A 57,013-nucleotide genomic window follows, 5' to 3' on the forward strand; every position below is an offset into this window, starting at 1 on the left:
TGCTTTGCCGATTCCATTACTTCCACCTGTTACTATTGCTATTTTCATAAAATCTCCTAAGATTTTTGTTTTCTTGGTTATTACCATAGCGGAAATAAGAAAATTTCACAAGATCGGATCATACCTTTCTATTGCCTAAAACTACCGATCTTCTATTTTTAGATGAGATTTTTATTAAAAAAAGATGATTATTAAAAATCATTAAATGCCTAAAAGGCTCATTTGTGATAGAATGAAATAGTGAAAGAGATACTGAGTGAGATCATTGGACTTATGGGAGAGGCTACAACAGAGCCAACGAAGACCGAACTGCCACGAGTGCTTATCATCAAAGGGGAAGTTCCAAAACACCAACTGGCTGCCATCTATGAACCGATCATTGGACTTGTTCTGCAAGGAAGTAAAACCATATCCATCGGTACACAGGTGATTCAGCTTAAGGCACCTTCTTACTTTGTAATCCCAACGGAAATGCCTGCAACAGGTTTCGTAAAACAAGGGACAAATGGACGTCCTTATATGTCTCTCGGAATTCAGTTGGATCGAAACATATTATTAGATTTGCTTAAAGATATTCCATCTAACAATTCTGATCTAAAAATTGGTTCGAGTGAATTTTCTGCATGTCCCGCCACGCAAGGATTTTTGGAAGGCTGTCTTCGAATGTTAAGACTCCTTAAAACTCCAGAACACATTCCGGCTCTGGCACCTGTGTATGAAAGGGAAATATTATATCATGTGCTGATTGGTCCTGATGGATGGAGGCTCCGACAACTCTTTCAATCACGTGATAAAGAATCGAACATTCACCAAGCAATTCAATGGGTGCGTCAAAATTTTATTGATTCTTTTGAGATCGAACAACTAGCGAACAGAGCTTGTATGGGTGTTACTACATTTCACCGTCAGTTTAAATCGATCACTGGTTTAAGCCCCATTCAATTCCAAAAACAATTAAGATTACTCGAAGCACGAAAACTTTTGACGTTTAGTAGTTACTCTGTCAGCGACGCTGCGTTAGATGTCGGTTACGAAAGTGTATCTCAATTCAATAGGGAATACTCTCGTTTTTTTGGAGCCTCTCCGGCTCGTGATACTAAACTATTAAAAGAGATGGGGATATAGTGAATTAAGTAATAAGATGTTGTAAATTATATTTATAATTTAATGTTATACTTATGAAATCGGAAATAGTAGAAATTGATCAAAAAATTGTCATTGGTATGAAATTAGAAATGTCTCTAGTGGAGAATCAAACACAATCATTGTGGCAAAAGTTTATTCCAAAATCAAAAGATATTCCAAATCGATTGGACTCCAATTTAATTTCAATGGCAGTTTATTCTCCTGGTTACTTTCAGAGTTTTAATCCATCCAACAGATTTATAAAATGGGCAGGAGTCGAGGTGAGTGACGCTTCTGATAAGGCAACATTATCCGCTGATTTAGAAATAATGAAAATTCCATCAGGCCTTTATGTTCGATTTTTGTATCAAGGTTTACCAAGTGATGCCGGCCCTTTTTACCAATCAATATTTCAAGAATGGATTCCTAACTCGGGGTATAGGTTGGATCACCGTCCTCATTTTGAAGTGATGGGAGACAAATACAGAAATAACGATCAGAGTTCTGAAGAGATGATTTTTATTCCAGTAATGAAGTGATAATGCATCATAACAAATAGTTGATTGATCTAAAGCCATGCAGCTTGGAAATCTTATTGGTAACAATCGATTTCTTAGTTGCTTCAAATTTCTATTTGGATACAATGAACTGATGCGTTTCTTGCTTTTAGTTTTCCTCTTTTTCCAATGCACACAAGCAGACCTGAACAACCAAAGTGAATTTGGGACAGATTCATTTTGGAAAACGCAATCGATCCTTTGTCTGACAGGACAAAGTTCTGCCTGTAACACTGAGGTTCCCGTTTGCACCACTTGTCGGTTTTTGCAGTGGTGGAATTTCCGAACACATAGATTGGATTTTAAAGTCTAACACTTCTTATACTAGGGCTGCTGATTCTGCAACGTTTGCAGTTACCAATAGTGTTGGAATTTTCAATTCACAGTTGGTGCATGTGGATACTACACCCCTCACCAATACCTTAACCGGTCTTGCAACGGGGTTGGACGACTCGCACGAGTAACCATTGCAATCGTGGGACGGATGGAACAGGAACAGGCAATGCTGGTGTTGCTGCAAGTAGCGTTTCTTTTTTCACTTCTACATTAGGAGATTGTAGTGCTGCCTCTGTTATCGTATGTGTAGAACAGTAAAACCACCAAATAGAAAATCCATTGTCTTTTTTTTAAATAATTCTACCAACTATAATCGAGATCTTCGATACAGGCATCAGAATCAACTTAGGAGGGATTGACATTCTATGGATCAAGATAGCGAAATTCCCATCAAATCGTTTTCTTCTCAAAATAAATGGAGGGAATGGCTTAAGGTAAATTATTCCCATTTTCATAATGGTATTTGGTTACAAATTTATAAAAAAGATTCAGGTAAAAAAACTATAACCTATGATGAGGCACTAGATGAAGCACTTTGTTTTGGCTGGATAGATAGCCAGAAAAAAACATATGATGAAAAATCTTGGCTTCAAAAATTTACTCCACGCAGACCAAGAAGCATATGGTCAAAACGAAATAGAGAACGAGTTAATTCGCTTATCAAAGAAAAACGAATGCAACCCTCTGGATTAAAAGAAATAGAGACGGCAAAAAAAGATGGTAGATGGGATAAGGCTTATGATTCTCCCAGCAAAATGGAAATCCCTTCAGATTTTTTAACTATAATAGCAAAAGACAAACATACATACGAATTTTTTAAAACATTGAATAAAACAAACCTATATGCAATTGCTTGGAGACTACAAACTGCAAAAACTCAAGAGACCAGAGAAAAACGAATGAACGCCCTTCTAGAAATGATGAAGAATCGAAAAAAAATACATTAAACTTCTAAAAGAAATTAGTCGAATTTCTGGCATTAACACTCCAGATTTGTTACTTTTTGAAACTAGAAGTTGGGTTACTCTTCAAACAATGTACTAAGGTTCTTTCTGTTTAAAAAATTCATCTTAAAAAAACACCTAATATTGTTTTTGTGAAGATGATAAAAGTTGAGATTTAATAGCATTTTTTGAGAAATCAGGCTTGCCAATTGAGTTCGGACACATAGATATGCTTCTATGTCTTCCTCATCGAAACAATCCCTCTATCATCGATTTTTAGGTTTTTATTTTCGCCTACTTTGTATACTTGCTGTTGATTTGATTGTAACAAACATAAACGGACAGGTACTGGGTCTGACGAGTATGTATGAAAAACCCCTTGTAACCTTGATTGGCATGGGTGTGATCCTTTTGCTCTTTTTCTTTTTGTTCTCCATAATTGATAGGCTAACAAAGTTTGTTTTAAAAGTAACTGTTGAAATGGGTAATCTTTTGGTTTTTCGTAAAACGGCCGTCTTTCTTATCTTATGCGGGATTTCATTTGGAATCTACATGTGTTATTATCATACTTGGTTCGGTGTTTGGCCTAAGATTAAAATTGCTTCTTTTATTTGATGAAATCATAATTAGATTCAATTATTTAATCAATGATTCTGATTGAATAAAATTTCTTTATATTTATCAGTTATATCCCAATCACCTTTACCGTCTGGTTTCATAATAAAAGCTTCGCCTCCTTTTGCCCACCAAACTAAAGTTTTGTCATCTGTATAACGAATTCCGGACGCAGCCATTCCTTGATTTAAAGTGATCGGTTGGTGATTCGGAATATTTACGGTCACTGAATATATGCCTTCCTCTTTTGTCGGATTATGGTAAACTGCCGTAATTTTTTGGCCATTTTCAGCTTGGTAAACTACCTCTATGTTTTCGTAAGCAGGTGTACAATAGAGAGAGATTAGACAAATAGCTGTCGTTATAGTAATGTTAAATATAGAGATAATTTTCAAGTTGTTAGGTGTTTTCAATGTCACTCAGTCTCAGGCATCCTGCCTAGAACTTCCTCCGCAGATTATTTGTTAGATGATTATGAGAATATAGAATTGATATTTTAAGATGAATTATAGTAAACTTTTGCTAGTAACCCAGTGGAGGCGTTTGTTTCGAACAGCACCCATGGATGGGTGCGGGCCGGAGCTCTGGCCATGGAGGGCCAGGCGAACGCGAGAAGCGAATGCCGTAACTTTGGAGACGCCGGGAGTCGGTCTCCGGTGCCTTCCCATCCAGGTCAGGCAACCTCCGACCCGTCCTGCTCGAGGTCTCAGGCATCCTGCCTTCGACAGAAACAGCTTCACGCTCCCTATGGGTCGCTACTGTTTCTGACTCTCGCAGTCGTTCGACTCCCATCGTAAATCTTTTGTTAGATGAAAAAAAAATGGATATTAAGTGGAAAAAAACTTTGGAGACGCCGGGAGTCGAACCCGGGTCCTATCGTCCTCAAATGCAGCTTCTACACGTTTAGTTTGCAAATAAATTTCGGAAAGACTTACCCTACAAACGGGGGACTAATTCCTATCCTACTTAGAGTTCAATTCGGCCCGAAGCGGGCGACAGATCCGAAAGGTCCTTAGAGAGGTGTCGGTTTCTTGGCCACCTAAGGAAACAGCCATGGAAACCGTAGAGCTTAAAACTAAGCTGCTAGAGCAAATTCGTTATTTGCAGTTATTGTTTTGAAGGTTTTTAAGAGGACCCTCACCCCTACGTGCCACTGAACCCAAGCCAACAACAGTCGAAACCAATGTCGTCCCCAATTCTTACTACTTAGACGAGTAAAACACGAGAGTTCGAAAGGAAAAGCAAAAAAGGTTGAATTGGAGTTTTGGTATGATGGAATGAAAGAATTCCTATGAATTTATCCATTCGATTCCTATTTACAGCGACTTTCTTTCTATTTTTGGCTATGTTTTGCTCTCCAAAGGAACTTCCTTCGGATGCAGAAATTCGGGCAGCGGTTTACGGAAAAGATGCGGGACAAGCCGTTCGAGTTTTAGGCCAAAAGCAGATCAATTTGGATGAAACTCCCGAAATGGAAACTTTAGTCTTGTTTCAGTCAGGGACAAGTGAGGTTCTTGCGGCCTTTCGTAGAGACGGTTCTAGTTGGACCTTTCTTTGGAAATTGGAATATTTTTTACAAAACTTAGGGCCCATGTTTTATGATGGCAAACTGAAATCTTGGGTTTCGGGGTCTGCTCCAGGAAAAGAAAAAGTTACTTTTGCTGGGGATTGTCTTCGCCGGATTGTTGTTGCAGAACTTCCTGGAGATAATTTTAATTCTGTCTTTATCGAAGTACTCGCCGAAGAACCACCGTTAGGTTTATTTTCTGTTCCTATGGGATATCGTAAAGGCAAAAAAATTTGGGATGGTTTTCAACTCAAAGAACATGAAGAGTTAAAAAGAAGTAAACGTGTAGACTTTGAATACAGTGCCAAGGACAAATCTTTTCGTATTTTCCCAACCAATCCAAATTATTCCCAAGAGTTTGTGTATAATGGCTGGGAGATGTTAGCAAACCTTCCTATGCAACCAGTGCCTTCCTTTGTATCTCTAGAAGTGACTCCGAAATTTGAAATTGGTAAAGAATCCCAAGTGACTTTGCAACTTAAGAATCGCGGAAACTATGTGAGTTTGACTTATCTTTCTTTGTCTTTTCCGGAAGCAGGAAGTGTTCGGTTGGCAGGAGAGACCCAAGGAGTTAGGATTTATAAAAAAGGAGATATTGTTTACAATATTGTTTCTAATAAAAAAGTTCCTGCAGAATATCCTTTGTTAGAAGTTACGAAAGAAGGTTGGGCAAATAATTTTCGTTATGGAATTAAGTTTTATTACACTCCGAAAGAATCTGTGACACCAAAAATATTATTCCGTTCCACTTATAAATTTTATCATGAAATAGTTTCTATTCCCAATCAGTTTTCCATTGCTCCGTTTGAACGTGACCAACAAGGATTTCCTTCCTATCTTTTGGGAGCACCAACTAACTAAACGGAAATGAAACACCAATTGACGGAAGAAGTCAAACTAGCAAGAAGAGAGATTGTTCGTGTCCAGGTGGATCGATTTCATCTTTATTATTATGATTTTTTCCATCGCAAAGAGACAATAGAGATGGCAAAGTTCTTCTTTGAAACTGTTTATAATTTAGATGGAAAAGAAGAATGGGAGACATTAGCTTTCACTACCTATGATAAAGTCAAAAACATGATGAAAGAAGGTACAAGAGAAAGTGTCGAACGACTTATGGAACTCAATACCATCACTGATGATCTAGACATTGAAATGGCCAAACTTCTTATTTCGAAGGGTTGGCAACTTGGAAAAGAAATAGATCAGGAAGAATATTTTGCACTTTTTTGTGAGTTGGATCGAAGGGAAATTCGAAAAAAACAATTAGAAGTTGTACTCTTCAATCTTAAAAAATTCTATGAGTTGGCGCACAAACCGGTGAGTGCTTATATTATCAAACCTGCTGCTATGATGTCTCGTTTACTTGGAGTTTACCCCCTTTTTAAAAAAGTAGAACAGGGGTACTATGCCACTTTACCTGTCGGCCAAGATTTATTTAATGAGTTCTATGCGAAAGTAAAGGAAAAGGAATGGGAATTTTTGTATAAAGCCTTCCCAACTCTCAAAGAGGAAATATGAGAAGACGCTCCCGATTTGTATCAAAAGAAGAAGAACATATCGAGGCTCATGATCGTTGGTTATTGACATATGCCGATATGATCACGTTGTTGCTTGGACTTTTTATTATACTATATGCGATCAGCAAAGTTGATGCGAATCGCCTAACAGAAGTAGCAAAAGATATTAAACGAGGTTTTGGCTTGAACGTAAGTTCGGTTGGTGCCATTTTAGAAGGTGGTTCGGGAATTTTAGAAGACGATACTATGGAACCAAAGTCACAAGTGTTTCGACTTTGGGAACGGATTGGTTTTGCTCTAAAGGCACTTCGGGAAAAAACAAAGTTAAAGCTCGGTCTTGCCGAAACAGAAGAACTCAAATTGACTTTCGCTGGTTCTGATTTGGCTTCGGATGATATTTTGAAAGCAGATCCAGATCTTAAATTTGCTTTTGAACAATTGGCTGTATTATCTAAAGGAATGGATATTGACATTGTCGTTCGAGTGCAAATTCCCTATGAATCACAAATTGATAAATCGAAATTTCAAAACTCATGGGATTATCATTCCCATCGGGCTTCATTACTGGCTGAAAAATTAGTTAATGAATATGGCATTCCGAAAGAACAAATATCTGTCCAAGGTTATGCGGTTTTTCAAAAAACAAAAGAATCAGACACGCCAGAAAAAAAAGCCAAAGAAGAACGAATCGAAATTCTCATCCGTAAAAAAGATACATTAGAAAATTCGAAATAATGAAAGGAACAATATTAGAAAGATATGAACTTACAAAATAGACTTGATTCAATTTCTGGAGGAAATAGTCGAGATTCGTATATTATCCTTTTTTTTGGGTATAAACTCAATATGCTTAACACACACACACTTTTTGAAAATATGTATAATACATTTAAAACGAGTGGTTTACGGGGAATTAAAGTTGTCGCTGCGAATATATGCAATTCGGATATCACTCGCTATCTGGGGAATAAACGCACTGCAATAATAATCCGAGTTGTTTCTGTTTTTAAACGAATTGCGGTTATAATCCAAAATTTACATTTATCAGTTACTATAATAAACTTGAAACAAGGAGTTCCCATCATTCTAGTTACACTTGTTTTTCTTTCTATTGTATCTTGTAAAAAAGACAAAGGCATGCTGAACTTGGAATGGCAAAATGAATCTTTGAGTTTAACAGCCGAGATTTGTACAAAGTATAGAGAATGTGCAGACAAAGAATGGAAATCTATCCCCGACAACCTGAAAAAATTTACCGAAGGAAGGTTGGAGGAAACACAATGCCAGAAAAGGTTTCGTGAAAGCAATGCGTACAAACTGATCGGAGCCGATCCTTTGGCTATACAAACGGCATATAAAGAGTGCTATTCTCAAGTGTTAAAGTTTAGCTGTAAGGATTTACAAAAAGGAAAACTGGATGCAGAACCTTCTTGTATAGCATTTCAAAAGATCCAGAACGGAAATTAGATTTTAGTAAATTCTGATTTTGGGAGAAGGGAAATTTTTTATCCCTTGGGATTATTCCAGCTACTTGTGATAAGTTATGCGCAGTTCGTTTATAATACGAGATAGAAATATGGTTAGGAAAGAAGGACGGAGAAAAAGCGCATTGCGTTTACTATCCGCATAGTTTTAGGAAATATCTGTAATGCGCCTATAAACAGCCCAGGGATTGGGTGGGGTTAACCGGTATACGTATATAGCCCCGTTGAAGAGAATTCGAAGCAATAACCTCAATAGAGATATCACTCGCACGAATACCTATAAAATCAATTGTATATGAAACGCCAAATGAAACTTATAAAGAAAAATCCTCTGTTTTATGTATAAAAAGTTTCTAATCATATTCGTTGTTTTGGTTTTTAATTGCACTACTTTCGTTCTATCTCCAGGAGTTTCTTCCGATTCGGAACTACCGCTGATCGAAGTGATTTCTTCTTATCCAGACAAAGAATTTAAACTTTCAGCCTTTCTATTATCTGGACAAAATTTAGAATTAGCACTCTACGATTTAAATAATTTTACGAACCACAATCCAGATTTTACTAAAAATTTAAAGGACATTGTGAAAAAAATCTATAACTCTAATTTTGTGATTCTCCTTGAAGTGTCACCTGTAAAGAAAAATACAAGATTAGATGAGTTAATCAATGTTCAATTCTATAGCAGTGATTGTAATACTTTCTTTTATGAAATTTACAGGTATGACTACATACAGTTTTATTCAAAATATAGAATAGGACAAAGAGAAATTACTTACCCTACGTTTCCTCATGAAAAATATCAATTCGAATTAGAACCTAAGTTGGCTCACGTAGATATAAAAGATTTACCAAGAAAAAGAATCCTATTATACTCAGATGAAAGTTGTTCCATGAATCAATTGAAGTCGATTCATTTCAAAATGGGTCCTGATCAAATTAATTCTTACTCAATCCTTTTAAAGCCTAGGGTCTAATCTTTAAAGATATATTATATGTATAATCCAGTTAAAGATGGCATTAAAAAAACAGTACAATACGTACAATATAGCGAGGCGATACCGCCAAGTGATTTGGTTGGACTAGTGCATAGTTTCTGGGAACTGAAGACGAATACTGTTTTGGGTGACGATTTTTTTCTTCACGTCTTACCTGACGCCTGTATCAATATCTTATTCAATTTAAGTGACCCAAAAATTGCGGCGATTACAGCAAGACATACCACTTATGTTGAGCTGAATCTTGGAAAATCCTTTCATTACGTTGGCATTCAGTTTCTACCCGGTATGTGGCAAGGCAATCGTAATGAAATAGTACATGGGTTTGTAGATACTCCCTATAAAGGAAACTTACCTCTCCCGGAAACAGCAACTAAACTGACTCAGTTGGATTTCTCTGCTGGACAGTTAGTTTTATCGGAATTAGTACGACAGCTAGTCGAAAAGAATTTAGTTGTAAACAATGTGGTAACTACAAGGATACTGGCTGATATCGAAGTCATTGATACAGTGACTGATATGGCAGCTTCCGCAAATCTGTCCCCTCGCCAATTGCAACGAACGCTAAAAAAAAAACGGGATTTTCTCCGCACGACTTTCTTAAGGTTTTGCGACTGCAACAATCTTTCAGAGGGCATTATCTAGAGTCCTATGTCGACCAGTCTCATTTTATTCACTCCTTTCGTAAGATCACTGGTTACACCCCCGCAGAATATTTTAAAAATTTTAATGTCTGATATATACAATACAAACTAAATTTCAACTGCTATAGTTTCTTAAGATGTTAGAGATAACATTTTAAGGAGAAATATTTATGGTTACAATGAATGCAATTGGATGGTTTGACATCTACGTTAACGATATAAATCGTGCTACCACATTTTATGAGAAAGTATTTCATCAAAAACTTGAGAAAATGGGTGATCCGACAGGGGAAACAAAGATGATGAGCTTCCCCGCAAATATGAAGTTATATGGTGCAGCAGGTGCCTTGGTAAAGTCAGATCATTCAAGTCCAGGAGTCGGTGGTATGATGGTTTACTTTAATGTAGAAGACTGTTCAGTAGAAGAATCAAGAGTTGTAGCTGCTGGTGGAAAAATTGTCCGATCAAAGTTTTCGATTGGAGAATTCGGTTGGGTGACTATTTGTGAAGATTCAGAAGGAAATTTATTTGGTCTTAGTTCCATGAAATAACCCTTTAGATTTAGGATTGATATGGTTTGTTTATCCTTCTGAAGAAAAATATCCCATTCGAGGGATCGATGTTTCTAATCATCAAGGAAAAATTGAATGGAACTTAGTTCCTAAAAATCAAATCACATTTGTTTATATCAAATCAACAGAAGGTGGCGATTTCAAAGATAAATCGTTTCTTATTAATTGGAAGGAAGCAAAAAAAGAAGGTTTTAAAGTAGGGGCTTACCATTTTTTTACACTTTGTAAATCTGGTTCTGAACAAGCCGACAATTTCATCCAAACAGTTCCTAAGGAAATAGATTCTTTACCTCCTGTTGTTGATCTTGAATTTGTTGGAAATTGTAAAGATAGACCGAATGTAAAAAATGTGCAAAAAGAAATATCTGAATTTTTAGATAGGATTGATACTTATTATAGTGTGAAAACAATTCTCTATTTAACAAATGAATTCATTGAAAATTATCTTGGTGATGAACTCTTTCATCATCCCGTTTGGATTAGAAATATTTTTTTACATCCTAATACTTTTTCATCGGTTGATTGGGTGATCTGGCAATATAAAAATACGGCGCGAATAGATGGGATTCATGGTCCTGTGGATGTAAATGTTTTAAATGGAAATTTAGAAAGTTTAACAAGTTTGAGTAATGCAAAATAAATACTCGAACGCGTGTGAAAATTCCTTTTGGTTGTTTTGTATTTCTGACTGCAAATGGTCTTTACTGTATTTCTGATCCAGCCGTTTCATCTCTCTCGAATGCAAACGTGACAAAAAAGAATCGCGTAATTCATACCATTTGCTAATTTCTTCATAGGGTTTGGTCGCTATGAAAAGCTTTAAAATTGTCATTTTATTTCCCTTACTTTTTCTAACCGGAATCTTTCCACAAAATCTAGGACAAAGCAAAAATCCAAAGAATGAGATGGAAGTTGTTGTTGCGGTAGCGGCAAACCTTAAGAACCCCATGGAAGAGATCCGTCTTTCTTTTCAAAAACAAAATCCAGAAATCAATATAAAAAATATTTTTGGTGCTTCCGGCCAACTAACGAATCAAATACAAAATGGCGCACCGATGGATTTATTCCTTTCCGCAGATATGGATTTTCCATTGGCTCTTTATAAAGATGGTTATACTCTTTTTCCACCAAAGGTGTATGCAGAGGGAGAATTAGTCCTTCTTTCACAAAAAGAAATTGAAAAAACAAAATCCATTTCAGAACTGTTATTGAGTGAAAATATAAAATTCATCGCAATCGCCAATCCAAGAACGGCTCCCTATGGAAAGGTAGCAGTTGAGACTTTGCAAACGTTAGGTATATATGAAAAACTAAAACATAAGTTTGTATTTGGAGAAAGTATCACTCAGGTAAACCAATTCATTTCGACAGGATCGGCCGATGTTGGATTTACTTCATTTTCAACATTATATGGAAATGAAGACAAATTCCGATTTTGGTATCAAGTAGATCCAAAAACTCATTCGACAATTCAACAAGGAGTGGTTATCATTCAATCCAAAGAAGTTCGGACAGAGGAACAAAAAATAGCCATAAGTAAGTTATTTGAGTATCTTTTTTCCGCTGAGGCAAAATCAATTCTATTGAAGTATGGTTATAAAATTCCAAAAAATTAACAACTATTTGGTGATAATTTTGATTAGAAAATTCACTATCCTGGATTTGATTCTATGATCATAAGTTTCGATCCCATCTGGTTGACACTTGAGCTTGCCATTCTCACAACAATTGTTTTAACAGTGATTACAATACCCATCGGTTATTGGCTTAGTTTTTCTTCCTTTCGATATCGTTTTATCGTAGAGGCCATACTCAACTTACCACTTGTTTTACCACCAACCGTCCTTGGTTTTTACCTTCTCCTGGTTTTTAGTCCGAATCATTGGCTGGGAGGATGGATTGAGGATGTTTTTCATTTTCGCATTGCTTTTAGTTTTTTTGGAATTCTCATTGGTTCAATTCTATTCAGTTTGCCTTTCATGTTACAAGCATTACAAGTTGGGTTCTCATCGATCCCGAAAGGACATATAGAAACTGCAATGGTGCTAGGAAAATCTAAGTTTGAAATCTTATTTCGAGTCATTCTACCAAATTGTAAACAAGCAATCCTTGCTGGCATGATTTTGACATTTGCCCATACCATTGGTGAGTTTGGAGTGGTTTTGATGATTGGGGGAAGTATCCCCGGTAGAACCAAAGTTGCATCGATTGCCATTTTGGAAGAAGTGGAGGCAATGAATTATCATTCCGCACATATTTATGCCTTGGTGTTAGTTACCATTTCCATGATTGTACTTTTGATATTATTTCGTTACAAACGAAATGTTTCGATGGTGTTAGCTGGGAAAGATTAAATTGTTTAGGTATATAATTTAAAATGATAAAAATTAATATTCAAAAAAAGTTTGTCTCTCGAATCACTCAACCTATCGAATTAAACTATCAATGTGAAATTCCTTTGAATCAAATTAGTTCTCTCTTTGGAGAATCTGGAGCTGGAAAAACGACACTTTTAAAAATGCTATCGGGTTTAATGACACCTGATTTTGGTACTATTATAGTAGATGGTCAGACTTGGTTTGACTCCGAAAAAAAAATTAATCTTCCGATTGCATCGAGATCCCTTGGTTTTTTATTTCAAGACTCTGCATTGCTCGCAAACATGAATGTGCGACAAAACATAGAGTTTGCGTTTCGTAAAGGGTATGAAGACAAACCATTTTTAAAGGAACTCATATCCATTGCCGAAATCGGCGAAATTTTAAATCAAAGTATCGAAGGATTGTCTGGAGGACAAAAACAAAGAATTGCTTTGGTGCGAGCCCTTGTGCAAAAACCAAAATTTCTTTTTTTGGACGAACCATTTTCTTCTTTGGACCAAAGGATTAGAAACCAATTGTATTCAATGATCCATTCTTTGCAAAATCAATTCGAGATGACCATCCTTCTCATCACTCATGAGATTCCTGAGGTAATCAAATTATCAAAAAAAGTATTTATGGTTTCTGGAGGTCAAATTGTATCCAATGGGCATCCTATTGATATTTTTAATCCGAAAGGAAAACCCAATTCTTTAGAAGGGGAAGTGATTTGTATTGATCCATACACAAATCAGACGGCTCTATGGTTTCCCAATCCATTGGTTGTTGTGGAGCCAAAAGAAAAATTCCGTATTTTCAAGTTGGGTGATCTGGTTCAGACAAAATTATCGATTTTGAATGATGAGATTTAAATTCAGAAATGGATCATTGTATTTTAAAAATCCTGAGTTTAAAAACCCATAATTTCTTTGGGTAGGTTCAAGAATCTAGCGCACAAGCGCCCGTATTTCATTTTCAGGTGTATTCCAATTCAAAGTTTTTCTAGGTCTTTGATTGAGTAAAGTTTGAACCTTTTTGATTTGGTTTTTCTTTAGTTTTGAGAAGTCAGTTCCTTTAGGAAAGAAATCCCTGATAAGCATATTAGTATTTTCACATGTACCCCTTTCCCACGGCGAAGCAGGATGACAGAAATAAACTTTCATTTTTGTATTTTTAGTAAATAGTCTATGTTCTGCCATTTCTTTTCCTTGGTCATAAGTCATAGAAAGTTTTAATTGTTTTGGAAACTGTTTTAACTCTTGTTCAAAAGCTTTTCTGACAGATTCAGCATCCATTGCTTTCAAAGGTACTAGTATGACAGTTCTTGTGACTCTTTCTACAATAGTACCAAGAGCACTCGAATGGTTTTTACCTATTAGTAAATCGCCTTCCCAATGACCTGGAACTGACCTATCAGCAACTTCCTTTGGGCGTTCTTCAATACTGATCATATCTGGAATTTTCCCTATATTAGCCTTGATTCCGGCAGGTTTAGCTTTTTTTCCTTTTCTTCTAAGGTAAGTATTGATTTCTTTTTTAAGTTCACCTCTTGGAAGCAAATAGATAAATGTATATATAGATTGATGCGAGATATTCATATATTTTTTATTCGGAAAGGAGCGATTTATATCTTTTGATATTTGCTGCGGTGACCATTTGAGTTCAATTCGATTTTTAAACTCTATATACAACTTGTTGTTAGTTAATAATTTACTTTTTCCAAGCTTTCTAGAAGAGGCAGCCATTCTTGTTTTATACCCAGAAATAATAGCCGAGTATTGATAATATCGATCAGCTATTTTTCCTTTTTCAAGTTCCCTACCAATTGTTGAACGGTGACGACCCATTATTTCTGCAATCGCACCTTTTGAGTATCCTTGATGAATCAATATGGACAAGGTTTCCCTTTCCTTCGGACTAATTCTTGAGTATTTTGCCATATCTTCTCCGATTTATAATATCGGGATTTGTTGCATTAGATTCTTGAACCTACCTTGATATGATTGTATGTTGTCGCCAAACGTTGGTTTAGAACACCTGACTTGGCAATGGGCAATGCTCCAACACAAATGGAAGCAATGATTTTACCTTGTCGGTCAAAATGCCGAATCAACTCTAGAAATTCTGGATGATAGGCTTCTTCATAGAAACCGTATTCTTCAAATCCGCCGGGAATTGCCAAAGCTTCGAAATCATTGACTTTCATTTCGCTTAATAGATAATCCACATTGAATCTAACACCAAATGAACCTGAAACTTCTTTAGTAAATCCACAGGAGTAAAGCTTGGTTGTTTTGTCTCCATCCACAAGATTCCATCCGATGACATCAATGAAGACACTGGCTTCAAAAGATTCGAATCCTTTGGCGAGTAAGAGTAATACTTTTTTCATGGAAATTATTTTTTTGAATCAAAATGTAATGATGTTATCTTTTCCAAAGCATCATACTCCACTTTTGGAATATCTTTAATGGGGAGGATAAATCCTTCGTAACTCGAAAACATAATATAAATGTAATTTTCATTCTTAATCAAAAATTGAAAACAATCCCATAGGTAGAAGCAGTGAAAGTATTCATTGGATCGGGTGACTCCACTTTCATTAAAAATAAAATCAAAGTTACCGATTCTTGTCGGACCAGAATAAATTTCATTATTTGAAATCTTTTGACTCCATTGATTTAAGAAATAGAAGCCGATCACCGCTAGAGAAAGGAGAAAATATTTCAGGTGTTGTCTTATATTGGTATAGTCAAAAACGGTATCTAAAATCCCATAAATCACTAAAGCTCCAATGAATATAAGAACGATACTTAAGGATATCAATAGATATTTAGGAAACCTAGTCATAACAAACTTCTGGAAAATTAGGATATCCTTATTTTCTATGGAAAATTGAAATTTGTAGTCTTTCGCTTTTTTCTTTGATTTTAGAGGTTCATAATGTTTTTTCTTTAATATTTGAAGAAGAATTTTATTTTTTTCCTTAGCCAACCTGAAATATCTTTTATATAAAAAGATAGATGGAAACAGAAACAAGGCAGTTAACCAAATATTTACTGTTAAATGTTCGTTGGAATCGACTATGCTCTTTGCCATTGAGATTGTAAGGCCTAGAAAAACGGATGCTAATATAAGTGTAATTCTTTGATTCATAAATTTAGTTTAATATTTCTTTTTTTAAAGGTAACTATTGATAATTTTATTTTATAATTAATTTATTGGCAAAAACAGCTTTTGCAAAATCTGCGATTTCAAAGTCTTCTAAATTTGGAAAAATTCGTTTTAGATTATGAAAAAAAGAAAATTCATCTACTCTCATGTAATTTAAAAGAATTCGTAAACCATACAAGCTTTGAAGGAGCTCTTTTCGTTGTATCCAAATCGAATAAGATTTAATAAAAGTAATGAATGAGGCAAAGAATATTAACAATCTAAAATTTTCCTGACTTAAATTCAAAATTTTGAATAGCTTAGATTGTAAAAAGTTTCGATAGAATGGAAATTGTTCAGGAAAAAAAAGGATGGATGTAACTGAAATGAACAAAAAAAACCAACATGCAAAGTATATGTGAGAAGTTTTCGAATTAAAAAAAATTATCTCTTCATCTTCGCCAAGTTTGATATGGTTAAGAAATTTTGAAATGAACTCATGTTTATCTGCTTCTTCGTGCATAGCTTCTCCTTTTTCACAATCTTAATCGTCGACTTTGATTTATTTTCTTCCTTTAAATGGTATGATCACAAATGCGAATTTACCAAAAAGTTTTTTATATTCACCAATCACTTGATCGAATTTTCCTTCATATTAATTCATAGATTATATCTCTTGAAGATAATACTATATTCAGTTTACTTTTGGTTCTATATTGATACTCTCTAATATCAAAAAGGAATGCATAAGAATCTCTTTCCATTCTTCATCTGGAAATTTGGGATGATAGATCAGATTGATGGAGACCTTGTAAGTTTCTTTGGTTTCCTTAAAATAATAAAAGGCATTAATTTTTGTACCGAGTAATTCCCCAGGCCCGAGGAGTATCGTAGTTTTGTCCGTTTTGAAAGTAAGTAACTCCACCCATTTATTCACTTCATAGGGAGGATTTCCGAAATCGCTGGCTTTGGATTCTTCCACCAGAGTCTCATAAGTTTTGAGCGAGTCGGGTAGAATCGATACAGAAATTAATAGCGAAAAACATTCCTTTTCTTGCATGCAATCCGCTTTGAAGAAGGTAATTGGAAATTTATCTTTCATATGGATGGAGTCAGAACGTTTTGCCATTTTGGGAACAGTGATGGACATTCCTTTGACTTTCTGCACTTCCGTTGCAGAGAAATCGATCCCACGGAAAGTATCGAGACTTGCTGATTCTGTAGCAAAAATTGTTAGAATTGGAAAGGCAAGTAGCGCGATTAATTTGAATTTATTTTTCATTGTTTTCTTTATGGTTTCCTTGGATTTTTTCCCATTTCACCTAACAAACTAGACTTGGCTTTGGGTCTAGAAGTAGGTCGGTAACAAGTGTTTATATTTTATCCCAAAAAATTAAAGCAATAAAAACTTAAAAACGCATTTATTTTCTCTATAAAGTTTTAAAGTTTTACACGTATAATACTGGTTTGCTTCTGTATTCTATAAAAATGGCAAGCTTCGGTGAGATAACTCAAGGTGGAAATAATATAAACTATTTGTTTGGTATTGATATGAACCACTCGAATTCTTTTTACTGGAAAACTGGATCGAATCGTATTTGCGCAGTCAAGATTCGGTTTAGATTCTTCCGCGATAAGAGAAATACTGATTATAAGATAGGAATGATGACATTTTTCTAGATATATATTTTTCTAAAAAGTAATTATAAAAAATTATTCTCCGCTGATTTCTAATAAAAAAGCATTAATATCATCTGAGTATTTCCCGTTTTTACTCACACAATAATCATATATTTTTTTATGTTCTTTCGCATTGGCTTTGACCGACCATCTCGCTGCTGAAAAAATTAATACTTCATTTATAGAATTTTTATTCGTTTCTGTTGCTAAAATTAATTTATCTAAAAAATCTACATCGCCAGTAGCAAAAAAAGAACTCCAAAGCATATCTAGAAATACTGCATCTGTTAATGGGACTGTTTTTAAATCAATTGGATTGGTATTGGAGGATAATTTGGTTAAAACTTGTTTTAGTTCTTCGTTATTTGTGGATTTTAGAAAATTTTGAATTTCAATTTTTCCATTTTTTCCACCAGCAAGATACATGGAATGTGCAAAATTATAAATGTCATCATTGGATAAAGGCGTTAGATTTTTAAACCAAATAGGTATTTGTTCATCATTTGTTCTAAAAATTTCTGCGAAAAACGGGACAAAATGTCTCTCTAAATCTTTATTTTCATTTAGTTTCTGATCCCGAATGTACTTCATTGCTTTGGGAACTAATTCTAAATTAGGATTTGTATAATAGTACTTTAAAAAAATATTCAAATCATTTGCCGAAGATATTTTATTTAAAGTAAGAACCTTTGATTCTTCTGCAAACAATGATAAACTCATGCCATAAATGAATATAATTGATAATAAAGCTTTTTTCATATATACCTACTAAATCATCTCTTTGTATGATTTTGCGGAAGAGTATCTAACTATTGAATCATCTGTAAATATATTTCAGAAAAATGAAAATACATTGGATGGTTTTTTTGATAATAGTTCACCTTTTTACACAAACTGAGTCAGTTGCTGTTTTTTAGCACCTAAGATGGTGAAGAGAGACAATCCCCTAAATTGATTTTGCTAATATACCTAACTCAGCTCTTGAAGAAATTCAAGTTTTTTGCATTACTGGAGACCACTCTTAAACCTTTGAGGTAGTGTCCCGGTGTGGCTCGAAAGAATGTCACACGGAGTGGATCGTATAAAAAAAGGAAAACAAAGAAGACATACTGAGCAATCCTTCCATCGGCGTTGAAGAATAAGATGATTTTCGCAGAGATAAAAATAATCAAAAGGAAGAATATCGCATCATAAATCATCGCCATGTAACGGTCGCTCAGGGAGGCTGCTGCGGAGCTAAGATCATTCGTTGGGGTTGGGGAGGTGGTCATTGGTTTTGAGTCCTAGTGTGTAGGCTTGTTTGAATTAACTAAATCATAAAATTTGTGATTCAATGTGCTTGAATCACAAATTGGGTTGGTTATTTAGTTGGAACAAAGTTGATTATATGCGTTGTTAGCATTTTGATAACCAAGTTCTGAGGCTTTTTTTAAATCAGAACATCCTTTCTTTTGGTATTCTTCGCCTTCCTTTAAGATTGTTAATAGAATGACTCCTCGGTTGTAGAATGAAAAAGCATTTTGGTTATCTAGATTAATTATTTGTGTAAACGATTCATATGCTTTTTTGAATTCTTTTTTTTTGGAAAAAATGACTGCAGTTTCTACAAGCGCCTCGACCCATTCCGGATCGCGGGATAAACATTTTTCAAAATCTTCCAGTGCCTTATCGAGCATATTCAGTTTGTTAAGAGATTTTCCTCTATAAAAGTATGAATTAATATATTTGGGATTAATTTTTATCGCATTATCTAGGGAATTTACCGCTTTATCAAATTCTTTTAAATAAAATAAGGTATACCCTTTTTTAAAGTGGAGTTGATCAGAATTTGGTTCCAAAGTTAATGCTAAATCGAAATCTTGAATTGCTTCATTGTATTCATTTAGATTTACTTTGATCCAACCACGAATATCTATTGTATTTGCATTGTTAGGATTCAGTTTTATAGCGTTATCACAGTGTTGAATTGCTAACTTGAATTGTTTTTGGTTATAAGCATTTACACAAGTGTCTAATTCATTTTTTGATTGGTCATTGTTTGTTGTCTGACTGTATACCGGAATTCCAAAAAGAATCAGCACTAATAAGATTTTTTTCATTTTTATATCCTAAATAAATTTAATGGCGATTGTATTTTATAGAGTAACAATGTTAAGCTGAGGAGAATCGCCATCCCACCACCATTCCCTCAAATGATTGCAATCAAACTATCGTTACCCTATCCCCCACCGGATCACTACCGCCGCAAGTCCTCCACCCACTAACGGAACCACTACGGGAAGCCAGGCATATTTCCAATTCGATTTTCCTTTATTAGGAATTGGTAATAGCGAATGGATGATCCTTGGACCAAGATCGCGGGCGGGGTTAATCGCATAACCAGTGGTTCCACCCATAGAAAGTCCAATGGCCCAAACCAGTAGACCTACGAAACCGGTTCCAACAACGCCTGTGGCACCACCGTTAAACGGGGAAAAGATGGCGTGGATTCCGAGAATCAAAAGAAAGGTTCCTAATCCTTCACTGATCACATTGGAGAGCGTGTGTTCGATGGCAGGTTCTGTAGAGAAAACCGCTAATATCTTTCCTGGGTCTTTGGTTTCTTTCCAATGAGGAAGGTAGTGTAAATAAACGAGTGTAGCACCAAGGGCAGCACCGCCGATCTGGGCTAGGCTATAGGGAAGGAAAATGGAGAAATCTCCTGATTGGATGCAAACAGAGAGGGTCACAGCAGGATTTAAATGAGCGCCGGGACTCCCTAAGGCTTTCGCTACCAAAACTCCAAAACAAACAGCGAGAGCCCAAGCTGTGGTGATGGTGATCCAACCGCCGTCCTTGGCCTTTGATTTTTCTAATAAAACACCGGCAACAACACCATCACCGAGTAGAATGAGAACAGCAGTTCCAAAAAATTCTCCAACAAGTTCCAAATGGGCCCCCTATGGCTTTTCGTAGGACTTTATCTAAAGGGACATAGCACCTTCCGCAACCTTTTTTGGAAGGCCATCCTTCCAATTTATTCTAGGATTTTCCGTTCAATCATAAATCGTGGGAAAATAGACCATGAAAAATAGCGCGCTTGAGTATCACTCTAGGTTTCCGAAAGGAAAAACCAAAGTAGTTCCGACTAAACCAACGGAGAACAGTTATGACCTGTCCTTGGCCTACTCACCGGGCGTCGCTTACCCTTGCCTCGAAATCGAAAAACAACCAGATCTCGTTTATGAATACACTAACCGAGGAAATTTAGTTGGAATTATCACCAATGGAACTGCTATTTTAGGTCTTGGTAATATTGGAGCTTCGGCTGGAAAACCAGTGATGGAAGGAAAGGCAGTTTTATTCAAAAAATTTGCTGGAATCGATGTGTTTGATATCGAAATCAATGAAACCGATCCGGAAAAATTTATAACAATTGTTAAGGCCCTCGAACCAACGTTTGGTGGTATCAACTTGGAAGACATCCGTGCTCCGGAATGTTTCCATATTGAAAAAACTTTAGATGAAAGTATGAAAATCCCTGTATTTCATGATGACCAACATGGAACGGCAATTATCTCTACTGCTGCACTTCTGAACTCGCTTGAGATCACTGGTAAAAAAGCAGGCGATTTAAAAGTTGTCATTAATGGGGCGGGAGCTGCTGCGATTTCCATCGCCGAGATGTTAACTCATATTGGAGTCAAACACGAATTCATTTATATGTTGGATTCACGCGGCGTGATCAATCACAAAAGAACTAACTTACATGAAACAAAGTTACCTTTTGTTCGCACAACTGACGCAGAAACTCTAGAAGATATTTTTCCGGGAACCGATCTTTTTATTGGAGTCTCTGTTGCCAATGTAGTGACAGAAGCCATGGTAAAGACGATGGCTGAAAAACCCATTATGTTCGCTCTTTCCAATCCTGATCCAGAGATTCCTTATCCTGATGCCAAACGTGCAAGACCAGATCTCATTATGGCAACGGGTCGCAGCGATTATCCTAACCAAGTGAATAATGTCCTTGGATTTCCGTTTATTTTTCGTGGGGCACTTGATGTTCGTGCTAAAGTAGTGAATATGGAAATGAAGTTAGCTGCGGCGTATGCACTGAGTGAGCTCACAAAACTTCCTGTTCCTACAGAAGTCAATGAAGCATACAATGAATTGGAAATCCGATTTGGTGCCGATTATATCATTCCCAAACCTTTAGATTCACGTGTTCTTTACCATGTGGCACCCGCAGTGGCAGAAGCTGCCGTGAAAACGGGTGTAAACCAAGTAGAATATCCTGGACGAGAGGCTTATGTGAAATTTTTGGAATCGATCATGGCCCAACAAAAAGAACCAATCAGCGTTTTGGAAATCTAAAAAAAATCGTTTTTCCCCTAGAAAAAGTACTTGTCTAAATTTGTGCAACGCACATAACTGTGTTGTGCATTGCACAAATAGGTGAAAACCAGGAGCTAAATTATGGAAAAACAAATCATGGACATTCTCAACGCAGGTATCGGACTTTTCCAATCAGGAAAAGAAGGTCTTGGGAAAGCAAAAACTCAGTTGGAAACAACTTATAATGAATTAGTATCAAAAGGTGCTTTGGATAACACGGAAGACTCTGTAAAGATTCGCCAATCCGTTGACAAAATCCTAACAGACATTAAAGAATTCTCTAGTGTTGCTGGAAAAAACTACGATGAAACTCGTTCTAAAATCGTAGAAAACTACAACAAAATTGCTGAAGAAATCAAAGCAAAAATGCCTGAAGGAAAAATTGAATCCGTAAAAGCAAAAATCAATGAAGTTGCGGAATCTATCAAAAAAACAGGTGCTGCAAAAGCATAAGTTCACTTTATAAAAAAGAGGTCGGGTTTTCCGACCTTTTTCTTTTTTCTCTTCCTTCTTTCAAACTCTATCTTTTAGATCTTTCTTATCGTCACTTCCGGTTCCATCAAACTCACTCCACTCCCGTCAGATCAAATCGTAATCACTCACTTCACTCTTACCAGATCAACTCATTTCCATCCAATTCCCTTTTTGATTGATGATTGTTTACAAACATTCGTTTGTTTTAGTTTGCAATTGACAGACCATTCTTTTTGATTCATTCTGGAACCAATGTTTCGTTCCAGTGTTTTAATCATTTGTTTATTTTTCGTTTTTATCTCTTGTTCCCTAGCTGACCTACGCCCTCCCACCTTACAAAATGAAGGTTTGAATCTTAATTTAAAGAAAAAAGGATTGTCGGTAATTACAAGTCCTCCTGTGAAAGAACTCACTCCAGGCAATTGGAAGGAATACAAACAAATCCAATTTGTCATCAAAGATGTTTGGCATTCTAAGTTTGTTCGTTTTTTTACACCGATAAGAGAGTCCGAACAACGACTCCGCGTTTATTTGGATTTTGAAAAAGATGCCATGGAAGTCGAATTTCTCGGTGGTGAGAAAAAAGGCTTCATCCTTGGTCTTGTAAAAAAAGATACTTATCAAATTGCGGCTGACACCGGTAAGGTTTTTACCGGCGATGATGAAGTTCGCGTTTATTTAGAATCTCTCAGGCTTTATCTCACACTCCCTTGGCGTCTCACCGAATATCCCATCATTCAATATGCAGGCCCGGTCCAAAAATTAGGCCAAGATTTCGAAGTGGTTTATTTTACCTCAGTCCAAGCCAATGCTACCCCGGATACAGACCAGTATGTGGGTTACTTTGAAAAAACCAGTGGCGCCTTGGAATGGATGGAATTCACCTACCGTGAACTTTTTAGTTTTTACAAAGGGGTTTTGAAGTTTGGGTATTATGAATCTTGGAACGAGAAACAATACCCAAGAAGGATTACCATTTTAGATCGATTTGAAGATTCTGATTTTGTTCACGAAATCCGAATTGAAAAGATAGAAATTCCGAAACAACCCATGGAAGAAGAGGATAAGGTTTTGGAGTTAGGCGAGTAGGTAAAATTCCTTAAGGAAACCTGAGCTATAAAAATGCAAATTTCTAGAAAATTCGATTGAATCCTTTCTGGTTATTACTTATGTTATAACTATGGAAAGTTCAGCAGTCAAAAAAACTACGATTCGGGCGATTGGGAATTCATCAGGGGCAACGATTCCAAAGGCACTCTTAGAGAAATATAATTTCCATGAAGGGGATACTGTTTTCCTTGTCGAAACGGAAAACGGCATTCTATTGTCTCCCTATGATCCTGATTTTGAATCGGCCATGGAATTTTACCAAGATGCCTCTAAAAAATTTAGAAATGCGCTAAAAGAATTAGCGAAATGAAAAGAGAACCAAAGTGGTTGAATCGAAAAATTGCGGAGGCAATCCATTTAGACCAAATCAAACAACACGGTGGTTCTTTAGGGATTCGAGATATAGGTTTACTTGAATCAGCGCTAGATCGGCCAAAGAACCAATGGCATTACAAACCTGAGTCTACAATTTTTGAACTGACTGCTTCCCTTGGAATCGGCATCGCTAAAAATCATCCATTTATGGATGGAAACAAAAGGACTTCCTTTTTGTTGATGTATGTATTTCTTGCCACTAACGGTTTCATTTTAGATACATCAGAGGAAGATGTTGTGAATGCTATGTTAAAAGTAGCGGATGGTTCCATAAAAGAAAAAGAGCTCGCAGTTTGGCTGAAACAATCATCAAAAGCTAAATAAAATAAGATAACTTTTGAATTATCTAAAAGGATAACGATCGTTAGAAGATTTTCTAATGCGAAAGGGATCGTAGCGGAAATCCTGCTTGCAGATTGCAGCGGAGAGCCCGGTCCACCACCGCTCCGGTGGTGGATTCGCCCCCAAAAGAAAAAAGATTTTTTTGGAGGTTGGGAAATTTTTAATTCAATGTAAATCGAATGGGAACGAGAACTTTTACCGTGATGGCTTTTCCTTCTAAGATAGAAGGGGAAAAACGTTTTCTACGATAAACTTTGATGGCTTCTTCTTCGAGTCCACCGCCTAACTGCTTTCCTACGGACCGAACTCGTAACACTTCTCCCGTATTTCCAATGATGACTTCTAAAGTCATAGTTCCTGTGAGACCGAGTGCTTTGGCATCAGAAGTATACTCAGGACGGACATTGGGAGATAAGTCTACAGGTGAGGTAGCACCAGATACAATCGGGTCGGAAGCACCAGCAATTCTTGGGTCTTCTTTTTTCTCTTCTTTTTCTTTGTCGGTAAGATCAAAGTCTCCATCGGTTGGTTTGGAATCAGTGGATGGTTCTTGGATTTGGACATTGTCAATGAATGCCACTTCTTCCACGAGACTATCCAAACTGTCGGTTTCCAAATGGGGAGTGAACCAAAAAAGAATGATGACGGCTTGTAAAAATGCAGATACTGCAAGACCTGTTTCGATTCGGTACCGATCGATAAATCGATGGATTCTTTCTCGTTTGGATCTTCTTGGTGTAACAACTGTTCCGTTCACGTTACTTGCCTTTTAATCCGCCACCTTGGGTGGTCTTGGTAACGAGGGAGACCTTTAGGGCCCCAATCTCTCGGAGGGTTTCGAATACACTATCTAATTCTTCGTAAGTCAAATCTTGGTCTGCATGAATTAAAACTTTCAAGTCCGGTGTGGTAGAAAGTTTAGCACGGATTTCACTCATGGCTTCGTTGAGTTCCATTTTGACTGAGTTGAAATAGACAGTTCTTTTTTCATCAGCAGTTAAGTAAAGATTGGCGATCTTTTTGTTTAACTGCTCTCCCCCAGGAACATCTGGGAGATTGATGGGAAGGTCTGGATCCGAATCCAATACGGAGGTTACCATAAAGAACACGAGAAGTAAGAAGGCAATGTCTGCCATCGAACTTACGGGAACTGAAGGTGCGACTCTCTTTCTTCGTAACATATTATTTCTTCTTTCTCACTGAGATTTTTTCAAATCCACGTAGTTGGATGGCGGATAGTGCATCCAACATCTTTGCATATTTGGTATCACCGGTTGTAACAATGAGTGCTAGTTTGTTTTTAAGATCTGGGATTTCCATTTGGTTTAGGTCATCACGAAACTCTTGCAAACTAGTGTATTCTTTGGTTCCGAAAGCCACGTTACGCATTTTATATCTGTCTTGGGTGACCAAAATTTCATATACGTTCTTACGTAAAAACGGCTGAGGTTCGGATTGTTTGCGAGGAAGAGAAATGTTAAGTCCTTCCTTTACAAAGAATACGGCAGTGACCATAAAAAATACCAAGAGTAAAAAGGCAATATCCGACATGGATGCTGCCGATATCTCCTCTAGTTCTTGTTTTTTCTTTAACTTAATCATGGTTCGTTACTTTCCGCTCGTTACGCTTTTTTTCCGGCTTTGAGTTTTAGATATTCTTTGTAAATTTTGTTCGCAGCTTCTTCTACTTCAGAAGTAAAAAATCCCACTCGGCCTTGTAAGTATTGATAGAATGTCATAGCAGGAATCGCAACGATAAGACCAGCAGCAGTTGTGATGAGCGCTTCTTTAATACCACCAGCAACCACTTTCGCATTCACTTGGTCAGCGTTTGCAATCGCATCAAAAGCGTTGATCATACCAGATACAGTTCCTAAGAATCCAACGAGAGGTGCAATGGTGGAAACAGCAGAAAGAACGGTAAGCCCTTTTTCTAAAAGTTTCATAGCCTCACCAGCTTCTCTTTCAATACCGGAAGCAAAGATCTCTGGATCGTTTTGAGAAACTTCCATACCATTTTTGATAATATCAGTAATGCGTTGGCCTTCGTTTGCTTTTAAAAATTCTTCTACACCATTCATACCGGATGCTTCAATTGCGTCTTGTAAGTCTTGGTTGAATCCTTTTCTGACAAGTTTTGCTGTGAAGAAAAAGTAGATCCTTTCTAGAATCACACCAAAAGCAACGATGGAAGAAAGTAGGAGGGGCCACATAGACCATCCACCAGTCACAAATAAACTTACGAGTCCGATTTCGGATTTCTGTTCTGGTGCTTCTTCCGCAGGAGCTTCTGCTACAGGTGCGGGAGTTTCGGTCGGAGTTTCCGTTTGTGTGGCTTCAGTTGTTGGCGCCGCAGGTGCTGTTTGTGCTTCGAGTTTTCCTGCAAGAGTAAAGATTGTGATGAGTGCGATCACAAAAGACAAAGTGACTTTCGCTTTTGTCTGGTTACATGAGAATTTCATGAATGTCTCCATATCTAATTGATATGTTTCAAATCTAGATGATCCTTGTTACAAATAGATTACAGAAGGATGACAAAGAGGGAATTTAGAATGAGGAAAAGATCTCTTTTAGTTTGGGTATCCCTTCTAAAAATAGCGCTGGGCCCGGTTGTAATATAATGCTTGGGTCCATTTCATAGATTTGGTTTTGCTTTAAGGCAGTTGTATTTTGCCATTCGGGATGGTTTCGCACCCAGTCCCAGTCCATAGCTTTCCCACACCAAGAACCGACGTAGATGTCTGGATTGGCAACTTTGACGTCTTCGGCCGTTATGATACGGTCTTTGGCCAGTTTTCTGTCTTTTAGATGGGAAAAACAATCTTCTCCACCCGCAAGTTCAATGGCTTCACTCACCCACTGGATTCCCGTGATGATGGGTTCGTCCCATTCTTGGAAAAAAACTTTGGGTTTGTGGGTTTGTTTTTCATTCTCGAGTTTCCATTCTGAAATACTCTTTTGCCAACCTTCGATCAAGGATTTGGCTTTTTCCGCCTGACCGACAAGGTTTCCGAGCATTTGCATATTGGTAAGGATCTCTGGAATGGACCTTTGGTTGAAGATAAGAACATTTAACCCGCGTTCAATGAGGTCTTTGGCAAGTTGGGATTGGATGTCGGAAAAACCAATCACGAGGTCTGGTTCGAGGGCTGTAATCTTTTTTAAGTTCCCACTGATAAAGGCAGATACTTTTGTTTTTTCTTCCTTCGCTTGCGGTGGTCTTTCGGTATAAACAGAAATTCCTACAATTCGTTTTTCTTCCCCTAAGAGATATAACATCTCTGTAGGTTCTTCGGTGAGGCAGATGATTCTTTCTGGGCCCAAAATTTAAGTTTCCAAAAACTTTGTGAGGTCAGTTTGTGAACCGAATAGAACCACCACATCCTCCTCACGAAGTACAGTGTTTCCATGGGGGATTCCTAAAATTTTTTCCGCCTTAGAATCGGAGGCTCTTTTGGCTTCTTTGTTTGTGATGGGACGTTTGATGGTAATTACATTGATATTGTACTTGTGACGTAAATCAGCTTCTGCAATGGTTTTGTTGATGTATCGTTTAGGAACTGTGACTTCCACCACACTATAATCATCGGAGAGTAAAAAACTAGAACGCATTCCTGAAAAGGATAAGGTTTCGGCCATACTCCTTGCGGCCCTTTCTTCTGGGTTAAAAAGATCTTTGATTCCCAGTAGTTCCAAAACCTTCATTTGTAATGGAGTTTGGTAACGAGCGTAAATATTTTTGACACCACATTTTTTTAAACTATCGGCACAGATAATAGAGGTTTCAAAATCATCGGCAAGGGCAATCACAGCATAATCCACATCAGCAATTCCCTGAGAGCGTAATGCATGTTCATCGGTCGCATCCAGAGCCACTGCAATAGTCACAGAATCTTTTATGGAGTCGATGATCACCGGATCTTTATCAATGGCAATGACTTCGTGCCCATCTTCAAATAGATATTGAACAAACAACTTTCCAAAACTTCCAATGCCGATGACTGCTATTTTTTTTCTTTGCATACCAAACTTTAACCTACAACCACATATTCTTTCGGATATTCATACGAGACATGGGTTACTTTTTTCGAAAGCGCTACCAGTAGTGTCAAAATTCCTACCCGTCCCACAAACATAACAATACAGATGATGATTTTACCATAATCACTTAAGTGAGGAGTGAGGCTTCGTGTCAAACCCACTGTTCCAAAAGCAGACACCACTTCAAAACACAAATCAATAAAGTTAGCATTTTCAGTGAGTAACAAACAAAAAATGGCGGTAAAAATTACAAACAAAGATAAAACAATGGTCGCACTGGCCCTTGCGATCGAGGAGTTAGCTATGGTTCGGTGGTCAATTTCCATTCTCTCTTTTCCACGGATTTGGTTTGTGATATTGAGTAGTGAAATCGCAAAGGTAGTGGTTTTGATTCCTCCCCCCGTAGAAACAGGAGAGGCTCCCACCCACATTAGAAAAAAGGAAATGAAGGTGATGGGAAATCCCATTTGGTTTAATTCCAAAGTATTAAATCCAGCAGTTCTTGTGGTTACGGAATAAAACAGTGAATGAAATATTTGTTCTGATTTTGTGAGACCTTTTAAACTAGAATTTCCTTCTAATAAATAATAGGAAACCCATCCGAATAACAGAAGTGAGCCGGTCGTCCAAAATACTAATTTGGAAGTTACCGACCATCGGAATTTAAAATCAAAAGGATTAGATAACCTAGTTCGAATTTGGAATAAAACCGGAAACCCAAGTCCACCCAGAATGATGAGAAACATAATGACAGATAAAAAACCTTCAGAATGTTTGAAGGCTTCTGTGGCCAATCCATTGGGTAACAAACTAAAACCTGCATTACAAAATGCAGAAATGGAATGAAAGATAGAATAGTAAATTTTTTCGGACAAGGCAATAGGGAAGTGAGATGGAAAACTATAAAATAAAAAAACGGCTCCAATCGATTCTATCACCAAAGTTTGCAAAGTGATTTGTTTTAAAATTTCTTTGGCACGGCCCATAGTTTCTTCGGAAAGTAAGTCTTTAATCATCATGGTATCACTCACGGAAACTTTGCCCGCAAGGAAGATGGAAAAAAAACTAGTTAAGGTCATAAGACCCAGTCCTCCCACTTGGATGAGAAGGAGAACTACCAGTTGGCCGGTTAGAGTGAACTGAGTTGAAAGGTCAACTGTGGAAAGCCCTGTCACACAAGTGGCGCTTATGGTTGTGAATATGAGATCAATGGATTTAACTGCACCGTTTGTGGACTTTGGAAAATGTAAAAAACAGACTCCGAGTAAAATGATGAATGCAAAAGAAGAAACAAAAACAATCGAAGGATTTAATTTTTTAGAATCCTGAATTCGGGAAAGTCGAAAGAAATGAGCCAAATTGGAAAATAAAAATAGAATTTGATTCACTGATAAAAAGATAAGAGTGGTATCTTCTCCAGAAATATGATATGATTTTAGGATCGAAACTATATTCTTTTCATAAATAAATTCTAATCCTAACATCGATAAAATGATAAGCTCTATTTTATGAAGGGATACGTAATCCCTCCATCGTTTGTTTGTGAAGACCAAGTGAATGGATTCGTATAAAATAAAAAATGTTACCAGTGATCGAATGGAGATAGTTACGTAAGGTTTCCATTCTTCTGGATAATAAAATCCAAAATCTAGAATCAAAATGGCTACTGATAAAAATCCAAATAGAATATAAAACGCCCTTCCTATCGAACGAAGGTGTTCCATATAGAAATTTCGAATTTCAAATCTTTGAACTTGTAGATAGAGGAAAAAATGTTGGAGAGAAACGAAGAATCGTTTGAACTTCAAGGGTAAACTTCGGCTAATTGTTTTTTCTTTTCGCGGTGTTCTTCCAATCTTTGTCTATCCAGATAAACATTGGCTCCAGAAAGTCCAGTAGTTCCTGTGATCATAATTCCACTGGCTAAGGCTGATTTTTGTAGGGCCGGTGCGAGAAGGGCAACTCCCCCGGCAGAAGCAATGATCGCAAACGGTAAAGTCAGAAAGAAAATAATATATGCTCTTCGAAATTTAGTTTCTTCGTAGACAGCATCTTCATCAAACTCTTCTTTTTGTTTTTTCTTTAACTCTTGTTTGGTTCTACTCTTTTGTAATTGGTTTTGGAGAGCTTGTTCGTTAATTTCGCCGGTCAGTGGATTGATAGGTAGATTTTGGGAACCTGTAAGATTATACGGATTGGCTGCGTTTTGACTGGAGTTGGTTGTGGATCTAGAATTGAGTAAGGACCCGGCACCAGGAATGGAATCAATCCCACTGTATTGTGTTTTTACATTTTTAGGCGTGGCAAGAACCGGAGTTTCAAACTTGGGCGGAAGAGTGACATCTTGCAAAACATTGGATTCTGGATCCGATTTAGGAAGGTTTCTTAAGTCGTAATTATTTGTGTCATAAAATCCCTCTTTTGTTTGCCCAAAAAGTGGCCCCATAGTTAAGGAGATCACAATCATTGGCACAAATATTTGGGAAAAAATCCGCATACATTCCAGTTTACCTAATCCGTGTCAGGGTCAATCCAATTCACGGCCGGAAAGTTTCGTAGAACGATAGGAAAATGACTTTTCCCGAATGGTTTCTAAATCTTTTTCGGAAACTCCTGCTGTATGGGCATGTCCATACTCTTCAGGCATAGTGGTTCCAAAAAGACCTGGATCATCGGAACCGATTGTGAGCTTCAAATCATTTTGCAGAAATCGTGTGATGGGATGATCAATATGTGATTCTAACATCCCAATATACAAATTGGAAGAGGGGCAACATTCAATCACAACATCCGTTTTAGCTAGTCTAGACATAACATAGTTTTGGAATGTATGTAAGTATTGGGACTGTGTTTCATCAAAAGGAATTTTGAGAAGTTCGGAATCTGGTTTAGTTTTTAATTCCTTTCGTTTGAGTTCGAGTTCTTCTTTTGGATAGAACGAACCAAAACTTGTGATCTCCGTGTACGATTCCAATTCACATTCGATTTGGTCCTTGGCTTCAGAAACAAGTTCTGTTCTTTCATCCCCTAAAAAATAATCCGAATCAATTCCGAGGGCCAACGCATGACCGAGTCTGTGAGCGCCATTTACAGCAGATTCCAAAACCCAACGTACGGCAGAGAATGGGGTTTTGTCTCGAAAACTTTCTCCTACATGATAAAGAATCGATAAGGCTGTGTTAGGTTCTGCTTGGTTGTCTTTGTTTACTGATTGGAAAAAAGTTTTTTTATCTTTAGGTGGATGGCCTTCTTCAATATGACAGAAGTCAATTCCCACAAGACCGTTACGAATCACAGATTCTTTTTCCATCCAATTTTTCATCCAATCATAATGCCTTTCAAAGTTTAAATCTCGGTGTAAAGACATGACAAGTTTTGCCTGGATGGGTTTCCCTTCTTTTTTGGCGGACTCTTCCCCTTGGGTCAGTCCTTCCAAACAAGCCATAAGTTTTGAATAAAAAATTTCTTTTGGTTCTTCTTTACCAAACATCAAACGATATTCGGCATAACTAATATCATCCAAACTATTCGAAAGAACTACATCATGAGTGACTTCGGTAATTTCTCTTTCATCAAACTTTACTAAGGCGATAATAAGATTGAACTTTGCTTGGAAATGTAAAAAGGGAGCCTTTTCTCGAAAGTGATAGAGTTTAGAAAACTTTTGAATGTCATCATAATCCTCAAAAAAAGTCGAAGGTCGGATTTTTACTCCGTATGCTTTTTCATAGGAATCTAAATACAAATGCCAACGAGGTTCTGGGTTATTTTTGCCAATTCGAAACAAAGTTTCAGGGGGTAAACATCCATAAAGGTGGTTGTGTAGATCGCAATACATATAAGAATGACAAAACTATGCTTCACAAAATTAGACGCATCTTGAAGCCAACTCGATTGAATCAGAAAATTCTTGGATTAGCAATCCCTGTTTTTTTTGGAATGATTAGTTACACAGCCATCATGGTAGCCGATACCGCTATGGTCGGTAAATTGGGAGAGGTTCCCCTCGCCGCCGTTGGATTTGGAGGAATGGTTTATTTCTCTATTTTCGCTTTCCTTATGGGCGGATCTATGGCGGTGCAAATCATCGTAGCACGTCGATTTGGCGAAAAAAATGACAGAGGGGTAGGAATCACCCTAATCAATTCAGTTTATTTGTCCTTAGTTTTAGGATCTTTGTTATCCTATTTTGGATTTCTCTATGCTCCAGAATTTATGGGTTGGATTGGAGATGATCCACAAGTGATTGAAGTGGCTGGTGTGTATTTATCCTATCGGTTTTTAGGAACTGTGTTGTTCTTTGTCGGGTTCGCCTTACGTGGATTTTTTGATGGGATTGGGATCGTACAAGTTGGTATGATTTCTTCCATTTTAGCGGCTGTGACTAATATCTTTTTTAATTGGTTACTGATTTTTGGAAACTGGGGATTCCCTGCTTGGGGAGTCAAAGGGGCAGCTATTGCTTCTAGTTTGTCATCTATTCCTGCACTTCTCATCGTATTGTTCTATTTTTTCCGCAAAGACGTAATCAAATTTTTTAAGTATGAAATCTTTGCACCGAGTTTTGCAATCCTTAAAGAACTTTGTATGGTTGGGTTTGCACCAGCTTTAGAAGGAACGCTTGTGAACTTTGCATTTTCAGGATTTTATAAAATTGCGGGAATGATTAGCACAACTACCCTTGCATCGGCAAGCGTTGTATTAACATGTCTTAGTTTATCATTTATGCCTGGCTTTTCTTTTGGAATTGCGGCCACTACCATTCTTGGCCAATCCATGGGACAGGGTAAAATACGTTTAGCTTATGAAGGAACCATGCGTTCGGCAACTTTTTCGGCCATCGTTATGGGAAGTATGGGACTTTTCTTTATCATTGCCGGTCCTTGGCTCATTGGATTATTTACAGATGTTCCTGCTGTCGTGAAGGAAGCTTATCCTGCACTTTGTATTGTGGCCCTCATCCAAGTAGGCGATGCCTATCATATGGTGATTGGATCTGCACTTCGTAGTGCTGGGATGATGTACTATGTGATGTTTGTTTATCTGATTGTATCCTTCCTCGTCATGTTGCCACTAGCTTATTTATTCGGGATAGTCCTAGCATGGGGAACGATTGGTATCTGGTCTGCATTTTTTATTTGGATTTTACTCATGGCAGTGCTTTTTGTCGGAAAATTTCGTAGGAAGGAGTGGGTAAGTATACGAATTTAATAGAGTGAGGGGAAAATGAAACGAACTGAATTAGAACGGCAGGCCATACAGAATTTTTTAAAGTCTGTGGATTTGTTCAAAAAACTTCCTCCTTCTGTTTTGTTACGACTTTCGAATAACGTCCAAGAAAAATTAATCCGAAGCCACGAAGCTCTCTACTACAAAGGAGAGTCTTCGGAGTCCATCTACATTGTTCGGTATGGCGAAATTCTACTTGAAAATGTTGCCGGCCAAAGCCATGTTTATGTTGGTTCCGGCCAAGTGTTAGCCGAGAACTCTCTTATCTCTAGTTCCAATCATTCCACTTCTGCCATTGCAGTCATCGATTCTCTCGTTTATGTTTTGAATGGAAAACTTTTTTTACAATTGGCCTCACAAGAAAAGGTCTTTGCCCAAAATATCATTCAAATGATGGGATCTCGGATGCGCGAGAACTTAGACAGATCCAATCACAATCAGAAAGATCATTCTATCGGCTTACGAAGATTATGTGTCCATGTTCCCTTGGAACCCGAATATCATTTTGGTGAAAAAGTAAAATCTTTCTTAGAGGAATATGGTGAGGTCACCAAAAAACTTTCTACTGCTATTCCGATCTCCACTTTTAAGGGGATGGATCCCACCCAAATTTCAGAATATCTTACAAATCTTAGAAACAAAACTCCCTTACTTCATATCTACTTTGATGAATCCACTTCTAGAATGGATTTACATTATCTTGTAGTTCAATCAGACTTTATTGTTTTTTGGGAAGATGAACCAGAAAAGTTTTATAAAGAAAAAGAAGAGATCATTCATTTTTGGAAAAGTCGAATTCGAAACTTTGAGGGTCGTGCCATCCGTATGATGGAAAGTGGTGTTCGTAAAAGTTATCTTCCCCAGGACCAATCGCTGAAAACGTTTTACCAAAAAGACACTCTCGCAAGATATTTAGTAGCAAAAACTCGAGGTTTGGCGTTAGGTGGCGGTGGAGCTAGGGCTCTTGCTCACGTCGGATTACTCAAAGTTTTGCATCGGGAAGGAATTCACTTTGATTTTGTATCTGGTGCTTCGATGGGTGCAGTGATTGCCGCACTATATGCAAGAAAAAACACTCCAGAAGAAATTGAAGAAATGGTGAAAAATTTTTTTGGTGGATTGGAAAGTGCCTTTGATCCCACACTTCCGATTGTTGCTTTTTTTAAAGGCAAACGCATGAAACGGATGTTAAAGAAAGGATTTGGTGACCAAAGGATCGAAGAACTCCCTCTTCCTTTTGCCACATCCGCTGTGGATTTACAAACGGGGAAAGAACATATTTTTGACCAAGGCCCGATTACGGAAGCCCTTACCTGTGCGATGAGTTTGCCGGGTGCCTTTCCTCCTTATCGTTTGGGTGAAAAGTTACTTGTGGATGGGGGGATGATCAACAATGTTCCTGAAAATCTCATTCGCACCAAAGGTGCAGATGTTGTTATGGGAATCAATGTATCTCCTTTGCAAGAAATTGTTCCAGTCAAACTCTTTGAAGATCGTAATACCACAGAGAAAGGTTTCTTTCGGTATATCTGGGACACTCTTAAGTACCCACCTATTTTACAAATTATGACAAGAACCATTACTTTGGAAGGAAGAGAAATCACCCGTCTCAAACGACCTAAAATGGATTTGTTTGTGCACTTCCATTTAGAAGAATTTCAGTTATTTGATTTTGCCCGTTACCAAGAAATTATTGATAAGGGTGAAAAGGAAGCCGAAGCCAATTTAGCAGAAATCAAACAATTGTTTTCTTAATGGAAATTGTTTCTATCTTGAAATTGTCGAAATAGGCTAACCCTTGAGTCCCAGAACGAAGTAGTTAGGCGCTGTAATGAGTAGTTGCCTATTTTAAAGAACTTTTCCAGTTAGTTTTGAATTGTAATACTTTGAAAAATTGAAATGAATGCACACATTGGATATTCAAGGATTCGCAAGCATCGGGTAATTTACGGTTTACTCCTTTCTTGGAAGGTTTTGATATTTCCGTTGTAACGATAGTTCTGCTGTTTGCATCTTCGATTGCATATGACAATAGAAATGGATCACGGCCTAATTTTTCAACGTCTATGTCGTTTGGGTTTGTGCTATAGGCAATTTCGACGCATTGACTTACTTTCTCTGGTTCTGCCGATTCATCCAATGTTAGTATTTTTTTATTTTTTTTGCACCACTTTGCAAGCAGATCATTTCCATTGATTAATTCTTCTAAAATTTCTATTGGTATTTTTACTTTATCGTTTTCTGCGTTATATAGAATCCAGTCCCAAAATTCAGGGATATCTTCAATTGGATAGTAGTCCCTGTTTGCATCAATTAGGACATTTGCATCTAACAAAAATAACAACTTTTCTAACCGTTTTCAAATAGATGTGAAAGGTTGCTTGATTTTACACCTAATACTTTGCTTGCTTTTATTGTTGTTAAATTTCCGGATTGAAGCATTTGTTTGACAGTTTTAATTATTGCACCACCTATTCGATGTCGTCTTACAATATAATAGTCCGGTCCCTTTTCTTTATTGAGTTTTCGTTTTTCTTTTTTACTGATCTGGCTTTGTTCCCACAATATTTTAAATTTAGCGGCAAGCTTTTCCCATAATTCTCTCTTAATAATTCCTTTTTGATAGAGCCTATATGCAACCATAGAGCTACTTACATTCTTCTGTTTTGCAAATTCACTAATTAGATTTGCTGCTTTTTGCAAATTATTGATATTTTCAAGCGTAGGTAAATTTATCGTTTCGGGGAGGAGTATTTCCGCTGCTATATCATTACAGAATTTTTCTATTTTTTGCTCAAAATACATATTACTTATTCCACTTTCTCCCAAGAGTATATGAACTAATTCATGTAAAAGTGTAAAAGACCAAGCGAAATGTGAATCATGATCGTTTATTATTATGAAAGGTGCAGCTTCATCTGCAATTGCTACTCCTCGAAAAGATACAACGTCAATATCAGTGTGATGGCTACCTAGATTACCAGCAAGGATGACAAAAATTCCCTTTGACTCAATTTTATTTCTTAGAAATTTAAATAATTCATCAGGATCTTTTATTCGATCGATATCATTATGGGTAAATTCAAATAGTTCTTGAATAATTTTACTAACAGTTATTACGTTCATGCTAAAATTAATTTTTTGCTTAAAAGAGATAGGAGTGAAATCTTCTTCTTCTTCGATAGCTTCTTTTAATATACTTTGACGTATATGTATATCTCTGATAAAAGAATCGAAATTTAGATCTGGTCGGTAATCTTCTGGTAATGTTCGGAAATCGTTACCCTTGCTGGATGTAATTGGAATTTTTTTAAGATAAAAAACAAGTAGAGATCTTCGGTATATTTTAGACATATCGGAAAGAATCTTTCTGGAAGGCTTCTCATTTCCAAATTCTAATCGGCCTAGTTTCTCTGGATCTTTAAATTTCAGCTTTTTTGTTGCTTGTTCAATATTTAAGCCAGCACTCTCTCTTGCCCATTTCAAGACTTCTGGATTAGCATTGACTATCATAGTTTCATCCTTTCTTAGCTTTTTTTTTTGTATATAAACTTTCTCTTGGTAACGGTAGAATCTTTGGCAATTGCAAATAACAATTACTAATTACTTGTTATACGATCTGCGTATGAAATTGGATCGTTGTTTGATCCCAGTCTCCACCAAAAGAAAGTTAGATTCTCTCTTTTGATGGAGTTTGTTTTCTTTAGTTTGCGATAAGGAAATTCAATTTACATCGAGGAAAGAATTTCTTTTTTCTTGGCTTCGAATTCTTCTTGGTTGATGAGGCCCTGATCCAGGAGTCCCTTTAATTTTGCAATCCGAGCTGCAGGATCATTGGCTGCGGGAGCCGCTCCTCCTTGTTGTTGTCCTCCGCCTTGGTTCATCATATTGCCCATCATTTGGCCCATATTCATCCCCATTCCCATTCCCATGCCAGCACCCATGGCCCCACCACCTTGGCCTTCATTTTCTGCTGCCGCTTGTCCGATATCGAACATTTTCTTTTGTTGGTATTTATCACCGAGCATATCAATTTCAAACTTATCGGTAATGATTTTTTGAATTCGTTGGTAGTTCGGATCGTTTTGGTCAAAGTTCACCGAAGATACGTTAAACTCTGTTAAATCAATTCCATACTTTTCAAACTCAGGAGCCAGTTTAACTCGTCCAGCCGTGGAACTTTCATCTCTATACTTATTAATCTCAACTACAGAGGTGTTGTTGTTTAAGATGACTTCAGAAATAAAATCGCCAATCCCACGTACAATGTTTGGTTTTAAAAATTCATCAATGGCTTCGTTGGTAGTTCGATTTCCACCCTTAACTACATTGATTAGAAATGCTTTGGAGTCTTTGATTCTAAATTTGTAATCACCAAAAGCCCGAATATTGAGGACAATTTTGTATTTAGGATCTTCTAAAGGAATGGGTGTGTTTGTTCCCCATTTCATTGCAAAGATGGCTTTGTTTACATAATACACTTCTGCGGTGAATGGAGTTTTTCCACCGAACGGCAGATTGACGAGAGCCTCTAAAATCGGAATATTTCCCGTTTTTAAAGTATGGGTTCCTGGCCCAAACGTATCCAAGGCCTTTCCTTCTTTAAAAAAGATGGCTTCTTGGCTTTCATCGACTACTAGTTGTCCTGCGGTGCTGATTTCGTCAGAGGGATATTTCCAAACGATTTCACTGGGACTTCCTTCAAATTTAATTCTATCTATTAGTGCCATTCTACTTTTTCCTTATCCTATTTTTTTAAAAAAATTGAGTTTCTTGCTTCAAACTGTGTTTCAAAATCCAAAAACAATTTGTTTATGGATTCGATTGCGGCTTCGGGGTTTGAGGCAAACGATGTGGGAAGTGTTTCCAAAATTTCTTTTTGGAGTTCTCCCACTTTCTCTAACATAGAAAAATCATGGTTCAGTAAATTTTCCATTTCTTCCTGCGTGGCTTGGACTCCTGTGCCCAGCCCATTCAGTCCATAACCTGCCGAGTTCACTTTCATTATGATACGATCCAGAAGTGTGGTAGCCGAATTGGTTTTTCCGATATTTTGGATTTGTGCTTTTTGTACAAAACCTTCCTCTAATTTGCGAAAACTTTCTTTGAAAGAGCTGAGAATTCCTCCGAGTTCTTTTCGGATGAGAAGGTCTGTTTTTTCAAACTCTTGGTTAGCTAATGCTTCTTCAAAGAGTTTGGTTTCTTTTAAGAACTTACGAATCGGATCTTGTTCGTTCTTAAAACGTTCTAATGTTGTTTTTAACCAAGTTTGGTCCATTTTATTCCTCTGTCGTAGCGTCTTCTAACGTTTGTATGGTGTCACAAGTGATGTAATTAAAGATCACACTTTTTTCTGATTGGTAGAGTGCTTTGGCTGGTAGTGATTTCCACTTGGACTGATCAAATTCACAATCATGTTTTTCCCCTTTGGTTTCTCCGCTGGACTCTGTAAAATAAACCATATACTTTTCTGTTTTCGGTCCTAACTTTTCACAACCAATGGCAGTACTTGCACATTCGCGGATTTGGGGAGTGGGCCAATAAGGTTCTTGTGTGGTTCCAAATCCTTTAGCCACTGCGTTGCGATCAAAGGCCCATTTATCGATGCGGTAACTGCAATGGTCATCATAGACTGGTTCTTGTCTGTATTTGGTGGAACAACTTTCACTTTCGGAAAAAGTTCCGTCCCCACGATCCGAACGAACTGTATGGCAATCTTCTCCATCAGGAATGCTATTATAACTTCTGATTTGACGACTTCTGGACACACTGTACGCACCCATTGGCATGGAATCACACCATTCGGATTCGGAGACAGGTTTGAATTGGTCAATGGCAATTGTGCGAGACCATTCATGATGGGTGATTTGGAGTTCGACTTTTTCTGTCCATAAAACTCCCAGACAAACAAATCCAATCCCACCAAAGAGAATGGAGCCAAGTAACCAAAGCACCCATTTGGGAGTTTTGGGATGGGGTTTCACAAATTCAGAATTGGCAAAGGCTAAATCTTCTTTTGCTTTTTGGACAGAATCTTCTGCGGTTCCCTCTTGGTCCGAACGAAGTTTTACATTCTGAGCTCCATCGAGTGCCCCACCGCAGTTTCCGCAGAAAGTGGCTTTGGCACCGTTGGCTGTTTGGCAAAAGGGACAAACCTTATCGACGCCGTAGTAGATATGATCCTGGACTGCGACCTTATCCGCATCATTGGGAAAGTATCTACGTGTGGGATCTTGTGTGGCTCCACAATTGGGACAATGCCTATGAGTTTTACCGAGTAGTTTTTTAGAACCGCAGAATTCGCAGTCCCAAAGCATTTCATAGATTTTTTCTTCTGCCATCGCAACCAAGGTTTATCCGCAAAAAATTGACTTTTGCAAGAAAAATATTTTCAAATCCCAAAATCCAACATAGAATCTTTAGAATATGAGATTGGTACTAAATCTAATTCTTAAGTTTCGGTATTTACTTCTGTCCATTGTCTTACTCATTCTTTCGGTTGGTTATGTTTTCTCTCGATCAAAACAGAATGCAGTTCATCCATTAGATAGTTTGTATTTTAAACTATCACCTAATGTGATTCAGGCGGAAAAAACGGTCTCTCTGCGCCGATTGTCTCTCCATTTACGAGGAGTGATTCCCAGTGTGACCGAATGGAAGGAATTAGAAGTCCTCCCGAAAGATCAAAGTTTAGAATCATTCGCAGTGAATTTTTTGAAACAACCTGAGTTTGCCGAATATTGGGGAACTAAGTTTACTTCGATGTTACGAGATAAATCCAAAGGCCGTAAAATTCCCACCGGCGCCTTCTTTCAATATATTGCTGGTTCACTTCATAAAAACAAACCTTACGATACACTCGTGCAGGAAATGTTGACTTCAAGTGGTTCTGTGAAGGAATCACCGGCCACGATGTTTTACATTCGAGATGGGGCCGATCCTTTACAAACAGCAGAGTATGTGGGAAGACTGTTTTATGCTAAGCGTGTCGCGTGTGCTCGCTGCCATGACCATCCTTATATTTCTGATTTTACGAGAAGGGATTATTATGCATTATCCGCATTTTTTAGCCAACAATTCTTTCGCGATGGAACTTGGGAAGCCGATCGGTATGGAAAGTCTTTCAGTTATGTGCCTCGTGAATTGGAAGTGCATCTTCCTATGGAAGACCAAAAGACCTTACAAGATAAAAATAATGAATGGAATCGGGACAACTGGAACAAATGGACCGACGAACAAAGAAAAGACTACCAAAAAAAACATGAAGTCGCCTACGCCACATTATACTACGAACCAAAACTTGGACTTCGGTTTCCTCATACGGACGATGCGCCCGGAGGGGATTTGGTTCGGCCCAAATTTTTAGATGGGAAAGAAGCAAAACTAAAACCAGGGGACGACCGAAGGAAGGCTTTTGCCAATTGGCTCACGGACAAATCCAATGACCGGTTTCGTAAAGTCATCATCAATCGTGTTTGGACCGAACTTATGGGTTGGAGTTTTTTCACTCCTTTAGATGACTGGAATGAAGACACTGTGGTTACGGGAGAAGAGATCCTAAACCATTTGGATTCTTATTTTTTGGCAAACCAACTCAAACTAAAAGAACTCATTTTATATATCGTCACATCCAATGCCTACAATCGCTCTCTCACCAGTAGTGTCGGCGATCAGGATCCGATTCGTTATTTTTCGCCCAAACGATTGGACAGCGACCAACTTTTGAACTCACTCATTCGTGTTTCTGATTTACAAAAGATAAGTAACATTAGGGAAAGAAATTTATCCTGGCTCACAAGTCTTATGGGACAAAAACCTTACGACTTAACAGGCACGGGATCTGTTCGCATCCCAACAGACAATCTAAAAGAATTCGCAAACGCAGCGGAAGTGGAAAGACCTGCACCATATCATACGATGTTGTCTGTATTTGGTTCCGGCCCGCGTGTGGATATTTCCGATGATATCGAGGAGCTGACCATAGAACAAATGTTAACTTTGATGAATGGTCGAGTGGTTGGAAAGTTAGTTTGGGATTTTGGGAACAAAGACTCTCTAGTAAAACAAGAATTTGATCAGCTAAAATCCATGAATCAAGTCATTGACAATCTCTACTATAGGCTTCTTGGACGCCTTCCTTCGAATGGGGAAAAGGAAAAACTAAAATCCCTGATGGCAAAACCAGATAACGTTTTTGATAAAGACCTCCTCCAAGATATCTTCTGGGCTCTGCTCAATAGCCAAGAGTTCCAACACATCAACTAAGGAATCAAAATGTACCGCAAAGAATTTTTAAAAAAAGCAATGATGAGTCTCGGGATCAGTCCCTTTTTATTTTCCAATCCTATGGTGAGTTTACGTGCTTCCGAAGAAGAGGAGTCGATCGCCCTTCCATCGAAAGTAAAGTCCGTCATCTTTATTGAGATGATGGGAGGGATGAGCCATGTTGACACTCTCGATCCCAAACCCAACAGTGCCTTTGGGAAAGTAAGTTCCAGTATTTCTGGACTTTCTCTACTGGAACCATTTTCCTTCACCGCCAAACAAATGCATACGATTGGAATCGTTAAATCCACTTGGAGTGAAGAAGGGGACCATGGTTTTGCTCAGATGTTACTCGGAACCGGATACCGAATGACTGAAGCTATGGGGTTTCCAGACATACCCCATTTTGGGGCTGTGATTGCCTATGCCAAAAAAGCAAAAGTCAAATCTTCGTATTTTCCAAGTTATGTGACAATTGGTGGTAGGGGTGGGAAAAATGGAAACTCTGGGTTTTTGGGAATCAATTATTCAGGTTACCATGTGGGCAATGTGGATGAACCCATCCAACACCTCAATCCATCTTATGGAAAATTCTCTGAAGATCGGATCCTTCGTCGAAAAGATTTGGTTTCCTTTATGAACGAGGAATTTTCAAAAACCTATCCGACAAAAGAGTCCAAACATTGGAAAAATATGTTAGTGGCCGCAGAAGAATTTCGAAACTCCAAAAACATTGATAGCTTTCGGATCAGTTTGGAAGATGAAAAAACTAGGGCTCGGTATGGCACCACTTGGCAAGGAAAAGCTATGTTACTTGCCAAACGACTCGCTGCCCAGGAAGTTCCCTTCATTCATATTTCCATAGGTGGATGGGACACTCATACCGGAAACAAAGCACAAATTACAAAAATTATGAAAGAAACCGATATGGGGATTGCTTCTCTTTTGGAAGATTTAAACAATACAGGTCTCATCAAACAGACGTTATTTGTCCTCACAAGTGAATTTGGAAGAACTCCCGATGTGGGATCCAGGGATGGTCGTGACCACTACCCCAAAGTTTGGTCTACTCTACTTGGCGGTGGCCCTTTTTCCAAAGGATATGTTTTGGGGGAAACTGACGAAACAGGATCCAAAGCTTTAAAACCATCGGAAGCTTTACATGTCCGGGATTTGGTCGCTACTATTTACAAAGCGGCAGGGGTTGATCCCGATGCTTCACTTACCAATTCCTTTGGCCGTCCTTTTCTGTTAACGACAAAGAAAGCCAAAGTATATGAAGGTTTGTTTTAATTTTTTTCTGCATTCTCCAAACAAACATAGGCATTGGTGAGGATGGTATCCAATGGTGTAGTTTTGTCACCGGGGTTCAAATAGATTTCGGTAAAAATAGCACCAGGTCCATTACCTTGGCAGTTTGCGATGGCTGATTCATAACTGTCATTTGGTTTTGCATAAACAATAGTATTTACCTTGGTTGTATCCCCGTTCGGTTGGTAACGACAAACTCCGACTAAGTTTTGCACTGAACATTTCGCGGAAGATTTTGTGTACCCAAGAGGGCAGGTGATTTCTTCTTTTGTGATCGCATACAGTTCAATGCATGAAGGAGAGTAGTTTGAAGACCCGGAACAAGATCCTAAGAATTGAAACGTTCCAGTAAAACCTGGCCTTCCAGCGGTAAGGTTAGCTAAATACATAGTTTGGAGGCATTGGTTTTTTGTTTCTTGGATTTTGTCATTACGTTGTGTCTTACAATCACTAAAGAAAATACCAACTAACGAAAATAGTATGATGATGGTTTTTAGATTTGGTTTCATTTTAGTAGAATACCTGTATTTGGGTTCGAACCACATGATCTCCTTCCGCTGCCGTTGGAGTTCCTGTATAATAAAAATAATCCGTTTGCCATTTTAAATTGTGTTCAGCAAAATAATAGGAGAGGGCTCCTCCTACTTCGCGAGAATATTTCAAACTAGGATCGGTTTCTCCCAAAGGCCGAAACTCTCCAAATCGAAACGTAAGTTCGTAATTACTTGTAAATAAATATCCTAACTGGACAAAATGTCCCTGTCCACTTCTTGAGTATTCTCTTGAAAGTGCAGAACTAACGGCTTTTTCCGCATAAGCCGTATTCGCTTTTCTCCACAACCATTCATACTGAAAGGAAAAGCCCATCCATTTAAAATAAATATCTCCTGCTGCGTGGCTGTAATTAAATCTTGCAAAACTATATTCAACCCCATGAGTACTTAAAGATCGATCTGAGTTTTTATTATAAGCCCCAGAGAGACCGATGGATAATTTTGGTTCCTTATAACGGGCAAAGTCTGTTTCTGATAACCAATCATTATCTGATCCTGATTTGGACATTCCGCCAAAAGGAGAAAAAATAAACCGAGCCACGGTCAACACACCAGGTGTTTGTCGTTCCACTCTATTTCTTCCCTGTCCCCCAAAAACACCCAAATAATAAGCAAACATTCGTTTGTTGCCAAATAGATCTTCGGAAAACAAATATGTTCCTACATCACGATCCAAATTAAACTCGGCTGTGACGGATGACCTGTCTACTGTTTGTAAAGCACCAGAAGAATTCCAACGTTGTCTGCTAAATGGTACTTTCATTTGCCCGAAAGCGACTTTCACATCACGATACTGATTATAGATGATATTAGCATCTCTTAATGTATTTCGTCTTTGGCTTTCCATATCTCGTTCCGCAAATCCCATTTGTAAATTCACAAGCCAAGTATCATTGAATAGACCTGCTTTGAGTTGTAACCTTGTTCTGCGGACAAGGAAATTGGTTGTGTCGTCAGAAGGATCTAATTGGAAACTTTGATTCCCTTGGATTTGAGACCGAAATCTAAGTTGGATATTGTGTTTCCCGTCACTGGATGTGCCTCGTATTCCTTTTCCGAGGCCTGTTTCCCAATTGGATTTGTTTTCCTGAGGAGCAGTCACCTGCGCAGGTGTCGTTGCCTGCGGACTCGCGGGATTCGAACTAGTTTCCATTTTTGGTTCCGGCTTTTCCTCGGCTGTTAAGACAGGTGGAAAGAAAAATAGACACCAAAACAGGAAGATGGGTCGGATTCGATTGCAGATTTCTTGTAACATGATCGTAATTTTTGTAATAAATGTCACAGTTGGGATGAAGAAGGAAATGGCAAAAGGAAATCGAATCTACTTTTTCAGAATATTTGCCTTTTCAGACTCATTTTTCCTTTTCTTACCAAAGAAATTTAAAATACTGATCCCTGATCTATGAAAAAAGCACTTATCACCGGAATCACAGGCCAAGACGGTTCCTATTTGGCAGAACTCCTCCTCCAAAAAGGCTACGAAGTCCATGGGATCGTTCGTAGAACGAGCCTTTTCAATCGCAATCGCATTGAACATCTGCACGGAAACCCAAATCTCCGCCTTCATTATGGAGATATGACTGATTCCTCGAACCTAAACCGAATCTTAGAAAAAATCCAACCCTCAGAAATCTACAACCTCGCTGCTCAGTCTCATGTTCAAGTTTCCTTTGAGGTTCCTGAATACACTGCTGAAGTGGATGCTGTGGGAACGTTAAGGATTTTAGATGCGATCAAACAAACGGGAATCAACACTAGGTTTTACCAAGCATCTACTTCCGAACTTTACGGCCTCGTCCAAGAAGTGCCACAAACTGAAAAGACTCCTTTTTACCCACGTTCCCCTTATGCAGTGGCTAAACTCTATGCTTATTGGGCGGTTGTGAACTATAGAGAAGCGTACAATTTGCACGCATCCAACGGAATTTTATTTAATCATGAATCTCCACGACGTGGGGAAGCATTTGTGACAAGAAAGGTGACCATTGGAGTTTCTGAAGTCAAAGCAGGAAAACTCTCTCACATCACTATGGGCAATATTGATTCCAAACGTGATTGGGGTTATGCTCCTGACTACGTAGAGATGATGTGGATGATGTTACAAAAAGACACCCCAGATGACTATGTAGTGGCAACCAATGAAACTCACACAGTTCGTGAGTTTATTGAAGAGGCTTATAAAATTGCAGGTTTCGAAGTTGTTTGGGAAGGTAAGGCTGACAAGGAAGTAGGTAAGGACAAAAAAACTGGCCAAATTCTTGTAAAAATTGATCCTAAATACTACAGACCAACTGAAGTAGAACTATTAATCGGTAATCCCGAAAAAGCAAAACGCCAGTTAGGTTGGGAGCCCAAGGTCAAATTTAAAGAACTAGTAAAAATCATGATGGAAGCTGATTTAAAAACCCAAGGATTTTAGTCAGTAGAAACAATTAGTAAACTTATCCTTAAGCTCCGAGGGAGAGAGTCTCTGCTATTTTTGTAAAACCTTCAAACGGTAATATAAACATTACCGTTTGAAATGTTGCATTCACTCGTAAAGCACGAGCATTTTCGTCTCTATTTGTTATGAATTGTGTTTAACGATTTATGATTTGTAATGAATCAAATGACTATGATCCAACTGTTTCCACTACCTTGAAAGGCAGTGGATTTTTTATTCAGTTCAAAAGTGGAAAGTTTTAAAATTTATTTTGGTTTAGAGACCAAAAAACTGATCCAACATCAACTTCTTCAAAGTTTCTTTTAGTTTCTCTTGGATGTTGACAATCTTCACTGTCATCTTTTTTTCATCTGCTTTGTTTTTGAAAGAAAGTAGGCGAGAGATCCCAAGAGAACTCACAATTACCACCTTTTCCAAATCCAAATAGATTTCTTGAACGTTCTTTTCTAGGATCTCGGCTAATATTTCTCGGAGTTCCGGTGCGTTTCCATCCAGAATCTGATCCATAAAGCGAACACGGATCGTGTTTCCCTTTTCTTCTACTAGTATCTTATCACTCATATTTCTTTGGCCTCTAACGTAAGTCAGGAGAGGAAAGTTGGCAAGAAGTTATTTCAACTTCTTTAGCTTATTCTCCATGTTAGCCTTTTTATGATAGAATTGGACGAGTTTTTCTAGTTCTGCCATGTCGGAACAAACAATTTTTCCCATATCCATACGAATAAATTTATTATTCTTCATGATATCGGAAATGATGAGTTCGTCTTTTGGATCCGTAAGTCCCACCATTTTCAGAAGGTCTTTGGTTCCAATTTCAAAATTGTAGGCTTGTTTGGGAGCCACTTTGATTCTGTTCTTTTCTGCCAAGGTCATGAGTGTATCTACGATACGACCTTGTGGGTCTTTTAGAAGTAAGTTCGCTAATTGTTTGTAAGCAATCCAAATCCTTTCAGATAATAACGTGATGAGCCTTGTGGCCAATTGTGGTTGGGCTTTTACCATACCTTCAAAGTTGGCTTTGTTGATGGCAAGTAGTTCCACGTCCCCTGCGGCCACTGCCGAAGCGGAACGAGGTTTGTTATCGAGAATTGCCATCTCACCAAAAATATCGCCCGCTTGGAGAACAGCCAGCATCACTTCGTTTTGGTTTACGATTTTGGAAATTTTTACCTTTCCACTTTGTAAAATAAATAATTCCTTACCTGGTTCGTGTTCACAAAAGATCATCTCACTATCTCTGTAGTTTCGATTGAATTTATTGTAATCGATAGGAGCCGCTTGAAACGGCTGGTTTATCGTTTGTAAACGTAGTTTTGCCTGAGGAACAAACTGCCCATTGGGAAGGTGTTTTAGATAACTTTGGTAAGCAAAAGTGGCATGCGAAGTATTTTGCTGTTGGAAGTAATATTCACCAATTTTGAAAAGTTCGTTTGGATCTTCTTCGACTGCATTTCTAAAGGACAATCGTGTGATGGTAGTATCAAACTGGCGTAACTTCATAGAGAAGAAACGAATGATATTCATCGCAACCGCAGTAGACTTTTGGATTAGGGTTCCAAATTGGTCATAACTGACAGAAATCAAAGATACATTGGTAAGGGATGTGGCGGATTCGATCTGAGGGTGTTGGCTCATGGCAGCAACTACGCCAAAGAAGTCACCAGGTCCTAAAACTTGGTTGGGATCTTCTCCGACAACAGCCGTCTCACGAGTGACACGTACTTTACCCTCACGGATGATATAGAAATTGTTCGCATCCTTTTTCCCCTCTACAATGATGTAGGAGTTCGCCGGGAAAGTAACCATTTGAAAAAACGACATTCTTAAATCTCTGAACCCTTTTTGCTCAACGTGCCTAGTTTATTATCGGAGATCCCTAGGGCAATATTTTCGTAAAATTTACTTATTTTTACTCTCTCCTAAAATTTCCATCTGAGTCAGTTCTAATTCCGCTTCTTGGGCAATTTTACTCGAATACGTATTTTTGATAATGTCCTGAAAAATCTGATAGGCCTTATCTTCTCGGCCCATACGGACAAAGGCTTTGCCCGAAATTAAGTACGATTCGAGTCCTTCTTCTGTATTGGGAAATTCTTTATAGATTTTCAGTTCGTTTTCGGCAAGAGCCAAAATATCTCCGGACATTCGGTAGTTGGAACTCAAAATCTTTCGCACTTCTCTGGTTTTCGGATGGCTTGGGTAGAGTAATAAAAAGCTTTTACAGGATTCTACAGATTGGTAGTGGTTCCTATCTTCCAAAAATTCTTTGGCCTTTTGGTAAAGAAGGTCACCTTGTTTGGTGCGTTCATTTGCGAAAATTTGGCTTACGGAACGATCCGCAGTTAGGGGCAAAATTCCCATAAAGAGAAGGAATCCGAGGGTGAAAATGGCTCGTTTTCCTAAAGGCCAGACTGTCGAATTCTGTCTCATTACTAAGAGTTTCGGTCGAAACCTGGTTTCTACTGAACGGGTTTTTCTTCCGATAGGGCAAGAATTTTGGGAATCCCTGTCATATCCCAAAGTTCGGCGGAGGCTCGCATTCGTTTTCCTGTCGGTAAAGGGAAAATAAACCGGCCTTTTCCTTCTGCTCCCGTTTGGAGTTTGATTTGGTGTTTGGTGAGATCTCCCATCCGCCTCTCGCGTAAGGGAGGAATCGGAAAACTTCGCAATTTTTCTTCAGCGGGATAAAGATATAACTGCACCATATAGGAAGTATTGGCCACACCTGTGTATTCGTAATTTAGAATGTAACCTGATTCGGAACCATCTTCATAAGGAAGGATGTTTAGAATTTTGATTTGGTTTTCTTTGGGTAAGATTGTAACTTCTGTCTGCAGAGGTTTTGATTCTGAATGAGAGAGAATCATAGATTCCGGTTCTTTTGCAAAAAAAATCCGTTGGAAGGAAGAATCATAGTCTTCCGGTCGTTTTAAGGGATAATAATTTCCATCACCGAGAATTGAAAGCCGTTTTAGATCTTCTTCTCCCTTCGGATCAATATCAATCCCAAGGACTTGCAAACGGAATTTTTTACCCGCTTGTTTGAGTTGGTAAAGGACAGCTTTTGGGTCACCTTCACAACTTTCGACCCCGTCGGAGATAAAGATAATTTCTGTTTCTTGCACCTCATTTAAGAGGTATTCTCCCACAACACTTAAGGTTTGTGCGATGGGTGTGGATCCTGCCGGAACAATGGAGGAGATTTTTTGGCTCACAACGGAAGCCGCCCCTTTTTGGATGGGGTGATACAAACGAGCAGAAGTACAACCGGCAATTCGATTTCCGTAAGCAACAAGCCCCACACTCACATCTTTTGGAAGTCCGCCCAGTACTTGTAAAAGTTTTTCTTTGGCAACGGCCATTCGAGTTTTGCCATCCCATTTTTCCGACATCGAACCACTGGCATCAAGGATAAACACATATCTTTTGTTAGGTTGTACTTGTGCAGGAAGAGAAGTGAATATAAGTAAAAGAAAATAAATGGTTATGGTTAGGAAACGATTCAAAAACAGATAAATAATGTTTGTTTTTCGATTCCGCACCTGTACAACATCGGCGAAAACCGAATTTGACCTTAGAGGGATTTGGGGTCTAAATAGGGCGGATTTGTCAGGTTGGATTTTACGATCAGGGGAATTCGATCAAAGGAAGAATGTTCCCGAAGGAAACGTAAGATCATTTCGCAGGTGGCACCCCAAAGAAGGCCGTCTCCTAAATCAAAATAATAGGCAAAATGTTCCCGGCCAGGGATCTGAATGGCATAAAAAGGTTTTATCCAAAGATCGGAAAAAGAGAGGAGGATGACCCGATCCACTTCCGCCGTGTTGTGGTAAAAAGAAAAATCACCTTCATAAGTGGCCAAAAACGGAGTGATATGAAATCCCGTCCTTGTGTGAAGGCCTTCCAGTTTTCCTAGAACTTGAAGAGTGGAACGGTGGACACCCATTTCTTCTTCCCATTCCCGAAGAGCTGTGACAAGAAGATTAGGATCTTCTTCTTCTTTCACACCTCCCGGAAAGGAGATTTGGCCTGGATGGGATTTTAAATTTTTAGAACGTTCGGTAAGGATGATTCCTTCTGCAAATTCTTTGGATCCGTAAAGAGGGAAGATCACACCCGATTTGATTTCGGGTGTCTCAGGAATTTCGTCGAAGTTCCGTGAAAGTTTTTCGACAAAGGACCGGTAGGGTAACATCAGCCCTCGTCTTTCGAGTTTTGATTTTTCCTTCGTTTGGCAACAAATGCTTCTTTGGATCTTATGGCCACCAAACGGTTGATCATCGAATCAAAAGGTAATCCTTGGATGGCAGCAAGTAAACTCGGACCGTAGTTTTGAACTTTCCAATCAGAAAATACATGTAATGCTTTTAGTTCTTCCAAATCTTTTGGAGCAGCCCGTAAAATGCTAATCAGTTGTTTGTTAGAAGGAAGAAGAGAATGTTCCATCCGCCTAGCGCGCATAATGCGTAGCCGCCATTTTTTTGCATTTTGGAATTTATGATTTTCGTCTTCGTTTAAATCTTCGCCGTGACGTTTGGAAAGTTCTGATGTGTCGATGGGATCGTTATATTCTGCAATTAAAAGTTTGAAGATTTCGGTTCCATCTTTTTTGCCAAACCATTCAACACATTTTTCTTCGTTAGGTTGTTCTCTCACTGCTTGTGAGAGTCTATCGTTATTAAAAACTCGAAAACTTGCTTTGTTGATTCGTTTTGCTTTTTCATCACGATAACGAAGGAGTTCTAAAATTTTTCTTCTTTCGAGCGGTGTAAAATTTAATATGTCAGGAAATTTTCCGAGAGAAAATCCTTCGCCTTCTTTGGCTACATACTCTTCAGATGCAATGAATTCAAATTCCGATTTTGCTTCATCGTAGAGAGTTCTACGTTTTAGTTCTTCTTCCATCTTTAACCAAATGGATTCTAAATATGCAGTATCTAACGCAGCATATTTGAGTTGTTGTTTTTGGAGAGGACGAAGTTCCCAGTTAGACTTCTGTTCTACTTTAGAAAGCGTAACTTTATGATAATGTTCCACAACATGTGACAAAGAACTTTGTTCTAATGACAACAAACGAGAACTGATCATTGTATCTGCCGTGTTCACAAACTTGAACCCAAAGTCTCTTTTTAAGGCTTTGATGTCGTCTTGTGCCGAGTGGAAGATTTTGAGAATGTTCGGATCTTCGAACAAAGGACCCAAAGCTGACAAATTTGTGATTTTTAGGGGGTCAATCAGGTAGTTTTTGCCATTGGAATTGATCTGGATGAGACAAACTTTGGGATAGTACGTGTAATAACCGGAGGACTCGGTGTCGATTGACATGATTTTGGACTGTCTGAGATTGATCAGAGCTAAATCCAAAGCTTTTGCCGTATCAACGAGAATATAGTTGGAATTGATTTGCATCTAATTGGGATTTTGGAAATACTGCAATTGTCATTCTAACAATGATTCTCCAATCTGACAAACCAAAAGAAGAATGTGCCATATTCGGCATCTACAATAGCAAGGAAGCTGCTAATTTTACCTACCTAGGTTTGTACTCAATGCAACACCGAGGCCAGGAGTCCAGTGGGATCGTCACAACTGATGGATCTCACTTATACCGGTATGCCAATATGGGTCTCGTAGCAAATATCTTCACTCAACCGAAGATCAAAGAGCTCATTGGAGATTCGGCCATTGGCCACAACCGGTATTCCACAACGGGAGCGAGTTTTTTAAGAAATGCTCAGCCCATCCGCGTGGAATCCCACTTAGGTCCTGTGGCTCTGGCGCATAATGGAAACCTGGTGAACTCTTGGGACATCAGAAATCGCCTCGAAAGAGACGGGTCCATCTTCCAAACCACCATTGATTCCGAAGTCATTGTCCACCTTATGGCGAAAAGCCACAAAACGGATTTACTCGAAGCACTCTGTGAGTCGCTAGGGCAAGTTCGTGGTGCCTACTCTCTGTTAGTTTTAACTCCAAGATACCTAATTGCGGTTCGGGATCCGAATGGTTTCCGACCACTCGTGATGGGGAAACGTTCGGATGGAGCCATTGTGTTCGCTTCCGAAACTTGCGCCTTCGACATTACAGAAACAGAATATGTACGTGATGTAGAACCGGGGGAAATGGTTGTGATTGACCATACCGGAGTGCGTTCTCTCTATCCATTCCCAAAAGCAAAACCAAGTCTTTGTATTTTTGAATATATCTACTTTGCAAGACCCGATTCTTATATTTTTGAAGAATCGGTTTACAAAGTAAGGAAGTCACTCGGCCGCCAATTAGCGCGCGTTATGCCAGTGGAAGCCGATGTCATCATTCCAGTTCCTGATTCCGCCAATATTGCAGCCCTTGGTTACAGTGAAGAGTCGGGGATTCCTTACCAAAGTGGCCTTGTTCGTTCCCATTATATTGGTCGAACCTTCATTGAACCGGACCAAAAAATTCGGGACTTTGGAGCCAAAATCAAATACAATGTGGTGAAAGAAGTTGTGAATGGAAAACGAGTGGTCATCATTGACGACTCGGTGATGCGCGGAACCACAAGCCGAAAGATCATTAAAATGATTCGTAACGCGGGTGCCAAAGAAATCCATTTTAGAGTTTCGGCACCTCCTACAGTTTCTCCTTGTTATTACGGAATCGACATTCCCACTCATAAGGAACTCATTGCCTCTACACATAGCATCGATGAAATCCAAAAGTACCTTCGTGTGGATTCCCTTGCTTATTTAACATTGGATACAATGCACAAAGCTGTGGAAGGCCATAAAGGTGGTGGGTTTTGTGATGCTTGTTTTACATCCAATTACCCTGTGGAATTCCAAGACCATGCGGGAAATCAAAAGTCACTGTTTACGGAATACGCGACGGAAGAGTGATGGAAGAGATTGAACTTTCCAAAACCTTTGGTTTTGAAGCGGCCCATTTTTTACCAAATGTTCCGGAAGGACATAAATGCAAAAGAATGCATGGCCATAGCTTTCGGTTTGCAGTTTATCTCAAAGGGCAAATTGATCCTCATACGGGTTGGATTATGGACTTTGGAGAATTAAAATCCATCGTAAAACCAATCTTAGATGAACATTTAGATCATTATGTATTAAATGATGTTCCGGGACTTCAAAATCCAACAAGCGAAAACATTGCAGTTTGGCTTTGGAACCAATTAAAACCAAAATTACCGTTACTTGATAAAATTACGTTATACGAAACTTGCACAAGTTCTTGCGTTTACCGAGGTCCTAAATAGGATTTTTATATGTCTTCAAAATCCACTGGAGCCGTTGTACTTTTGTCAGGTGGTCTGGATTCAACCACCTGTTTGTATGAAGCCTTGCAAGAACATGGCTATCCCAAGGTTAAAAAACCTCCGATTCTTGCTATCTCCTTTCACTATTCCCAAAAACACATCATCGAACTAAAAAAAAGTAAACTTATCACAAGTCGTTTGGGGATTCCTCATGTGGTTCAAAAATTGGATACTGAGTTTTTTTTGGGAAGTTCTCTCACAGAAAAGAAACTAAAAATTCGAAAGAACGCAGGAAAGATTTTAGATTCCAATTCCACAGAAATTCCTAATACTTATGTGCCAGGTCGTAACATTCTTTTTTTGTCTTTTGCCATTTCTTTGGCAGAGGGCCATGGCTATGATTCGGTCTACATTGGAGTCAACGCATTGGATTATTCGGGATATCCCGATTGTCGTCCGGAATTTATTCGAGCTTATCAGGCGATGGTCAATTTAGGGACTAAAACAGGTGTTACAGGGGAGCATTCGATCCAAATTAAAACACCACTTTTGACAATGTCCAAAAAAGAGATCATCCAAAGGGCTTTAGAACTACAAGTTCCACTAAAAGATACGCATTCTTGTTACGATCCTGTAAAGGGGAAACCCTGCGGAAAATGTGACTCATGTCTTCTTCGAAACAAAGGGTTTGCAGAATTAGGAATGACAGATCCCTCTTTAGGGTGAGCCAATGTCTGTATTCTCTACTTTCTAATCCTGAATTTATAGGGACTTTTATGCGAATTCGATTTTGGTTGTTCTTCATGATTTTGACTGCATGGCAGTGTAAAGTTTTGTCATTGAATAATCCTGCTGATGTTCGCTCAGAAGCATTTTGGGAAACGGAGCTCCTTCGTTGTATTTTGGGTGAAACAGATTGTTTCGAAATCCCTCAAGACAATCAAGGTCTTAAGGAATGGACAAGGTTACTTGGCCAGGTTGGTTCTGTTCAGACATTTTCCTCCACTGCTGCTACAGACCGATTCGGTAACACTTATATTTCTGGAACAACAATTGGTTCCATCGGGGGACAGCCCAAGGTATCACCTGGATTAAACAATGACCTCTTCGTTGCGAAATATGATAGTAATGGAAACCTGCTTTGGGTTCGACAGATGGGAAGTACCATTGCCTCTTCGAGTTTCGTAGAACAAATGCATATCGATGTCTTTGGGGATATATATATTGTTGGATCCTCTGCAGGACCCTTTAATGAACTTTCTGCAGTTGGTGCTGGGAGTATTCTAATTAAACTCAGTAGTTCAGGAACAGTAATATGGACACGAATTTTTCCTACAGGTAGTGAAACATTAGGATACGGAGTTACTTCCGATGGAGAAGGGAATGTCTACATTACGGGAAACACCGAAGAAACCAATATTAATGGAGAGGTAGCTGCCGGTGGAAGAAATACTATCCTATTTAAATACAATCGTTTCGGAGATTATGTTTGGACGAGACTCATCGATAATGGGGGTGCAAGCTCTTATGGACAGCAAGTTCAATATGATCCTTATTCTAAAAATATTTTTCTAGTAGGGCAAGTGGGTGCAGCTGCAACATTTTTGGGGAATACACTTCCTGGTGGATCAACAGATTCCTATTTAGTTTCTTTTCATACCAGCGGTGTTGCCCAATGGGTTCGATTTCTAGGTGTTTCTGGGGCATCAACAAGTATAAAGTCCATATCCGTTGATAAAAAAGGCTCCATCTATGTTACAGGATCAACAAACAGTAATTTAGATGGACAAATAAAAGCAGGCACAACGGTCCAAGTTCTTGTTAAATATAGTGTAACGGGTGATAAACTTTGGACTCGTCTTTTGGGAGCTGGTGGTGCGACTGATACTACCGGGAATGGTATTTATGCTGATAATGCATCACATGTTTATATAGTTGGGAATACCAATGGTAACTTGGGTGGATCTACTCTCAATGGACTTCAGGATGTTTATTTATCGAAATATGATGCAGAGGGAAGTTTGGTATGGGCTCGTATGTCTGGCGTTAGTGGGTCTACTACGGATGGGAGAGGAATTTCTTCAAACAAATATGGAACTCTTTATATTACCGGCTCAACCGATGGAAGTATTGATGGCCAAACGAAACAGGGAACATTTGATGCCTATATTATGAAATATAACTAAGGCTAAAAAGGTCAAAAAGAGGGATATAGGGCCAATCGTTATTTTAGATTTGCATCACTTGGAAGTGCAAATTTTCGCTGTGGTACAGTTGAAACTGTGGTTTTGATTCTTATTTTGAATTAAGAATCGCATTCATTACCTTGGAAATCAGGTTCAATGACTAGGATCAGGGCCCCAGTTTGCGTAAAATTCCTGAAAATTTTGTTTCCAAAATGGCCAATTTTTCCATAACTACTACTAGTTTATGGAAATATTTGTTACAGCCGTCACGATTTTCGTCCTAGCGATCTTCGTGGGATTTGAAATCATCACAAAAATCCCTCCCATCCTCCACACCCCACTTATGTCGGGTTCTAACGCCATTTCCGGCATTACCTTGATTGGGGCGCTTTATGCGGCCGGAATCCAGGAAAGTAACATCACCAAAATTTTGGGATTACTCTCTGTTATTTTTGCTACGGTCAACGTAGTGGGTGGGTTTCTCGTAACACACCGAATGCTCGGAATGTTTAAGAAAAAGGATACACCAAAATAATGGAACTAGTCAGCATTCTTAATCTTTCTTATCTTGTTGCTTCCATTCTTTTTATTGTTGGGATCAAACAACTAGCTCATCCAAAAACGGCATCACGAGGAAACTTACTCGGTGCCTTGGGTATGTTCATAGCCGTTGTCGCCACACTTTTTGACCAAGCCATCTTAACTTATGATTGGATCATTGTTGGTGTTCTTATTGGATCTGTGATTGGTATCATCTTAGCGATAAAAATCCAGATGACCGCTATGCCTCAACTTGTGGCTGTTCTCAATGGATTTGGTGGGATTGCTTCTGTTTTTGTAGCAGGTGCCGCATTACAACTTTCCATTCCTAAATATGCATTTGCAGTTAATTACCAAGAAATTGTTTCGATTGTTTTCTCTGCCATTGTTGGTGGAATTACTTTCTCTGGAAGTTTCATCGCCTTCGGTAAGTTACAAGGTTTTATTACAGAAAAAGCTGTCCGTTATCCTGGTGACCAACTTGTCAAAATTCTAGTTGGACTTACTGCTGTGGGACTTGGTGTTTACGGATGTTTAGAACCTACAGATGAATCCATTTATTGGATCTTAAGTGGCGTGAGTTTACTTCTCGGTATCTTCCTTGTGATCCCGATTGGTGGAGCCGACATGCCTGTCGTAATATCCCTTCTCAACTCCTATTCTGGTATCGCTGCTTCAGCAACAGGATTTGTTCTTAACAACAATGTTCTTATTATTTCAGGATCCCTTGTGGGTGCCTCTGGAATCATTCTAACACAAATCATGTGTAAAGCGATGAATCGTAGTTTGACGAATGTTTTATTCGGTGGATTCGGGGCTGTCGCTACAGAAATGAAGGATGATGGCGATTTTTACTCAGGTAAAGTTAAATCAACTAGTGCCGAAGAAGTGGCTATGCTCTTAGATGTTGCAAGAACTGTAGTGATTGTCCCTGGATACGGTATGGCTGTAGCACAAGCGCAACA

At 38.4% G+C, this 57,013-nt stretch carries 64 protein-coding genes, 1 other RNA gene and 1 pseudogene (2 of these 66 only partly in view); 32 read left to right on the top strand and 34 right to left on the bottom strand.

Annotated elements, in window-relative coordinates:
• Positions 1–48 carry the start of an SDR family NAD(P)-dependent oxidoreductase gene (locus JWG40_RS14960; RefSeq protein ID WP_205286571.1) on the bottom strand. 708 nt of this gene lie to the left of the window's left edge, so the window shows 48 of its 756 coding nt (coding positions 1–48); its start codon is at positions 46–48; its stop codon lies beyond the left edge, outside the window.
• 192 nt (positions 49–240) lie between these two features.
• Between JWG40_RS14960 and JWG40_RS14965 the strand changes: the two genes are divergently transcribed.
• The 5 genes from JWG40_RS14965 to JWG40_RS14985 all read left to right on the top strand — a co-directional run bounded on the left by JWG40_RS14965 (position 241) and on the right by JWG40_RS14985 (position 3,577).
• A complete protein-coding gene (locus JWG40_RS14965) occupies positions 241–1,125 on the top strand; it encodes an AraC family transcriptional regulator (RefSeq protein ID WP_205286572.1) in 885 nt (294 codons plus the stop codon).
• Positions 1,126–1,178: 53 nt separating this feature from the next.
• Positions 1,179–1,664 (top strand): GyrI-like domain-containing protein, encoded by a 486-nt coding sequence (locus JWG40_RS14970; protein WP_205286573.1) that lies wholly within the window; start codon positions 1,179–1,181, stop codon positions 1,662–1,664.
• 317 nt (positions 1,665–1,981) lie between these two features.
• Positions 1,982–2,146 carry a DUF1554 domain-containing protein gene (locus JWG40_RS19955; protein WP_332470886.1) on the top strand — a complete coding sequence of 55 codons (165 nt, stop codon included), beginning with the start codon at positions 1,982–1,984 and terminating at the stop codon, positions 2,144–2,146.
• Positions 2,147–2,383: 237 nt separating this feature from the next.
• A complete protein-coding gene (locus tag JWG40_RS14980; protein ID WP_205286574.1) occupies positions 2,384–2,965 on the top strand; it encodes a YdeI/OmpD-associated family protein in 582 nt (193 codons plus the stop codon).
• Between the two features lie 234 nt (positions 2,966–3,199).
• Positions 3,200–3,577: a hypothetical protein gene (locus tag JWG40_RS14985; RefSeq protein ID WP_205286575.1), complete on the top strand. Its 378-nt coding sequence runs from the start codon at positions 3,200–3,202 to the stop codon at positions 3,575–3,577.
• 29 nt (positions 3,578–3,606) lie between these two features.
• Here JWG40_RS14985 and JWG40_RS14990 read toward each other — a convergent pair whose 3' ends face one another.
• Together JWG40_RS14990 and ssrA are read right to left on the bottom strand one after the other, a co-directional pair.
• Positions 3,607–3,990, bottom strand: coding sequence for an MliC family protein (locus JWG40_RS14990; RefSeq protein WP_205286576.1), 384 nt, complete (start codon positions 3,988–3,990; stop codon positions 3,607–3,609).
• Between the two features lie 431 nt (positions 3,991–4,421).
• Positions 4,422–4,771: a transfer-messenger RNA gene (ssrA, locus tag JWG40_RS14995) on the bottom strand.
• A 97-nt stretch (positions 4,772–4,868) separates the two neighbouring features.
• Here ssrA and JWG40_RS15000 point away from each other — a divergent pair.
• From JWG40_RS15000 to JWG40_RS15050, 11 genes and pseudogenes are all read left to right on the top strand, one after another.
• Positions 4,869–6,005 (top strand): LIC13341 family surface-exposed protein, encoded by a 1,137-nt coding sequence (locus JWG40_RS15000; protein ID WP_205286577.1) that lies wholly within the window; start codon positions 4,869–4,871, stop codon positions 6,003–6,005.
• 6 nt (positions 6,006–6,011) lie between these two features.
• Positions 6,012–6,665: an FFLEELY motif protein gene (locus tag JWG40_RS15005; protein ID WP_205286578.1), complete on the top strand. Its 654-nt coding sequence runs from the start codon at positions 6,012–6,014 to the stop codon at positions 6,663–6,665.
• Positions 6,662–7,399, top strand: coding sequence for a flagellar motor protein MotB (locus tag JWG40_RS15010; RefSeq protein ID WP_205286579.1), 738 nt, complete (start codon positions 6,662–6,664; stop codon positions 7,397–7,399). The genes JWG40_RS15005 and JWG40_RS15010 overlap by 4 nt, the downstream gene beginning before the upstream one ends.
• Before the next feature lie 24 nt (positions 7,400–7,423).
• Entirely contained in the window at positions 7,424–8,131 is a 708-nt protein-coding gene (locus JWG40_RS19960; protein ID WP_232369396.1) for an LA_2478/LA_2722/LA_4182 family protein, read from the top strand.
• A gap of 355 nt (positions 8,132–8,486) precedes the next feature.
• Positions 8,487–9,122: a hypothetical protein gene (locus JWG40_RS15020; RefSeq protein WP_205286580.1), complete on the top strand. Its 636-nt coding sequence runs from the start codon at positions 8,487–8,489 to the stop codon at positions 9,120–9,122.
• A gap of 18 nt (positions 9,123–9,140) precedes the next feature.
• Positions 9,141–9,788: a DUF6597 domain-containing transcriptional factor gene (locus tag JWG40_RS15025; RefSeq protein ID WP_232369397.1), complete on the top strand. Its 648-nt coding sequence runs from the start codon at positions 9,141–9,143 to the stop codon at positions 9,786–9,788.
• Between the two features lie 169 nt (positions 9,789–9,957).
• Entirely contained in the window at positions 9,958–10,338 is a 381-nt protein-coding gene (locus JWG40_RS15030; RefSeq protein WP_205286581.1) for a VOC family protein, read from the top strand.
• Positions 10,337–10,999: pseudogene (locus JWG40_RS15035) on the top strand (glycoside hydrolase family 25 protein); the annotation flags it as partial. The gene JWG40_RS15030 and the pseudogene JWG40_RS15035, both read left to right, overlap by 2 nt.
• A 169-nt stretch (positions 11,000–11,168) precedes the next feature.
• Entirely contained in the window at positions 11,169–11,975 is an 807-nt protein-coding gene (gene modA / locus JWG40_RS15040; RefSeq protein WP_205286583.1) for a molybdate ABC transporter substrate-binding protein, read from the top strand.
• A 54-nt stretch (positions 11,976–12,029) separates the two neighbouring features.
• Entirely contained in the window at positions 12,030–12,713 is a 684-nt protein-coding gene (gene modB, locus JWG40_RS15045; protein WP_205286584.1) for a molybdate ABC transporter permease subunit, read from the top strand.
• Between the two features lie 23 nt (positions 12,714–12,736).
• Positions 12,737–13,591 carry an ATP-binding cassette domain-containing protein gene (locus JWG40_RS15050; protein WP_205286585.1) on the top strand — a complete coding sequence of 285 codons (855 nt, stop codon included), beginning with the start codon at positions 12,737–12,739 and terminating at the stop codon, positions 13,589–13,591.
• A gap of 75 nt (positions 13,592–13,666) precedes the next feature.
• Here JWG40_RS15050 and JWG40_RS15055 read toward each other — a convergent pair whose 3' ends face one another.
• The 9 genes from JWG40_RS15055 to JWG40_RS15095 form a co-directional block, all read right to left on the bottom strand.
• Positions 13,667–14,659: an IS30 family transposase gene (locus JWG40_RS15055; RefSeq protein ID WP_205286586.1), complete on the bottom strand. Its 993-nt coding sequence runs from the start codon at positions 14,657–14,659 to the stop codon at positions 13,667–13,669.
• 35 nt (positions 14,660–14,694) lie between these two features.
• Positions 14,695–15,111, bottom strand: coding sequence for a DJ-1/PfpI family protein (locus JWG40_RS15060; RefSeq protein WP_205286587.1), 417 nt, complete (start codon positions 15,109–15,111; stop codon positions 14,695–14,697).
• Positions 15,112–15,116: 5 nt separating this feature from the next.
• Positions 15,117–15,875 carry a YcxB family protein gene (locus JWG40_RS15065; protein ID WP_205286588.1) on the bottom strand — a complete coding sequence of 253 codons (759 nt, stop codon included), beginning with the start codon at positions 15,873–15,875 and terminating at the stop codon, positions 15,117–15,119.
• A 46-nt stretch (positions 15,876–15,921) separates the two neighbouring features.
• A complete protein-coding gene (locus tag JWG40_RS15070; RefSeq protein ID WP_205286589.1) occupies positions 15,922–16,395 on the bottom strand; it encodes a hypothetical protein in 474 nt (157 codons plus the stop codon).
• A 171-nt stretch (positions 16,396–16,566) separates the two neighbouring features.
• The gene (locus tag JWG40_RS15075; protein WP_205286590.1) at positions 16,567–17,154 is read right to left on the bottom strand and encodes a hypothetical protein; all 588 of its coding nucleotides are present in this window, start codon (positions 17,152–17,154) and stop codon (positions 16,567–16,569) included.
• A 431-nt stretch (positions 17,155–17,585) separates the two neighbouring features.
• A complete protein-coding gene (locus tag JWG40_RS15080; RefSeq protein WP_205286591.1) occupies positions 17,586–18,311 on the bottom strand; it encodes a hypothetical protein in 726 nt (241 codons plus the stop codon).
• Between the two features lie 215 nt (positions 18,312–18,526).
• Positions 18,527–18,823, bottom strand: a complete 297-nt coding sequence (locus JWG40_RS15085; RefSeq protein WP_205286592.1) for an RDD family protein — start codon at positions 18,821–18,823, stop codon at positions 18,527–18,529.
• A gap of 93 nt (positions 18,824–18,916) precedes the next feature.
• The gene (locus tag JWG40_RS15090; RefSeq protein ID WP_205286593.1) at positions 18,917–19,651 is read right to left on the bottom strand and encodes a tetratricopeptide repeat protein; all 735 of its coding nucleotides are present in this window, start codon (positions 19,649–19,651) and stop codon (positions 18,917–18,919) included.
• Positions 19,652–19,765: 114 nt separating this feature from the next.
• Positions 19,766–20,482 (bottom strand): MIP/aquaporin family protein, encoded by a 717-nt coding sequence (locus tag JWG40_RS15095; RefSeq protein WP_205286594.1) that lies wholly within the window; start codon positions 20,480–20,482, stop codon positions 19,766–19,768.
• A 133-nt stretch (positions 20,483–20,615) separates the two neighbouring features.
• On the opposite strand from JWG40_RS15095, the gene JWG40_RS15100 reads away from it, so the two are divergent.
• The 5 genes from JWG40_RS15100 to JWG40_RS15120 all read left to right on the top strand — a co-directional run bounded on the left by JWG40_RS15100 (position 20,616) and on the right by JWG40_RS15120 (position 24,212).
• Positions 20,616–21,908 (top strand): malic enzyme-like NAD(P)-binding protein, encoded by a 1,293-nt coding sequence (locus JWG40_RS15100; protein ID WP_205286595.1) that lies wholly within the window; start codon positions 20,616–20,618, stop codon positions 21,906–21,908.
• A gap of 102 nt (positions 21,909–22,010) precedes the next feature.
• A complete protein-coding gene (locus JWG40_RS15105) occupies positions 22,011–22,382 on the top strand; it encodes a phasin-related domain-containing protein (RefSeq protein WP_002972640.1) in 372 nt (123 codons plus the stop codon).
• 273 nt (positions 22,383–22,655) lie between these two features.
• Positions 22,656–23,492, top strand: coding sequence for an LBF_0142 family lipoprotein (locus JWG40_RS15110; protein WP_205286596.1), 837 nt, complete (start codon positions 22,656–22,658; stop codon positions 23,490–23,492).
• A 91-nt stretch (positions 23,493–23,583) separates the two neighbouring features.
• Entirely contained in the window at positions 23,584–23,823 is a 240-nt protein-coding gene (locus tag JWG40_RS15115; RefSeq protein ID WP_205286597.1) for an AbrB/MazE/SpoVT family DNA-binding domain-containing protein, read from the top strand.
• Positions 23,820–24,212 carry a type II toxin-antitoxin system death-on-curing family toxin gene (locus JWG40_RS15120; protein ID WP_205286598.1) on the top strand — a complete coding sequence of 131 codons (393 nt, stop codon included), beginning with the start codon at positions 23,820–23,822 and terminating at the stop codon, positions 24,210–24,212. Before JWG40_RS15115 ends, JWG40_RS15120 begins: the two co-directional genes overlap by 4 nt.
• A gap of 178 nt (positions 24,213–24,390) precedes the next feature.
• Here JWG40_RS15120 and JWG40_RS15125 read toward each other — a convergent pair whose 3' ends face one another.
• The 9 genes from JWG40_RS15125 to JWG40_RS15165 form a co-directional block, all read right to left on the bottom strand.
• On the bottom strand, positions 24,391–24,987 hold the full coding sequence (locus tag JWG40_RS15125) for an energy transducer TonB (RefSeq protein WP_205286599.1): 597 nt from the start codon (positions 24,985–24,987) through the stop codon (positions 24,391–24,393).
• Position 24,988: 1 nt separating this feature from the next.
• Complete coding sequence (locus JWG40_RS15130; protein ID WP_002972391.1) at positions 24,989–25,411, bottom strand: ExbD/TolR family protein; 423 nt, start codon at positions 25,409–25,411, stop codon at positions 24,989–24,991.
• A 1-nt stretch (position 25,412) separates the two neighbouring features.
• The gene (locus JWG40_RS15135) at positions 25,413–25,832 is read right to left on the bottom strand and encodes an ExbD/TolR family protein (RefSeq protein ID WP_205286600.1); all 420 of its coding nucleotides are present in this window, start codon (positions 25,830–25,832) and stop codon (positions 25,413–25,415) included.
• 20 nt (positions 25,833–25,852) lie between these two features.
• Entirely contained in the window at positions 25,853–26,692 is an 840-nt protein-coding gene (locus tag JWG40_RS15140) for a MotA/TolQ/ExbB proton channel family protein (protein ID WP_205286601.1), read from the bottom strand.
• Positions 26,693–26,777: 85 nt separating this feature from the next.
• On the bottom strand, positions 26,778–27,557 hold the full coding sequence (locus JWG40_RS15145; protein ID WP_205286673.1) for a cobalamin-binding protein: 780 nt from the start codon (positions 27,555–27,557) through the stop codon (positions 26,778–26,780).
• Positions 27,558–28,253, bottom strand: a complete 696-nt coding sequence (locus tag JWG40_RS15150; protein WP_205286602.1) for a potassium channel family protein — start codon at positions 28,251–28,253, stop codon at positions 27,558–27,560.
• A gap of 8 nt (positions 28,254–28,261) precedes the next feature.
• Entirely contained in the window at positions 28,262–30,079 is a 1,818-nt protein-coding gene (locus JWG40_RS15155; RefSeq protein ID WP_205286603.1) for a TrkH family potassium uptake protein, read from the bottom strand.
• Positions 30,076–30,768 carry a hypothetical protein gene (locus JWG40_RS15160; RefSeq protein WP_205286604.1) on the bottom strand — a complete coding sequence of 231 codons (693 nt, stop codon included), beginning with the start codon at positions 30,766–30,768 and terminating at the stop codon, positions 30,076–30,078. Before JWG40_RS15160 ends, JWG40_RS15155 begins: the two co-directional genes overlap by 4 nt.
• Before the next feature lie 30 nt (positions 30,769–30,798).
• The gene (locus tag JWG40_RS15165; RefSeq protein ID WP_205286605.1) at positions 30,799–32,109 is read right to left on the bottom strand and encodes an amidohydrolase family protein; all 1,311 of its coding nucleotides are present in this window, start codon (positions 32,107–32,109) and stop codon (positions 30,799–30,801) included.
• Positions 32,110–32,165: 56 nt separating this feature from the next.
• Between JWG40_RS15165 and JWG40_RS15170 the strand changes: the two genes are divergently transcribed.
• On the top strand, positions 32,166–33,482 hold the full coding sequence (locus tag JWG40_RS15170) for an MATE family efflux transporter (RefSeq protein ID WP_232369399.1): 1,317 nt from the start codon (positions 32,166–32,168) through the stop codon (positions 33,480–33,482).
• A 15-nt stretch (positions 33,483–33,497) separates the two neighbouring features.
• On the top strand, positions 33,498–35,255 hold the full coding sequence (locus JWG40_RS15175; RefSeq protein WP_205286607.1) for a patatin-like phospholipase family protein: 1,758 nt from the start codon (positions 33,498–33,500) through the stop codon (positions 35,253–35,255).
• 88 nt (positions 35,256–35,343) lie between these two features.
• On the opposite strand, the gene JWG40_RS15180 is transcribed toward JWG40_RS15175, so the two are convergent.
• The 5 genes from JWG40_RS15180 to JWG40_RS15200 all read right to left on the bottom strand — a co-directional run bounded on the left by JWG40_RS15180 (position 35,344) and on the right by JWG40_RS15200 (position 39,850).
• Positions 35,344–35,835 (bottom strand): DUF4411 family protein, encoded by a 492-nt coding sequence (locus JWG40_RS15180; RefSeq protein WP_205286608.1) that lies wholly within the window; start codon positions 35,833–35,835, stop codon positions 35,344–35,346.
• A gap of 14 nt (positions 35,836–35,849) precedes the next feature.
• On the bottom strand, positions 35,850–37,013 hold the full coding sequence (locus JWG40_RS15185) for an ImmA/IrrE family metallo-endopeptidase (RefSeq protein WP_205286609.1): 1,164 nt from the start codon (positions 37,011–37,013) through the stop codon (positions 35,850–35,852).
• A gap of 215 nt (positions 37,014–37,228) precedes the next feature.
• Entirely contained in the window at positions 37,229–38,230 is a 1,002-nt protein-coding gene (locus JWG40_RS15190; protein WP_205286610.1) for an SPFH domain-containing protein, read from the bottom strand.
• Positions 38,231–38,247: 17 nt separating this feature from the next.
• Complete coding sequence (locus tag JWG40_RS15195; RefSeq protein ID WP_205286611.1) at positions 38,248–38,778, bottom strand: LIMLP_15305 family protein; 531 nt, start codon at positions 38,776–38,778, stop codon at positions 38,248–38,250.
• Between the two features lies 1 nt (position 38,779).
• Positions 38,780–39,850 carry a zinc ribbon domain-containing protein gene (locus tag JWG40_RS15200; RefSeq protein WP_205286612.1) on the bottom strand — a complete coding sequence of 357 codons (1,071 nt, stop codon included), beginning with the start codon at positions 39,848–39,850 and terminating at the stop codon, positions 38,780–38,782.
• 76 nt (positions 39,851–39,926) lie between these two features.
• On the opposite strand from JWG40_RS15200, the gene JWG40_RS15205 reads away from it, so the two are divergent.
• Entirely contained in the window at positions 39,927–41,765 is a 1,839-nt protein-coding gene (locus JWG40_RS15205; protein WP_205286613.1) for a DUF1553 domain-containing protein, read from the top strand.
• A 9-nt stretch (positions 41,766–41,774) separates the two neighbouring features.
• Positions 41,775–43,058 (top strand): DUF1501 domain-containing protein, encoded by a 1,284-nt coding sequence (locus JWG40_RS15210; RefSeq protein WP_205286614.1) that lies wholly within the window; start codon positions 41,775–41,777, stop codon positions 43,056–43,058.
• Here the strand turns inward: JWG40_RS15210 and JWG40_RS15215 are convergent.
• Both JWG40_RS15215 and JWG40_RS15220 read right to left on the bottom strand, forming a co-directional pair.
• Positions 43,055–43,585 carry a hypothetical protein gene (locus tag JWG40_RS15215; RefSeq protein WP_232369401.1) on the bottom strand — a complete coding sequence of 177 codons (531 nt, stop codon included), beginning with the start codon at positions 43,583–43,585 and terminating at the stop codon, positions 43,055–43,057. The two genes, JWG40_RS15210 and JWG40_RS15215, sit on opposite strands and share 4 nt — an antisense overlap.
• A 1-nt stretch (position 43,586) precedes the next feature.
• Complete coding sequence (locus tag JWG40_RS15220) at positions 43,587–44,783, bottom strand: porin (protein ID WP_232369402.1); 1,197 nt, start codon at positions 44,781–44,783, stop codon at positions 43,587–43,589.
• Positions 44,784–45,032: 249 nt separating this feature from the next.
• Here JWG40_RS15220 and gmd point away from each other — a divergent pair, with 249 nt between their 5' ends.
• Positions 45,033–46,049, top strand: coding sequence for a GDP-mannose 4,6-dehydratase (gene gmd, locus JWG40_RS15225; protein WP_205286616.1), 1,017 nt, complete (start codon positions 45,033–45,035; stop codon positions 46,047–46,049).
• 279 nt (positions 46,050–46,328) lie between these two features.
• Here the strand turns inward: gmd and JWG40_RS15230 are convergent, their stop codons facing one another.
• The 6 genes from JWG40_RS15230 to JWG40_RS15255 all read right to left on the bottom strand — a co-directional run bounded on the left by JWG40_RS15230 (position 46,329) and on the right by JWG40_RS15255 (position 51,482).
• On the bottom strand, positions 46,329–46,634 hold the full coding sequence (locus tag JWG40_RS15230) for an STAS domain-containing protein (protein ID WP_002972217.1): 306 nt from the start codon (positions 46,632–46,634) through the stop codon (positions 46,329–46,331).
• Positions 46,635–46,682: 48 nt separating this feature from the next.
• A complete protein-coding gene (locus JWG40_RS15235) occupies positions 46,683–47,894 on the bottom strand; it encodes a Crp/Fnr family transcriptional regulator (RefSeq protein WP_205286617.1) in 1,212 nt (403 codons plus the stop codon).
• Between the two features lie 78 nt (positions 47,895–47,972).
• Positions 47,973–48,503, bottom strand: a complete 531-nt coding sequence (locus tag JWG40_RS15240) for a tetratricopeptide repeat protein (protein ID WP_205286618.1) — start codon at positions 48,501–48,503, stop codon at positions 47,973–47,975.
• Between the two features lie 29 nt (positions 48,504–48,532).
• A complete protein-coding gene (locus tag JWG40_RS15245; RefSeq protein ID WP_408611535.1) occupies positions 48,533–49,561 on the bottom strand; it encodes a vWA domain-containing protein in 1,029 nt (342 codons plus the stop codon).
• 86 nt (positions 49,562–49,647) lie between these two features.
• Positions 49,648–50,271 carry an NUDIX hydrolase gene (locus JWG40_RS15250; RefSeq protein ID WP_408611536.1) on the bottom strand — a complete coding sequence of 208 codons (624 nt, stop codon included), beginning with the start codon at positions 50,269–50,271 and terminating at the stop codon, positions 49,648–49,650.
• Positions 50,268–51,482: a ribonuclease D gene (locus tag JWG40_RS15255; protein WP_205286621.1), complete on the bottom strand. Its 1,215-nt coding sequence runs from the start codon at positions 51,480–51,482 to the stop codon at positions 50,268–50,270. Before JWG40_RS15255 ends, JWG40_RS15250 begins: the two co-directional genes overlap by 4 nt.
• Before the next feature lie 41 nt (positions 51,483–51,523).
• Here JWG40_RS15255 and purF point away from each other — a divergent pair, with 41 nt between their 5' ends.
• The 6 genes from purF to JWG40_RS15285 form a co-directional block, all read left to right on the top strand.
• Positions 51,524–52,951, top strand: a complete 1,428-nt coding sequence (gene purF, locus JWG40_RS15260) for an amidophosphoribosyltransferase (RefSeq protein ID WP_205286622.1) — start codon at positions 51,524–51,526, stop codon at positions 52,949–52,951.
• Positions 52,951–53,322 carry a 6-carboxytetrahydropterin synthase QueD gene (queD, locus tag JWG40_RS15265; protein ID WP_205286623.1) on the top strand — a complete coding sequence of 124 codons (372 nt, stop codon included), beginning with the start codon at positions 52,951–52,953 and terminating at the stop codon, positions 53,320–53,322. Before purF ends, queD begins: the two co-directional genes overlap by 1 nt.
• 9 nt (positions 53,323–53,331) lie before the next feature.
• On the top strand, positions 53,332–54,048 hold the full coding sequence (gene queC / locus JWG40_RS15270; protein WP_205286624.1) for a 7-cyano-7-deazaguanine synthase QueC: 717 nt from the start codon (positions 53,332–53,334) through the stop codon (positions 54,046–54,048).
• A 50-nt stretch (positions 54,049–54,098) separates the two neighbouring features.
• Positions 54,099–55,508, top strand: a complete 1,410-nt coding sequence (locus JWG40_RS15275) for an SBBP repeat-containing protein (RefSeq protein ID WP_232369403.1) — start codon at positions 54,099–54,101, stop codon at positions 55,506–55,508.
• Positions 55,509–55,752: 244 nt separating this feature from the next.
• Positions 55,753–56,043 carry an NAD(P) transhydrogenase subunit alpha part 2 gene (locus JWG40_RS15280; RefSeq protein ID WP_135749844.1) on the top strand — a complete coding sequence of 97 codons (291 nt, stop codon included), beginning with the start codon at positions 55,753–55,755 and terminating at the stop codon, positions 56,041–56,043.
• Positions 56,043–57,013: the 5' portion of an NAD(P)(+) transhydrogenase (Re/Si-specific) subunit beta gene (locus JWG40_RS15285; protein ID WP_205286625.1), read on the top strand. It continues 427 nt past the right edge of the window; only the first 971 of its 1,398 coding nucleotides appear in the window; its start codon is at positions 56,043–56,045; its stop codon lies beyond the right edge, outside the window. The genes JWG40_RS15280 and JWG40_RS15285 overlap by 1 nt, the downstream gene beginning before the upstream one ends.

Origin of the sequence: Leptospira abararensis, from assembly GCF_016918735.1 — a bacterium.
Classification (GTDB): domain Bacteria; phylum Spirochaetota; class Leptospiria; order Leptospirales; family Leptospiraceae; genus Leptospira_A; species Leptospira_A abararensis.

Excerpts from the sequence above, each read along its gene's own strand:
- JWG40_RS14970 (WP_205286573.1), top strand. The coding sequence starts at position 1,179 with ATGAAATCGGAAATAGTAGAAATTGATCAAAAAATTGTCATTGGTATG.
- JWG40_RS14980 (WP_205286574.1), top strand. The coding sequence starts at position 2,384 with ATGGATCAAGATAGCGAAATTCCCATCAAATCGTTTTCTTCTCAAAAT.
- JWG40_RS14985 (WP_205286575.1), top strand. The coding sequence starts at position 3,200 with ATGTCTTCCTCATCGAAACAATCCCTCTATCATCGATTTTTAGGTTTT.
- JWG40_RS15000 (WP_205286577.1), top strand. The coding sequence starts at position 4,869 with ATGAATTTATCCATTCGATTCCTATTTACAGCGACTTTCTTTCTATTT.
- JWG40_RS15005 (WP_205286578.1), top strand. The coding sequence starts at position 6,012 with ATGAAACACCAATTGACGGAAGAAGTCAAACTAGCAAGAAGAGAGATT.
- JWG40_RS15010 (WP_205286579.1), top strand. The coding sequence starts at position 6,662 with ATGAGAAGACGCTCCCGATTTGTATCAAAAGAAGAAGAACATATCGAG.
- JWG40_RS19960 (WP_232369396.1), top strand. The coding sequence starts at position 7,424 with ATGAACTTACAAAATAGACTTGATTCAATTTCTGGAGGAAATAGTCGA.
- JWG40_RS15020 (WP_205286580.1), top strand. The coding sequence starts at position 8,487 with ATGTATAAAAAGTTTCTAATCATATTCGTTGTTTTGGTTTTTAATTGC.
- JWG40_RS15025 (WP_232369397.1), top strand. The coding sequence starts at position 9,141 with ATGTATAATCCAGTTAAAGATGGCATTAAAAAAACAGTACAATACGTA.
- JWG40_RS15030 (WP_205286581.1), top strand. The coding sequence starts at position 9,958 with ATGGTTACAATGAATGCAATTGGATGGTTTGACATCTACGTTAACGAT.
- modA (WP_205286583.1), top strand. The coding sequence starts at position 11,169 with ATGAAAAGCTTTAAAATTGTCATTTTATTTCCCTTACTTTTTCTAACC.
- modB (WP_205286584.1), top strand. The coding sequence starts at position 12,030 with ATGATCATAAGTTTCGATCCCATCTGGTTGACACTTGAGCTTGCCATT.
- JWG40_RS15050 (WP_205286585.1), top strand. The coding sequence starts at position 12,737 with ATGATAAAAATTAATATTCAAAAAAAGTTTGTCTCTCGAATCACTCAA.
- JWG40_RS15055 (WP_205286586.1), bottom strand. The coding sequence starts at position 14,659 with ATGGCAAAATACTCAAGAATTAGTCCGAAGGAAAGGGAAACCTTGTCC.
- JWG40_RS15060 (WP_205286587.1), bottom strand. The coding sequence starts at position 15,111 with ATGAAAAAAGTATTACTCTTACTCGCCAAAGGATTCGAATCTTTTGAA.
- JWG40_RS15065 (WP_205286588.1), bottom strand. The coding sequence starts at position 15,875 with ATGAATCAAAGAATTACACTTATATTAGCATCCGTTTTTCTAGGCCTT.
- JWG40_RS15070 (WP_205286589.1), bottom strand. The coding sequence starts at position 16,395 with ATGCACGAAGAAGCAGATAAACATGAGTTCATTTCAAAATTTCTTAAC.
- JWG40_RS15075 (WP_205286590.1), bottom strand. The coding sequence starts at position 17,154 with ATGAAAAATAAATTCAAATTAATCGCGCTACTTGCCTTTCCAATTCTA.
- JWG40_RS15080 (WP_205286591.1), bottom strand. The coding sequence starts at position 18,311 with ATGAAAAAAGCTTTATTATCAATTATATTCATTTATGGCATGAGTTTA.
- JWG40_RS15085 (WP_205286592.1), bottom strand. The coding sequence starts at position 18,823 with ATGACCACCTCCCCAACCCCAACGAATGATCTTAGCTCCGCAGCAGCC.
- JWG40_RS15090 (WP_205286593.1), bottom strand. The coding sequence starts at position 19,651 with ATGAAAAAAATCTTATTAGTGCTGATTCTTTTTGGAATTCCGGTATAC.
- JWG40_RS15100 (WP_205286595.1), top strand. The coding sequence starts at position 20,616 with ATGAAAAATAGCGCGCTTGAGTATCACTCTAGGTTTCCGAAAGGAAAA.
- JWG40_RS15105 (WP_002972640.1), top strand. The coding sequence starts at position 22,011 with ATGGAAAAACAAATCATGGACATTCTCAACGCAGGTATCGGACTTTTC.
- JWG40_RS15110 (WP_205286596.1), top strand. The coding sequence starts at position 22,656 with ATGTTTCGTTCCAGTGTTTTAATCATTTGTTTATTTTTCGTTTTTATC.
- JWG40_RS15115 (WP_205286597.1), top strand. The coding sequence starts at position 23,584 with ATGGAAAGTTCAGCAGTCAAAAAAACTACGATTCGGGCGATTGGGAAT.
- JWG40_RS15120 (WP_205286598.1), top strand. The coding sequence starts at position 23,820 with ATGAAAAGAGAACCAAAGTGGTTGAATCGAAAAATTGCGGAGGCAATC.
- JWG40_RS15130 (WP_002972391.1), bottom strand. The coding sequence starts at position 25,411 with ATGTTACGAAGAAAGAGAGTCGCACCTTCAGTTCCCGTAAGTTCGATG.
- JWG40_RS15135 (WP_205286600.1), bottom strand. The coding sequence starts at position 25,832 with ATGATTAAGTTAAAGAAAAAACAAGAACTAGAGGAGATATCGGCAGCA.
- JWG40_RS15140 (WP_205286601.1), bottom strand. The coding sequence starts at position 26,692 with ATGAAATTCTCATGTAACCAGACAAAAGCGAAAGTCACTTTGTCTTTT.
- JWG40_RS15150 (WP_205286602.1), bottom strand. The coding sequence starts at position 28,253 with ATGCAAAGAAAAAAAATAGCAGTCATCGGCATTGGAAGTTTTGGAAAG.
- JWG40_RS15160 (WP_205286604.1), bottom strand. The coding sequence starts at position 30,768 with ATGCGGATTTTTTCCCAAATATTTGTGCCAATGATTGTGATCTCCTTA.
- JWG40_RS15165 (WP_205286605.1), bottom strand. The coding sequence starts at position 32,109 with ATGTATTGCGATCTACACAACCACCTTTATGGATGTTTACCCCCTGAA.
- JWG40_RS15175 (WP_205286607.1), top strand. The coding sequence starts at position 33,498 with ATGAAACGAACTGAATTAGAACGGCAGGCCATACAGAATTTTTTAAAG.
- JWG40_RS15185 (WP_205286609.1), bottom strand. The coding sequence starts at position 37,013 with ATGATAGTCAATGCTAATCCAGAAGTCTTGAAATGGGCAAGAGAGAGT.
- JWG40_RS15190 (WP_205286610.1), bottom strand. The coding sequence starts at position 38,230 with ATGGCACTAATAGATAGAATTAAATTTGAAGGAAGTCCCAGTGAAATC.
- JWG40_RS15195 (WP_205286611.1), bottom strand. The coding sequence starts at position 38,778 with ATGGACCAAACTTGGTTAAAAACAACATTAGAACGTTTTAAGAACGAA.
- JWG40_RS15205 (WP_205286613.1), top strand. The coding sequence starts at position 39,927 with ATGAGATTGGTACTAAATCTAATTCTTAAGTTTCGGTATTTACTTCTG.
- JWG40_RS15210 (WP_205286614.1), top strand. The coding sequence starts at position 41,775 with ATGTACCGCAAAGAATTTTTAAAAAAAGCAATGATGAGTCTCGGGATC.
- JWG40_RS15215 (WP_232369401.1), bottom strand. The coding sequence starts at position 43,585 with ATGAAACCAAATCTAAAAACCATCATCATACTATTTTCGTTAGTTGGT.
- JWG40_RS15220 (WP_232369402.1), bottom strand. The coding sequence starts at position 44,783 with ATGGAAACTAGTTCGAATCCCGCGAGTCCGCAGGCAACGACACCTGCG.
- gmd (WP_205286616.1), top strand. The coding sequence starts at position 45,033 with ATGAAAAAAGCACTTATCACCGGAATCACAGGCCAAGACGGTTCCTAT.
- JWG40_RS15230 (WP_002972217.1), bottom strand. The coding sequence starts at position 46,634 with ATGAGTGATAAGATACTAGTAGAAGAAAAGGGAAACACGATCCGTGTT.
- JWG40_RS15235 (WP_205286617.1), bottom strand. The coding sequence starts at position 47,894 with ATGTCGTTTTTTCAAATGGTTACTTTCCCGGCGAACTCCTACATCATT.
- JWG40_RS15240 (WP_205286618.1), bottom strand. The coding sequence starts at position 48,503 with ATGAGACAGAATTCGACAGTCTGGCCTTTAGGAAAACGAGCCATTTTC.
- JWG40_RS15255 (WP_205286621.1), bottom strand. The coding sequence starts at position 51,482 with ATGCAAATCAATTCCAACTATATTCTCGTTGATACGGCAAAAGCTTTG.
- purF (WP_205286622.1), top strand. The coding sequence starts at position 51,524 with ATGATTCTCCAATCTGACAAACCAAAAGAAGAATGTGCCATATTCGGC.
- queD (WP_205286623.1), top strand. The coding sequence starts at position 52,951 with ATGGAAGAGATTGAACTTTCCAAAACCTTTGGTTTTGAAGCGGCCCAT.
- queC (WP_205286624.1), top strand. The coding sequence starts at position 53,332 with ATGTCTTCAAAATCCACTGGAGCCGTTGTACTTTTGTCAGGTGGTCTG.
- JWG40_RS15275 (WP_232369403.1), top strand. The coding sequence starts at position 54,099 with ATGCGAATTCGATTTTGGTTGTTCTTCATGATTTTGACTGCATGGCAG.
- JWG40_RS15280 (WP_135749844.1), top strand. The coding sequence starts at position 55,753 with ATGGAAATATTTGTTACAGCCGTCACGATTTTCGTCCTAGCGATCTTC.